The organism is Flavobacterium sp. MDT1-60, from assembly GCF_014844035.1.
GTDB lineage: Bacteria > Bacteroidota > Bacteroidia > Flavobacteriales > Flavobacteriaceae > Flavobacterium.
Genome location: NZ_CP062159.1, coordinates 3,459,927 through 3,517,597, shown reverse-complemented (window position 1 = coordinate 3,517,597; position 57,671 = coordinate 3,459,927). Strand labels below are relative to the sequence as shown.

Sequence of the window (57,671 nt, the reverse complement as noted above, 5' to 3'; positions counted from 1 at the left end):
AATAAAAATTCTTGAAAAAGAACCACAACTCGATATTGTTTCAATCAGGAAAAAACTTTTTAAAGCTTGTGATTCTGCATCTTTTAAAGAAAATAGTATTGAAATATTCAGAGCCGGACATGGTTACATCAATCCGAATAAAATAATATAAACATCAAATGTTATGGAAAATTTAGTTTCTAATTCAACAATTATAAATCAGAATCCTGCAACGGTTTTACCTCCGGAGTTATTACGAAATAGCGTAGGATTGAATGCAGTGAATGACCCGCAGGATGTTCTTCAAATTCAAAATTACCTCAAAGAATTAGGTTATCCAATCACTGTTAGCGGAAATATCTCAAATAGTCAGACCGACAATACTATTATTTCAATTTTGAACTTTCAGTCCAATAACAATATTCAGGTGACCGGAATGATTAATCCAAATGATGCTACTTATATCGCTTTAAAACAATTCCCAAGAGTGATTACTGCATTGACAGAAAGTGAAGACGAATCGCTGCACCAGCCTTTTCTTACCAATTCATTTTTCTTCAGAAGAAATGCAGGGAATGCAAATACCCTGAATGTTATTTTTGAAGGAGATTCGTGGCTGGATTACCCTGTCCCAGGAATTTTGGATTTGTATGATACAATAACAGATCATAATCAAAGACTCAATTTGAATTGTCTTCATTTGGCACAATTTGGTGAAACGACTTCACAAATGTATGCTGACAGAACTCACTTTGTGCAGTATGTAAGCGGTTATCGAATTGACCGAATTTATTTTAGCGGAGGTGGAAATGATGTTTTTCCACAACTTGGCAGAATATTAAATGCCGGAGTAACTTCATTTAATCCCGGTTTCTTTACCGATACAGCGAAATTAAGTGAATTAAGAAGTTTGTCAGGAGATGCTTTATATCAAAAATGTATTGTATACAAAAGATATTTAAACACCAACACTTTTGATAGTGCACTTTTTAATTCGGCGAATCTCAATTCTATTTTTACTACTATTATGCGCAATTATCTGGGATTCGGAAGCGTTGTAAATGCACATTGCACGCCAAATACTATATTTTATATGCATACTTACGATTATCCCTTATTCAAACTTGGTGTGCAGCCGTCAGTTGCCGGATTAAGTTTGCCTTTGGGACCTTGGATAAAACCTGTTTTTGACCGATTGGGAATTACAGATGAAATTTTAAGATGTTATATCATTATCCGATTATTGGATCGATTTTATGCGCTTCTATGGCAAATAAAAAATCATTTCAACTATTACGGTTATCGTTTTCAAAGCAGAATAATAGATTATCGTGGCCTTTTAAATTCATCTCAATATTGGAGAGACGAAATCCATCCGAATTCACTAGGAGCAAGGCGATTATCAACACGCGTTACTTTTTAAAATAGAAAAACCCGACTTGTTATGGTCGGGTTTTTTTATGAATTAAACTTTTTATCTTAAAGTTGCTCCAAGTTCAGTTTCAAAAGTTTGTTGCAATTTAGACATGATTTTATCAATCTGACTGTCTGTAAGCGTTTTGGAATTGTCCTGAATGGTAAAACTTAACGCGTATGATTTTTTGCCTTCCGGAAGATTTTTTCCTTCATATACATCAAACAAATTAATGTCTTTTAAAAGGGCTTTCTCCGTTTGTTTAGCCAAATTGAAAATACTTTCATATGTTGTGCTTTGGTCAATTAACAAAGCCAAATCCCTGCGAACTTCAGGATATTTAGGAATTTCAGAATATTTGATTTTTCCTGTAATAATTTTAAGAACTAAATCCCAATTAAAATCAGCATAATAAACATCTTGTTTGATTCCGAAATGTTTTAGAATAGATTTCTTAACTACACCCATTTCTACTAAAGTATCATTATTGTAGCAAATTGCAGTTCCTTCTGAAAAAATATCAGATTGAACCGGGGAATTTGAAATTTTATCAATTCCCAAACGGGCAACAATTCCTTTAACAAATCCTTTTAATAAAAAGAAATCAGTAGTTTTTTGTGGATTTGTCCAGCTTTCTTTATTTCTGTTTCCGGAAATTAATAAAGAAAGATGTTTATGTTCCTCATATCCGTTAAGATATTTATGATAGGATTTCCCGAATTCAAATAATTTTAAATCTGCATTCTTTCTATTGATGTTATACGATATCGCTTCTAAACCAGAAAACAACAAAGACTGACGCATAGTTGATAAATCACTGCTTAATGGGTTCAGCATTGTTACATTGTGTTCTTCTTTTAAAGAAGCAGATAATTTTGCATATGCTGCAGTAGTCAGCGAATTGGCCATCATTTCATGAAAACCCTGGGAATTCAATTGTGAAGCAATAACATTTTGCACTTTATAATCTTCAGTTCTGGGTGAGTTTGAAACAGTTGCATTGAATTTCTTAGAGAAATTAATATTGTTATAACCATAAACTCTTAGAATCTCCTCTATTACGTCAATTTCGCGTTGTACGTCAACACGGTAAGCCGGTATGGTTAATCCTAAACCAGATTCAGAAACACTATTTACTTTAATGTCTAAAGAAACCAGAATTTTTTTGATGGTATCTTTTGGAATTTCCTGTCCAATAATTTTATAAACATGACTAAAATTTAATAAAACAGAGAAGTCTTCTATTTTTTTAGGATAAACTTCCACAACGTCAGAGGTAAGTTTTCCACCTGCCACTTCCAAAATCAAAATAGCAGCACGTTTTAAAGCATATTCTGTAATGGTTGGATCAATTCCTCTTTCAAATCTGAAAGAAGCATCTGTATTTAATCCGTGTCTCTTAGCTGTTTTACGAATGCTTACTGCATCAAAATAAGCACTTTCTAAGAATATAGAAGTGGTACCATCTGTAACACCAGATTTTTTTCCTCCAAAAACACCCGCAATACACAACGGACCTTTTTCGTCGCAAATCATCAAATCTTCTTTGTGCAATGTTCTTTCAACATCGTCCAGAGTTGTGAATTTAGTCCCTTCAGGAAGTGTTTTTACAATTATTTTCCCGTTGATTTTTGCAGCGTCAAAGGCATGTAACGGCTGTCCTAATTCATGTAATACGTAATTAGTGACGTCAACAATATTATTTTTTGGAGTTAACCCAATAGCTTTTAAACGATCTTGTAACCAGGCAGGAGATTCCTGAACAGTGATTCCGGAAATAGTTACACCACAATATCTTGGCGCTAATTGAGGTTCTTCCACGTTAACATCAATTTTTAATGTACGCATGTCCACTCTGAAGTTGCTCACAGATGGCGTAATCAATTCTATATTTACACCACGTTGCAGCATTCCCGCTCTTAAATCACGAGCAGTTCCAAAATGACTCATGGCATCAGCACGGTTTGGAGTTAATCCAATCTCGAAGACTTCATCATTTGCAACTTTAAATACTACTGAAGCTGGAGTTCCAGGTTCTAAGGCATCATCAAGAATCATGATTCCGTCATGGCTTGTCCCTAAACCTAATTCATCTTCAGCACAAATCATTCCGTGACTTTCCTGTCCGCGAATTTTTCCTTTTTTGATAGTAAATTCAGCGCCTTCTTTATCATATAAAACAGTTCCAATAGTAGCAACTGGAACTTTTTGTCCTGCAGCAACATTGGCAGCACCACAAACGATTTGTACAGGAGCTTCTAAACCAATATTTACAGTTGTAACTTTTAATCTGTCGGCGTCAGGATGTTTTTCACAAGTAAGTACGTGTCCTACAACAACTCCTTCCAAACCACCTTTTATAGATTGGTATTTTTCGACAACTTCAACTTCCAGGCCTAGATCTGTCAGTAATTCTGAAGTTTGCTCAGATGTCCAATCTGTTTTAATAAATTGTTTTAACCAGTTGTAAGATATTTTCATGTTAACTATTTTGTTCTTGTATCAGGATACAAATATAAGGATTGCGAGTTGGAGTTGGAAACAATTTATTTGTTTTTTGCCTTAAAAATATACCGTTTAACGGAATTTAAAAACAATAAAACGAAAGAAAAAGTTAAGTAATCATGGTGAAATGAGTCCATAATACCTTTGCAGAAAGAAGATTAAATCAATTCTTCAACATGTTTTTTGATGTTTTCCGATATTTTTTTTGTCGGTAAATCATTTTCGTCATCCCCAAACGGATCTTCTATTTCTTCAGCGATAAGCTCTAAACTTGCCAGTACGTAAAAAATAAAAACAACCACCGGAGCTACATAATAGCCTAAGCTCACAGAATATCCAAAAGGCAGCGACATCGTATAAAAGAAAATGAATTTTTTAATAAAAGCGCTGTAGGAGTAGGGAATAGGAGTGTTTTTTATTCTCTCGCAAGCGCCGCAGATATCTGTAAAGGATTGTAGTTCTTCGTTTAAAATGATAAGCTGATCTCCCGTAATCTTCTTTGAAACATATAAATCATTGATTTTATGAAACATCATTCTTTTCACCTGGTTAGGTTTGTGTTTATGATGATCAATTTCCAGATCTACATCATCAAAAAGCTGCTTGCTGGTTTCAGAATCGTGGAGATGCTTGTGTAAAATGGCAGCATATAGCGGGATGAATTTCCTGAAAAATTTGCGGTCATTTTCATCTTTTAGTATGGCAGAAAGTTTTATGGCCAGATTACGACTGTTATTGACAAGGCTTCCCCACAATTTTCGGCCTTCCCACCAACGATCATAGGCGGTATTAGTTCTAAAAACCAGCAATAACGAAATGACAAAACCTAACATTCCGTGCATCACTGAAATGTTCTGAATAAAATCGCCTTTGCCTATTTTAAAATACACCACTTCGAGATAACCAACTGTTGCAGCATAAATTGCGATAAAAATCATTATCGTAAATAACTTTCGGACCGTATCTGATTTATGGAAATGAAAAATAAAAGTAAACCAATCTTTGGTGTTGTATGAAATCATTAAAGTGGATTTTAAAACAAATTTACTTTAAAAATTAATATTTCCCGCTAATTCTTTCAAAGCAATTTCAGATAATTTTGCCTGATATTGTGCATTGCTGTAACGCACTTTTGCATTGACATAGTTCAGCTGAGCCGTTCTGAAATCAAGTGTTGTAATAGTTCCGATTCTAAATTTATCTAGCGTAATGTCTAAATTTTGTTTGGCTATTGCTTCGTTATCCTGTTCTAAATCAATTAATTCTAAATTTGTTAAATACGTTTGAAAAGCGGTGCTCAGCGAAGTATTCAAAATCATATTTTGTTGCTCAATTGCAATTTGAGAATTCTCGATTTCGAGTTTTGCTACCTTTTCATTTCGATGTTGGTTAAAACCATCAAAGATGTTTAGGGTTGCATTAAAGCCATAATTTAAACCTCTTGCTGAAGACTGGCTTGTAAATCCTAAACTTGATTGGTTTTCTGAAAAATTGTAGCCAGAGGTTAAGTTTACAACAGGGTATCGGTCAGCTTTTACTTGTTTTAATTGTAATTCTGCTATTCGTTTGTTGATAATTTGCAATTCTAATCCAGGGTTTTGTTTCTGTGCCAACTCCATTAAATTAGCTAAAACAAGTGTATTATCAACAGTAACCAAATCAGTAACTCTAAAATCAATTTTTGGGTCACGCGCTAAATACTGATTCAGTAAAATTTTAGCATTTGAATACGATTCTTTTTGTCTTAATAAAGCAACCTGATCTGAATTTAAATCTACCTGTGCATTTAAAACTTCTAATTTTGAAGCTTTTCCAATACTAAAACGGTTCTGTGCTAATGTTAAACGTTGTTTCGAAATAACGATTGTCGTATCTAAAGCAGCCAATTGTTGTTGTTGTTGAACCAAATCATAATAAGCAGAATTAACCTGACCAATCTGGATTAAAATCGTTTGTTTTAACTGGGAATCACCTAATTTTTGAAGTTCTTTTAACTGATCAAGTCTTGCAAACATTTTCATACCATCAAAAACAGTCCAGCCTAAACTTACGCCGTAGTTCAAACTGTTATTTTTTGCGTTATCCAAGGAGGTTGAAGTGCCATCCTGACGCGTTTGTGATGAATTCTGGATGCTGTTATTATCTGTTACTGAAGCAGTAGCAACAGGTAACATTCCTGCGTTTCCAATAGTTACGTTGGTCTCGCTTATTTTTGTATTGTTTTTTGCAATCTTAATTTCAAAATTATTTTCTAAAGCTATTTTCATAGCATCTCCAATAGTCAGAACTTCCTGAGCATTTATATTTGTAATGCAAAAGAAGAAGAATATTAAACTGCGGAACAAAATTTTAGTATTCATATTTGTTTTCTTTTACCACGAATTCAATTGACTTAAATTCGCGGCTAATAAATTATTTACTTTCTTTTTCGTATTCGTCAATATGATCAAATTCCGGATAATGTTTTCTGGCTTTAGACCACATCAAATAAATCGCTGGAATAACAAATAGTGTTAATGCTAAAGAGAAAATAGTTCCCCCAACAATTACAACTCCCATTCCGATTCTACTTGTAGATGCAGCTCCAAGTGACATTGCAATCGGCAACGCACCTAAGGCAATCGCTAAACTCGTCATTAAAATTGGACGTAAACGTGCTTCTGAAGCTTCTAAAATGGCTTCTAATTTTGGTTTTCCCTGCTCTCGTAATTGATTTGCAAATTCCACGATCAAAATACCGTTTTTAGTTACCAGTCCGATAAGCATTACTGTTCCAATCTGGCTAAAGATATTCCATGTTTGATTAAATAACCACAAGGAGAATAATGCCCCTGCAACCGCCATTGGTACCGTTAAAATGATGATGAACGGATCGATGAAACTTTCAAATTGTGCGGCAAGAATCAAAAAAATTAATAATAAAGCCAGTCCAAAAGCAAAAGAAGTATTCGAGCTACTTTCAACAAAATCTCTCGATTCTCCACTCAAGTCGGTTGTGAAACTTTCGTCCAGAACCTTTGCCTTAATTCGGTTCATTTCTTCTATACCATCGCTGATACTTTTTCCGGGTGCTAAACCTGCAGAAACTGTCGCCGACATGTATCTGTTATTGTGATACAATTGTGGCGGATTACTTTGTTCTTCAACTTTAACAACGTTATCCATCTGAATCAATTCTCCACTTTTACTTTTTACAAACATCGATGTTAAATCCAATGGTTTAGAACGGTCTTTTTGATCAAACTGACCAATTACCTGGTATTGTTTTCCGTTTTTGATGAAATAACCAAAACGTTGTCCGCTTAAAGAAAGTTGTAAAGTCTGAGCAATATCAATGATTGAAATTCCTAAACTTTCTGCTTTTTCACGATCGATACTTACGTTGATTTCAGGTTTATTAAATTTCAGATTTACGTCTGTAATCGAGAAAACATCACTTTTACCGACTTCATCCATGAAAACTGGAATTTTTTCTCTTAATTTTTCAAAATTAGGAGCCTGAATAATATATTGAATCGGTAAACCTCCACGTCTGTTAACGGCAATTGTAGGTTGTTGGATAACAGATGTTTTAGCATCCGGATATTGTTTTGTCCATTTTGTTAGTTGATCGGCAATATCCTTTTGAGATTTTTTTCTTTCATCCGGCTCTTTAAGAGAAAGTCTGATAAAACCGGTATTTGTTGCTGAAGCACCAAAGCCTGGAGCGGTAATAACCAAGCTTACTTTTTTCTCCGGAATTGAATCGTCAACCAATCTTGAAATTTCCTGCATGAAACGATCTGTATATTCATAAGATGAACCTTCGGGAGTTGTCATACGCATTGTAACCGAACTACGATCATCATAAGGTGCGGTTTCCTTCGGAAGAATGGTAAAGAATAAATAAATTAATCCAAAACAAGCAATTAGAATAGGGAAACTAATCCATTTTTTGTCCATAAAGCGATTTAATGCATCGGCATAACCGCTATTTAATTTTTCGAAGAACGGTTCTGTTTTAATGTAGAATTTTGATTTTTTCTGCTCGCCGCCTTTCATTAAATAAGCGTTCAGCATTGGTGTTAAAGTCAGGGATACAAATGCTGAAATTAATACGGCTGCACCAATTACGACCCCAAACTCCCGAAAGAGTCGGCCTACGAAACCTTCTAAGAAAATTACCGGTAAAAACACAGCAGCCAATGTTACTGAAATCGAAATTACAGCATAAAAAATTTCGTTAGAACCTTTAATAGCAGCTTCAATTGGCGACATACCTTCTTCAACCTTTTTAAAGATGTTCTCCGTTACAACAATTCCGTCATCTACCACCAGACCTGTTGCCAAAACAATAGCTAATAAGGTTAAAACGTTGATTGAGAACCCGAATAGCCACATAATAAAGAAAGTTGCAATTAACGAAACCGGAATATCAATTAAAGGTCTGAATGCAATTGCCCAGTCTCTAAAAAATAAATAGATAATGATAATTACCAGAATGATAGAAATCCCTAAAGTTTCAGCAACCTCTAAAACTGATTTTTTTACGAAAATGGTATTGTCAAGAGCAATGTTTAGTTTAATATCTTTTGGAAGATCTTTCTTTAAAGCTTCGTATTTTTTATAAAATTCAGCTGAAATATCTAGATAATTCGCACCAGGCATAGGCACGATAGCTAAACCAATCATCGGAAGCCCGGATTGACTCAGTTTGGTTTCAATGTTTTCAGGACCTAATTCGGCTCCGCCAACATCACTTAAGCGAACAATTTTATCACCGTCAGTACGAACAATGATATTATTGAATTCTTCCGGTTTAGAAAGGTTTCCAACTGTTTTTACTGTTAATTCGGTATTATTTCCGGTTAATTTTCCAGATGGTAATTCTACGTTTTGTGCGTTAAGGGCATTGCGAACGTCAGCAACGGTACAACGGTATGCAGTTAATTTTACAGGATCAATCCACAGACGCATGGCGTAACGTTTTTGTCCCCAGATCTGGACACCGCTTACTCCGGGAATCGTTTCTAAACGTTGCGAAATTACGTTTTCTGCATAATCACTTAATTCTAACGAACTTCGGCTGTCACTTTGAACAGTCATCGAAATAATAGCGTCACTATCGGCATCAGCCTTAGATACAACAGGTGGCGCATCAATATCTTGGGGTAAACTTCTAATAGCTTGTGAAACTTTATCACGAACATCATTCGCAGCTTCTTCCAGATTTTTATCTAAATTAAATTCGATGGTAATATTACTGCTTCCCTGATTACTTGATGAAGTAATATTTCGAATTCCATCAATGGCATTTACTGCTTTTTCTAAGGGTTCGGTAATTTGTGATTCAATAATATCAGAATTGGCTCCGGTATAATTTGTTCTGATGGAAACCTGCGCGGGGTCAATTGATGGGAATTCCCGAACACCCAAAAATGTATAACCAATGAAACCGAATAAAATAATCAAAAGATTCAGTACAATGGTTAAAACGGGTCTTCTTATACTTGTAGTTGATAAACTCATGTGAGATTTTGTATTTTAGAGTTTTGATTTTAGAATAAAGAAAATAGAATAAAGAGGTGTAGATTTAAAAAAAGCATAACTCAAAATTCATAACTCAAAACTATTTTTTTACGTTAACTTTTATAGGTGCTTCGTTTTTTAATGACATAACTCCACTTGTAATCAGGGTGTCACCTGCTTTTAATCCTGAAAGAATTAAAATTGAAGCATCTGTTCTTGTTGTTGCATCAACCATAACTTCTTTAGCTTTTCCCATATTGGCGATATATACCTTTTTTCCGTCTTGTACAGGAACTATAGCTTCTGAGGGAACTACAATTGCATCCTTAATAATATTTAAAGGTAATTTTACATCAGCAAAAGTTCCGGGGAAAAGTTTTCCATCTATATTATCCGCAATAGCGCGAATTTGTAAAGTACGAGTTGCTACTTCTACTTCTGGTTCAATAGCATATATTTTCGCTGAATACACTTTATCAGATCCTGAAACTGAAAAATCTATTGTTGAACCTGATTTCACTTGCGAGGCATATTTTTCAGGAATAGAGAATGTTATTTTTACTTTTCCTGTATTCACTAATTTTGCTACTAAAACAGTTGGTGTTATATAGGTTCCCGGTGAAATAGAACGCAAACCAATTTTTCCTGAAAATGGTGCTTTTACAGAAGTTTTTGCAATTTGAGCTTTAATTAATTGCGTTTGTGCTTTCATAGAAGCATAATCTGCATTTGCAACATCAAATTCTTCCTGACTTATAGCTTCTTTTTGAAGTAATAATTTTGCTCTTCTTTCGTTTTCAGCTGCCAAGCCCTCTTTAGTCTGAGCTTGTCTTAATTGAGCTCTTAATTCAATATCATTTACCTTAAAAAGTATCTGTCCCTTATTTACATATGTGCCTTCAGTAAAATAAATACCTTCAACAATTCCCGAAACTTCACTGTGAACTTCTATTTGTTCATTGGCTTCAACAGATCCTGATAATGACAGGTTATTATCAAATGTAGAAGTTTTAACCACGATACCTGTTACAGTTGTTGGGCGGTCTTTATCACCGGACTTTTTAGATTCGTCGTTTTTGCTTTTGTTAGAAACAACTCTGTAGGCAATAAACCCTCCGAGTACTATAATTAACAGGGCATAAATTAGATTTTTTACTTTCATAAAATTGAGGTAAATGTTTTTTTGGGATTGTTTTTAGTAGCTTACAAATTTAACTTTTTGAACCGTAATCGAAAGAGGTTAGCTATTATTTAACATTTGTATGTACAAGTTTTTAAATTAGATTATGTATTGGACTGTTTCTATTCACAAAGGTTTAATGTAGAAGTAAAAAAAAAGTTTTTTTTATAATTAGATGACTATGTAATAGATCACAAAACGGCATTTAGAGTAATATTTTATTAAGTTTTTACTTATAAAAATAGTAAAATTACGTGTTTTAAAAGTAGGAAAAAACACATGAAGTTGTTTTTTGTTGTATTTTGTCTGATTTATTTTGCTGTTTATCGATTTTATTTGTAACATTGATAAGGTTAAACAATGTGATGATTTTTTTGTGAGAATATTAATGTTTTACTGTGTAAAACGTTAATAAATGTAGGTTTTTTATTTGTGTTAAGTTGAATTTTTTGCTTTTTAAGAATGAATAAATTAACAACTGTTTATATTTTAAATTAAAAATCGTCTCTTTATGAAGAAAAAATTACTTCTTGGTTTATGGTTTACTTTTTTACTTGCTGCAATTTCTTATTTGTTTTGGCAAAACGAATTTAAATACAGTTTGCCAACACCGGTTCCTAAAAATTACCATGAGATAGCCATGGGGAGTAAAATTGATTTAAAATGTTGTGTGACGGATCAAAGGCCAGTTTTTATACATTTTTTTAATCCTGATTGTCCGTGTTCCCGTTTTAATATACCTCACGTTAGTGGCCTGATTAAAAAGTACGGAGACAGAATTAATTTTAAAATTGTGGTTCTGAACAAAGAGAAGACTTTTACAATCGAAGAAATTCAGAATAAATTTGATGCTGAGATTCCTGTTTATTTTGATGAAGAAATAGCAAAAAATTGTGGTGTTTTCTCAACACCTCAGGCAGTTCTTGTTGATGCTTCTCAAAACTTATATTATCGTGGTAATTATAATAAAACAAGATATTGCACTGATGCAGATAGTAATTATGCCGAGCAAGCAATAGATTCTTTATTAAGTCATACAAATGCCCCTTCATTTGATGCGTTAGCTCTTCGAGCTTATGGATGTTCTTTACCAAAATGCACTAAATAAATCTAACCTTAACATTACCTAAATTATGAAAGCAAAAGCTAGTTTGAATGAACAGGATTATCTGCACAATTTCATGTCTACAATGACACAAAAATCAGATACGATTATTAATTATGTTCTCGCCATTTATTTTCTTCTCGGGATCGCTCTGGCTTTTAAATATGATACCTGGGAGATTGGAGCAGGAGTGGGAACATTAAATTTGTTAGCCTATTATTCGGCAAAATTTTTTCTTAAAAAGTCCAAATTTTATCAATATGTATTAGCGGTTGTGCTTGCCATTTTTATGGCGCAATATATTTATCAGATGCATGGTTTGTTCGAAATGCACTTTACGGTTTTTATTGCCAGCACAATCCTGATTATTTATCAAAACTGGAAATTACAAATTCCACTTACGCTTTTGGTTGTCTTACATCATGGAGCTTTGGCTTATATGCAAAACTTTATTTACACAGATCCAAAAGGAATACAATTGTATTTTTCACAAGTGAATTTTGATATGGAAACGTTTATTATTCACGTAATATTAGCTGCAGTCGTTTTCTTTATGAACGGATATTGGGCTTACTATTTTAAAACACATAGCCAAAACCACATTTCTAAAATATCTGATGAATATGAATTGGAAAATATGAAACTGGCATCGGCAAAATATAGTTCATTATCTGCCACTAAAGAATACAATGATTTTGTACACAGAACAACTTTAGATTTAAAATTACCTGTAAGTTCTGTATTAAAACTTATTGATGTTTCAAAAGGCCATACGGATAACGATAAGCTTTTAAGTTATTTAGATATGATGCGTGAAAGTGCCAAAAAAATTGATGATATGGTGAATGATATTCATGTTAAGTCTATTAATAGCAGACCATCACATTAAAGTCTTTTAATTTATTTATAATCAATAATTTATGCAATTAAATAGTATACTCAGAAAGTAATTACATATTAATTTTTAATACAAAATTTATGGATATCAGAATTACCCGCCCGACCCCATCAGACAGAGAAGTTGATTGGAATAAGAATAAAGTACTACTTAGCAAAACAGATACAAAAGGAACGATTCTATACGCCAATGAAGATTTTATTGACGTATCTGGTTATGATGAATTTGAGCTTATTGGACAGCCTCATAATTTAATTCGCCACCCTGACATGCCTAAAGTGATTTTTAAATTGCTATGGGATAGTATTAAATCGAGTAAAAATATTCACGCCATCATCAAGAATATGTCTAAAACGGGTAGATATTATTGGGTAATTACCGATTTTAAAATCATAGCCGATTCTGATGGAGAGATCGTTGGATATTTTGGAACAAGAAAATCCGTTTCAGAGGATATTATTGTAAAGTTTATCGAACCTCTGTATAAAAAGCTTTTGCATATCGAAGAAGCCAGTGGAATGTTAGCGTCTGAGGAATACTTGACTGGCTTTTTAGAGGAACGCAAAAAAACATATATGGAATATATTGATCATCTTGTTACAACGGGAAAAGATGATAAAAACAAAGTAAGTAAAGGTCTTTTTAATGGTCTCTTTGAAAAGAAAGAAGCGCCTAAAAAGAAATAGTTTTTTTAAGTTGCTAAGCTACTAAGATTCTAAGGTACTAAGATTAAAAGCTTAGCGACTTAGAATCTTAGCGACTTAGAACCTTAAGAAATATAATTCCAAATGTTTTTCTTCTTCGTCAATTCTATAAAAACAGCTTTTAGTACAGCATGTTCCGGTTTTTGAAGTGGACCGTCTTCCTTCAAGATTTTCATTGCATAGTTTCTTGCTAAACTTAAAATATCACGATCTCTAACTATATCTGCAATTTGAAGGTTTAAAACACCACTTTGTTGTGTTCCCATTAAATCTCCCGGGCCACGTAGTTTCAGGTCGACTTCTGCAATTTCAAAACCATCATTCGTCTGAACCATAGTCTCCATACGGGTTTTACTATCAGTACTTAATTTATGACTCGTCATTAAAATGCAATAACTTTGTTCGGCTCCACGACCAACGCGGCCACGTAATTGGTGTAGCTGTGACAATCCAAAACGTTCAGCACTTTCTATAATCATTACACTCGCGTTCGGAACATTTACACCCACTTCAATTACTGTTGTTGCCACCATAATATTGGTTTTTCCTTCAGAAAAGCGTTTCATTTCAGCATCTTTATCGGCCGGTTTCATTTTTCCATGTAAAATCGAAATCGAATATTGAGGCAGCGGAAAATCACGCGAGATACTTTCGTAACCGTCCATTAAATCTTTATAATCCATTTTTTCAGATTCCTGAATCAACGGATAAACAATATAAATTTGCCTTCCTAAGGCAATTTCGTCACGCAGGAATTTCCAAACTTTCAAACGATTACTGTCAAAACGATGTACAGTCTGAATTGGTTTTCTGCCAGGTGGCAATTCATCAATTACAGAAATATCCAGATCTCCGTATAAACTCATCGCCAAAGTTCTCGGAATAGGAGTAGCGGTCATTACTAAAACGTGTGGCGGAATATCATTTTTTTTCCACAATTTCGAACGTTGTTCTACACCAAAACGATGCTGTTCATCAATTACAGCCAAACCTAAATTTTGGAATTGGACTTTATCTTCTAACAAAGCGTGTGTACCAATTAAAATATGTAAACTGCCATTTTCAAGTTCTTCATGAATGATTTTTCGGGCTGCTGTTTTGGTTGAACCTGTCAGTATTTTGATATTAAGATTTAAAGTTTTAGCTAATTCTGATAAACCAATAAAATGCTGATTGGCAAGAATTTCTGTTGGAGCCATTAAACACGCCTGAAAACCATTATCAATAGCCAAAAGCATACTCATAAAAGCCACAATAGTTTTTCCGGAACCAACATCTCCTTGTAATAAACGATTCATTTGGGCATTACTTCCCATGTCCGCACGAATTTCTTTTATTACTCTTTTTTGAGCATTTGTTAATTCAAAAGGCAAATGGTTCTGATAAAATTCATTAAAAAGCTCACCCACTTTTGTAAAGGGATGCCCTTTTATTTTGTGTTTCCGAATTAGGTTTTTAGTAATTAACTGAAGCTGAATAAAAAACAATTCCTCAAATTTCAATCGGAATTGGGCTTTCGCCAAAGCATCAGTACTTTTTGGAAAATGTATGTTGAATAAAGCCGCTCTTTTTGGAATTAATTTTAATTCTTCAATTAAATAGGGCGGAAAAGTTTCGGTAAACAAAGCTTGGGTTTCCAAAAACAATTGTTCCATCATTTTATTAATGGTTCGATTTGAAATTCCTCTATTGGCAAGTGTTTCAGTTGAAGGATATACGGGTTGCATGGCTGAACGAAGACTTTTTTCGTGCTCGCTCAATAGTTCAATTTCCGGATGTGCCATACTAAACTGACTTCCATACAAAGAACATTTTCCAAAAATTACGCAAACTTCATTCAGCTTTAAACTTTCACGAATCCATTTATGCCCCTGAAACCAATTAAGGTCAATTTGGCCTGTATCATCCACGAAAGTGGCCACCAAACGCTTCTTGTTTTTCGCAAATTCAACCGTCTTTATATTGATGATTTTACCAATAATCTGAACTTCGGCTCCTGTATTTTGAAGTTCATTTATTTTGTAATAACGCGTTCTGTCAATATATCTATTCGGAAAAAAATTAACCAAATCTCCGTATCTATGAATGCCCAATTCCTTGCGAAGCAACTGGCCACGACTGGGACCAACGCCTTTTAAGTATTCGATTGGGGTTTCAAGGAGATTGTTAGACATTTTTTTTGACTTCTTAGATTTTAGACTGGCTTAGATTTTAGAAAATAGAGTATAGAATAAGGAACATAGACAAAAATCTATTCTCTTTATTTTATACTCTATTTTCTTTCATCTTTGGAAAAGCGAAGATAGATTTTAATTGGGAAATTTGAAAATGAATAATGTTTAGGAATTATTACTCTGACAAAAAGAAGCGCTTTGTTTTTGAATTGAAAAGCAAAATGTTTTTTGTACGTATAAATACCTGATTTTTAAATAATTTAGAATTTAAAACTAAAAATTATCCTACATAATGGTATCTTTGTTTATATATGAGTTTTAGTTAAGATAAATTGATTTTCTAAAATCTCTGCCAAAAACATTAAATCTAACATTAAACTTTCTTTATTATGGAAACAACCAAATTTACAGAAACAATCGAAGACAATCACATTCAGGCACCTTTTAGAGTAGGAGAATGGCTTCCTTCTGATAAAAAGATTCTTCAGGAATGGATGAACGTTCTAATTGAGAAAACAGATAAAAATCCAAAAGAATTATTGCCGGTTATTGCTGAATTTAAGTCTTTTATAGAAAATGACCCCGAAGTATTTATGTATTTTAATTTGATGTTTAGCCAGGTTCCAAAAAAGTATAGAAAAGATCCTGCCGGAAATAAACAGGTCCGTGATTATCATCATATGCTGCAATTGTTTAATACTATTATGACAAATGCTCCGGAATTTAATACAACAGGAGTTGTTGGTTTTCCTATTAATGCCATTTTAGATTGGTCAATGGGAACTGAAGCTGGCTACGCTGCATTCTTAAGTGAAAAAGTAAATAAGCAATTCAAAAAAATGTTGAACGAATGGGGGATTTTCCTAAAAACAACTGATTCTTGCGCCGTTTTAAATAAAGATCCTAAAAAAGGCTGGTTTGGAGCAGATGCGATGAAAGCGATGCCTAATTTTGATACCGAATTTATTTGCCAGCCTGAATTAGAGCATCATGGATTTACATCCTGGGATAATTTTTTTACTCGCGAATTTAGACCAGGACAGAGGCCTTTGGCAAGTCCGGATGATGATAATGTAATTACAAACGCCTGCGAATCTGCTCCCTACAGAATTGCTGAAAAAGTAAATGGCAGAGATAAATTTTGGATAAAAGCACAGCCATATTCCATTGAACATATGATGGCTGGGGATTCTTTTATAGAAAAATTTATTGGTGGAACTATCTATCAGGCTTTTTTGAGTGCTTTAAGTTATCATCGCTGGCATAGCCCAGTGAGCGGTACTATCGTTAAAGCTTACACTGTTGACGGAACTTATTATGCAGAAGCAATTTCTGAAGGTTTTGACGATGCAGGGCCAAATGATTCTCAAGGTTATATTACTGAACTAGCCACAAGAGCACTTATTTTTATACAAGCTGACAATCCAAAAATAGGATTAATGTGTTTTATGCCGGTTGGAATGGCCGAAGTTTCTTCTTGCGAAATAACAGTTTATGAAGGCCAACATGTCAAAAAGGGAGATCAACTTGGGATGTTTCATTTTGGAGGTTCAACACACTGTCTGTTTTTTGGCCCTCAGGTGAAGCTTGCGTTTGATATGCACGGTCAAAAACCAGGTTTAAATTCCAGTAATATTCCTTTAAAATCTAAAATCGCGACTGTATTATAAATTTAATTTTAAAGTAAAATTGCATAAAAACTCTGCTTTTAAATAGTAGAGTTTTTTTCGTTTAATAAATATTTTCAACAAATAAAAGCAACCTTTAACGAAACCTTCATCTATATAAGTAAATTAAATCTTAAAATATACAAATGAAGAAGATTGGAATTGCTTTTATGTTGATGTTTTGTTTTTTATCCTGTTCGAATAGTGAGGCAAACTCTGCCGTGATTACATATTATTACGGAAAATGGAAACTGACTAAAATGACAAGAGTTTTTATACCAGCACTTTATATTAACGGGAATCCTCAATGGCAGGAATTTTATGATTTTAAAACAGATCGTACTTTTGTAAAAACAAGAATACAAGAAACGACAAAAACTTATGCATCTGGAAAATTTGAGATTATAAAAATCAAAATGAGACACATATAAAATTGACTTACAAGGAAGACAATGACATTATTGGAAGCTGTTTTGGAGGTTTAAGCGAAGATCTATATGTAAATTCAGATGGGTTATTAACAAGTACATGGCGAATGTTTGACGGACCGGGTTTGTTTTATAAAAAAATGAGATAAAAAAATGTAAATTTGTAATAACTTATAAAAACTATTCAGTAATTAAATTGAATAGTTTTTTGTTTTTAACACTTTAAAAATGACAACACATTTAGCACTTTTACGCGGTATCAACGTTTCAGGTCATAACATGATGAAAATGGAAGCTTTGAAAGCTATGTTGGAGAATATTGGTTTTCAGAATGTACGAACTTATTTACAATCTGGAAATGTTTTTGTTGATACTGAAGAAGAAAGTGCGTCGAAAGTGGGTTTTATTATCAAACAGGAAATTTTCAAGGTTTTCGGACATGAAGTTCCAACAATTGTAATAACAAAACAAGATCTGGAATTATGTTTTAAAAACAGCCCTTATCTAAAAGAGAAAGATATTGATACTAAAAAACTATATGTTGCTTTTGTTTCAACTGAATTAAAAAAGGAGAATATAAACGATTTGAAAATCAGTCAGTTCAAACCTGATGAAGCGTGTATAGATGGCAACAGAATTTTTATTAAATATGATATAGGAGCCGGAAAAACAAGATTAGAAGGCAAATACATTGAGAAAAAACTGAATGTTATAGTAACAATGCGGAATTGGAATACGGTGACGAATTTGCTTAGAATGTATTCGGAAGAATAACTTTTTGCTTCTATCCGCTTTCGCTCGAGTCGTGGCAAACTATTTTATTTCGGAATCAAATCGCAATACCAAAAACCATAATCAAAAGCATCGCTGGCGCTTGTATCGCAAGCGGTATCTGATGAATCTTCGTTTTTAGGTTTTTCATATTTTCTATAAACGATTTCTCCAATTTCAAAATTTATCGGCTCCGAGAAAATTGGGCCATCAAAAGCAAAAGTATGGAATTCTCCATTTTCACCGCAAACATCTACATTCTCAGGTAAGTCATTAATAAAATCCTGATCGATAATTCGGCCCACAAAACTTTTATCCAAATATCTTTCGTTTACACAAACTACAATGGTTTTAAATCCTAAAGAAATAAATTCCTGAATTAAGTCTTTTGTTGGAATTTTCCAAATTGGGAAAACGCCTTCAAAACCTATTTTTGCCAATTGATCTTCGCGATATTTACGTAAATCTTCCAGAAAAATATCTCCAAAAACAGAATGTGATATGCCTTTGTTTTTTAGTCCTGTCAATGTTTTTGTCATAACATTTTCATAGACTTCCATGGTTGGCATTTCCGGAACCTGCAAAATTTCCAAAGGTAATCCAATACTTTTTGCTTGCGCTTCGAGTAGTTCAACACGAACGCCGTGCATCGAAATACGCTGAAACTGCTGATTAACACTGGTCAATAAACATTCAATTTTATAATCAGGATTTTGTAGAATTTTATATAAAGTAAGAGCAGAATCTTTTCCGCTGCTCCAGTTAAATAAGGCTTTTTTAGGTGTTTGCACGATCATGTATTTTTCTGTGGTAAACTTACAAATTTCATTCGATTTGTTGGTGAAACCTTTGTAACTTTGGATTCTTATACGCCAAAAAATGACATTATTTCAGGATAAATATAAAATTGATTCCAAAAGATTGAAAAATTGGGATTATTCAAGCGAAGCAATTTATTTCATAACTATAATTACTAAAAATAGAGAATGCATTTTCGGATCTATTGAAGACAAGAAAATGATTCTAAATGCAAATGGTCAAATTGTGGAAAATGAACTTTTAAAATCTATTAAAATTCGTAAAAACTGGTTTTTTCACAATTGGATTGTTATGCCAAATCATGTGCATTTATTAATAGAAATTCAAAAACAGAATGCAATTTTAACCACATCGCATATAGTAGAGGCGTATAATCCAGACGAGAATATCATAGGGGCGCACAGTAACCACGGGCATATTGTAGAGGCGCACAGCAGTGCGTCTGCGCCCAGTATGTCGACAAAGATTGTGGAAAACATAGCCGAGACGCACTGCTGTGCGCCTCTACGTGATAAATGGAATGAGAATTTAGAGCAAAATCAATCAAAATTATCCCGTACACCAAATTCAATTTCATCATTTGTTGCTATATTTAAATCAATAACAACAAAACAGATTAATGGAACTGATTCCATTTGGCAATCTAATTATCATGATCATATTGTTCGTAATTATAAAAGATTTGAGACGATTTATAGTTATATAAAAAGTAATCCAGGATCGTGGGAAAGGGATTTAATAAATAGCAATTTTCAATGAAATACATCTTTCTATTATTTACCACTTTCATTTTTGCACAGCAAAACAAATTTGTCGATTTCAAAACCGTTTCAGGACAATTATCTTTAAATGCCACAGAAAAATCTGTCTCAGGTTTTGTTGATTATCAATTTGAGGTTTTAAAACCAATTGATACCATTAAAATTGATGCCAAAAACATGGAATTTACGAAAGTTCAAATCAACAATAAAGAAGCTGTTTTTGTTAATACTGGCAAGCAATTGCAAATCGTAAATAATTTCCAAAAAGGAGAAAATCATTTAACTTTTGAATATTCAGTTAAACCAAAGCAGGCTTTATATTTTGTTGCCATTGAAAATTCAGACGTTCAAATTTGGACGCAGGGACAGGGAAGATATACCAGTAATTGGTTCCCGAGTTTTGACGATGTGAATGAAAAAGTAATTTTCAATTTGGGGATTACATACGCTGCATCATATGAGGTCGTTTCAAACGGAATTTTAAAAGAGAAAAATTCAACTGGAAATTTGATTCATTGGCAATATGAAATGGAAAAACCAATGAGCTCCTATTTATTAATGCTGTCAGTTGGAAAATATGATAAAAAAGAATTTACGGCAAAATCTAAAATTCCATTAGAATATTATTTAGAACATAAAGATGCCAATCGTTTTGAGCCCACATATCGTTATTCGAAACGTATTTTTGATTTTCTGGAGAAAGAAATTGGTGTAAAATATCCTTGGGAGATTTACAGACAAATTCCGGTTCGTGATTTTTTGTATGCTGGAATGGAAAATACAACTTCAACACTTTTTGCCACGCGTTATGTAGTAGATTCAATTGGTTTTGAAGATCGAAATTATACCAATGTTGATGCACACGAATTGGCGCATCATTGGTTTGGTGATTTAATTACAGCCGAAAGTAGTACGCACCATTGGCTTCAGGAAGGTTTCGCAACTTATTATGCAGCATTGGCAGAAAGAGATATTTATGGCGACGATTATTTTTATTCGAAATTATACGATACGGCACAACAGATAAAATTTGCATCCAGAACTGATTCAATTCCGGTTTTGAATGCCAAAGCGAGTTCACTTACTTTTTATGAAAAAGGAGCATGGGCTTTGTTTGTTTTACATGAATCTATTGGAGACAAAGCTTTCAAAAAAGCAATAAAAAGTTATTTAAAAAAGTATGCTTATCAAACAGTAGACACACAAAATTTCTTCGACGAAATAAAAAAGGTTTCCAATTTTGATTTAGATAAATTCCAGAAAACATGGTTGGAATCAACCGTTTTTGATACATCGACTGCTAATGCTTTATTGAGTAAGAATAAAGCGGTTCAGGTTCGGTTGGAAGTAGATAAACTGAAGAAAACACCGTTGACTGAAAAGGAAGCTTTCCTTAAGAAAACTTTAGAATCAGATATTTATCATTCTGTAAAAGAAGCGATTGTTGATCAATTGGAAAATGAAAAATATGAAGCGAAAAAAACTTTATTATTAATTGCTTTGCACAGCAATAATATCCAGGTTCGTCAGGTTGTTGCTGCTTCATTGTCAAAAATTCCGGAAGATTTTAGAACAGAATATGAGACATTACTTGATGACCAATCATATCAAAACCAGGAAATTGCTTTGTACTATTTGTGGAGAAGTTTTCCGGAGCATCGTATAGCATATCTTAATAAATCGAAAGACTGGATTGGTTTCAACGATTATAATCTTCGCACTTTATGGCTTTCATTGGCTTTGTCAACTCCAAATTATACAGATAATTCAGAAGCCATGATTTCAGAATTAATAGCTTTTTCATCTACAAAATATGAAGCCACCACAAGACAGAATGCACTCGAAAAGTTAATCGCTTTCAAAATTATTAACGATCAGGTTTTGAGTAATTTAGTTGGAGCAACAACGCATCATATGTGGCAATTTTCAAAATTTGGAAGAGACACAATAAGATTGTTATTAAAAAATCCTGAAATGCGTGCTTCGTTTGAAAGAATTTTGCCTAATTTGACCCCCGATGAACAGTTTCAATTGAATCGTTTGCTGAAAGAATAGAATATAGAGAATAGAATATAGAGAATAGAATATAGAAAATAGAGTAAAGAAGCAAGAGTAAAGATTTAAACGGATAGAAAAGTCTTTGCTCTTGATTCTTTTTTCTATTCTCTGAAAAACAAAACCTACTAAAAAAAATGAGAGCATTGGTTATTTCTGGTGGAGGAAGTAAAGGAGCGTTTGCCGGTGGTGTTGCGCAATATCTAATAGAAGAAAAAAAAAACGAATACGATTTGTTTTTGGGAACTTCTACTGGAAGTTTACTTATTCCGCATTTGGCTTTAGGTCATATCAAAAAAATTCACTCTGTTTACACTAATGTTACCATGGGAAGTATTTTTAATATTTGCCCGTTTGTAGTCAAAAATAAAGATGGCGTTGATATTGTAACGATTAATCACTTTAATGTAATACGTCAGTTTTTTAAAGGAAAAAGAACTTTTGGCGAAAGCAAAGGACTGAAGAAATATATCAGAAATAATTTTTCGTTATCAGATTTTAATAAACTGAAAAAACTAAATAATGATGTTGTTATTACCGTAACTAATTTTACTAAAAACGAATCAGAATACAAATCGGTAAAAGATTGTACGTATGAGGAATTTTGTGATTGGTCCTGGATCTCCAGTAACTATGTTCCGTTTATGAGTTTGGTGGAGAAAGACAATTGCGAATATGGCGATGGAGGGTTTTCAAGTTTGGTTCCGATTCGTGAAGCGATCAATCGCGGCGCTACAGAAATAGATGTTATAATTCTGGAAACAGAAGTGAATATGGACAAAACGGTTATTGGTAAAAATCCGTTTTCATTAATGATTGATTTATTCCGAATTGCCTTAGATCAGGTCGAGAAACATGATATTGCTATAGGAAAACTTATGGCAAACAATAAGAATGTCAAACTTAATTTATATTACACACCCACAAAATTAACAGATAATGCACTTATTTTTAATAAAGAAGTAATGAAAGAATGGTGGGAGCAAGGCTATGAATATGCTCAGAATAAGTCTGAGGTTATGAGTGATAATAGGTGATTTTAGAGTTCAGATTTTAGATTTTAGATTATCTGTGGGAATTTAAAATCTGAACTCTAAAGTTTATTTACCATAATTCCGAAACCTCATTTTTAATATACCCCAGAGCAGCATTACTAGGAGATTGTTTCTCTAATAAATCATTTAAAATTTTCTCTCTTAATTTATCAGCACTGTCAACTCTGTCGCTCATAGCAGCTTTACGTATGATTTGTATGGTCGAGTTTTTCGCTGTCGTAATGATTGTCCAACATTCATCAGACATATAAATTTGCTGTGTTAGATTGTGTTCGAATTCCTGCTCGATCTGATCGATTACGAAATTTTCGTAATCGTGTTTTCCGTTAGAAATCGGCGCAATTCTAATTAATAATTTGGTTAGGTTGATGCGTTCTAAATATAATGTCATACGCTCGTAAGCCTGCAAACGTATTGGTAAGGATTGTTTTTGATATTCTTTGTTTAATAAAAAAGTACGTTTCTTATCGTTGTTTTTAATATGCAGTTCAAAGAAACTGTAAGCTACAAATCCGGTAACGATGGCAGGTAAAGTATAACTGGCTAATTCTATAATTCTTGTAAAATCCATTTGGTTCAATTTTTCAACAAAAATATAATTTTTGCTGAGAAAACAATATTAATTCTATTGTAATAAACAAAAGGGAAGTTTACTTTTGTGCACAGTTCTCAAAACCAACAGATATACAGGATTAATGGAAAGCTATATTATAATTTTACTTTGTTTGGCTGCTTTTGCTGCAGGATTTATTGATGCAATTGTTGGCGGCGGAGGGCTCATTCAAACGCCAATGGGACTAATTTTATTACCGAATTTACCTGTTTCGACAGTCATTGGAACTTTAAAATTACCGGCATTTACAGGAACTGCTTTTGCTGCTTTCCAATATCTCAAAAAAGTAGTAATTCAATGGAAATTGCTTTTGATTATGATGTGTTTAGCAGTGCCCTCAGCATTTTTGGGTTCTACAATTTTGACAATGGTCAGTAATGATTTTATGAAACCACTTTTACTTGTGGTTTTGTCCTTATTATTTATATATACTTATGCGAAGAAGAACTTTGGTCAGCATGTTGCAAAAGATCATTCGGCAACAACTCAGATAATTTATGCTGTTGTCATCAGTATTATAGTTGGCTTTTACGATGGATTCATTGGTCCTGGTACAGGAAGCTTTTTTGTTGTGGCTTTCATTGCACTTTTAGGTTTCGATTTTTTACACGCATCTGCAAATGCTAAAATGGTAAATCTGGCGACTAATTTCGGATCGATTTGTTTGTTTATGATAAAGGGAAAAATAATATGGACAATCGCAATTCCGATGGCAGTTAGTAACGGACTTGGTGGCTGGCTGGGAGCTAAACTAGCGATCAATAAAGGAAATGGTTTTATTCGAATTTTCTTTTTAGTTGTCGTAATTGGTACTTTGATTCGATTTGCTTACGATGTGTTTTTTAAGTAATTCATTAGCCTATTTATATCATTATTATCAAAAATGAGTTATCTTTGTCTCATATTTGAGAATTAAAAGTATCATAAAATGATAGAAATAGTTGAAAATTATGAGAAATACATTAATAGTTTGCCTGAATTAATAGGTAAATCCTATTATAAAGCTGAGTTTTTTATGCAAAAATTAGGCTTGAAACATGCAACCTATTATAGAAAATTGAAATCTAAAAATTTTACTCATCAGGAAGTTAAGTTAATTACAGCTCTTTTATTTCCTGAGGAAATTTTGATTCAGCAGCTTGAAAAAAGCGAAGAAGATATTAAAGCAGGAAGAACGATAGACTTTTCAGATTTTAAAGAAAAGCTAAGAACTAAGTATAATATCTAAATTTGCTGGGTTTCTTTTGTTGTCCCAAAAAAGGGTTATATAAATTATTTGAAATTCTATTTTGTAAAACAAATAGACTTGGTTTGAAATTAAAAATTTTCTATAAGAAGTTTTTTTATGCCTGGACCCAATTTGATTATTTTGTTCAATTAGGTGTAGAATTGAAATAGTACTTTTTGAAAAAGAAGCAGCTTTGGTTTCGGAATATTTATTGATAATCTCAAAATAAGTTTCTTCAGCGATTTTTGTAAGTTCTATTTTCATTTTTTATTTCATAAGTTTTACAAATATAGAGTTATTTTAAATTTTAAGAATTTTCTTTCAAAATATTTAAAAGATGCCAATTGTTTGTATCTAGCCCCGATAGAGTCGTTATCCTCTCTTCCCGATGGCTATCGGGAGGAGAGATATAGCCGAAAGAGGGAACCATATTTCATAAAATGCCAATTGTTTCTGCTTCAAAAAAAATAAAAAACTTAGTCACTTAGAACCTCAGAATCTTAGTAGCTTATTAAATGTATAATTCTTATTTTTGCATAAAAGGAGAAAAATTTCATGCAAAAATATATTGACCAGCTCAACGAAGCACAACGAGAACCCGTTTTAAAGAAAGATGGGCCAATGATTATTATTGCTGGTGCAGGATCTGGAAAAACCCGTGTTTTAACTATTAGAATCGCTTATTTGATGGCGCAGGGTGTTGATGCATTCAACATTTTATCGCTTACTTTTACGAATAAAGCAGCCCGTGAAATGAAACACAGGATTTCGGATATTGTAGGAGCAACAGAGGCTAAAAACCTATGGATGGGAACTTTTCACTCGATTTTTGCCCGTATTCTACGTTCGGAGTCAGATCATTTGGGGTACCCTTCTAATTTTACAATTTACGATTCACAAGATTCGGCAAGACTTATTTCTTCTATTATTAAAGAAATGCAGCTGGATCGAGATATTTATAAACCAAAGCAGATTTTGGGCCGAATTTCAAGTTATAAAAACAGCTTAATTACTGTAAAAGCCTATTTTAATAATCCGGAATTGGTGGAAGCCGATGCAATGGCAAAAAGACCAAGATTAGGAGAAATATATCAACAATATGTAGAGCGTTGCTTTAAAGCTGGTGCCATGGATTTTGATGATTTATTATTGAAAACCAATGAGTTGTTGACTCGTTTTCCGGAAGTTTTAGCGAAATACCAGAACCGTTTCCGTTATATTTTGGTTGATGAGTACCAGGATACAAATCACTCTCAATATTTGATTGTTAGGGCTTTATCAGATAAATTTCAGAATATTTGTGTAGTTGGAGATGATGCGCAGAGTATTTATGCTTTTCGTGGCGCGAATATTAATAATATTCTGAATTTTCAGAAAGATTATGAAGGTGTTGTAATGTTTCGTTTGGAGCAAAATTACCGTTCGACCCGAAATATTGTTGAAGCAGCAAACACTGTAATGGAGCATAATAAAACCAAACTGGATAAAGTAGTTTGGACGGCGAATGATTTTGGAGCAAAAATTAAGGTTCATCGTAGTTTGACGGATGCAGAAGAAGGACGTTTTGTGGCCAGTACCATTTTTGAACAAAAAATGCAAAATCAACTTCATAACGGAGCTTTTGCAATTTTATATCGTACTAATGCTCAGTCTCGTGCAATGGAAGATGCATTGAGAAAACGTGATATTCCGTATCGAATTTATGGTGGATTGTCTTTCTATCAACGTAAAGAAATCAAAGATGTTTTGTGTTATCTGCGTTTGATAATTAATCCAAAAGATGAAGAGGCTTTGGTTCGTGTGATTAATTATCCGGCTCGTGGAATAGGAGATACAACTGTTGAAAAGCTTACGATTGCTGCGAATCATTACAAACGTTCGATTTGGGAAGTAATGGTAAATATCGATAAGATCGATTTGAAACTGAATACCGGAACAAAGAATAAACTGAATGATTTTGTGACGATGATTCAGAGTTTTCAGGTAATCAATGAAAATCAGGATGCTTTTTATATTACAGACCATGTTGCCAAAAAAACAGGCTTGGTTCAGGAGTTGAAAAAAGATGCTACACCGGAAGGAATGGCAAAAATTCAGAACATCGAAGAACTTTTAAACGGTATAAAAGATTTTACTGAAGGACAAAGAGAAATTGATGGCGCAAGAGGAGCACTTTCTGAATTTATGGAAGATGTTGCACTTGCAACTGATTTAGATAAAGATACGAGTGATGAAGATCGTGTAGCTTTGATGACCATTCACTTGGCAAAAGGACTTGAATTTCCCCATGTTTTTGTGGTAGGAATGGAGGAAGATTTGTTTCCGAGTGCTATGAGTATGAGTACCAGAAGTGAATTAGAAGAAGAACGTCGTTTATTTTACGTAGCTTTAACTCGTGCAGAACATCAGGCGTATTTGACTTATGCGCAATCGCGTTACCGTTGGGGAAAACTGACAGATAGTGAGCCATCTCGTTTTATTGAAGAAATTGATGCGCAATATTTAGAATATTTAACGCCTGCAGAAAGTAATTACCGATATAAACCAATGATTGATGGTGATATTTTTGGGGATGTTGATAAATCTAAATTACGACTGGCAAAACCAGTAGGAGGAACTCCACCAAAATATATTACCGATAACGAGCCAAAACCGGATTTAAATATTCGTAAACTAAAACCTGTTGCAGGCAATGCACCAAGTGCTTCAAATGCGAATTTATTTGATAGTAAACTAACTATTGGAAATGTGGTAATGCACGAACGTTTTGGAAAAGGTGAAGTAGTTAATTTAGAAGGTTTTGGCCCTGATAAAAAAGCTGAAATAAAATTTGAAGTAGGAGGAATTAAAAAGTTGTTGTTGAGATTCGCTAAATTGGATGTTATCGGTTAAAAAAAAAAAGAAAATAGATGCAAGAAAAAAGACTTTTGAGAAAACTTAATTTCATTGAAATTTATCAGTTTTTTGGAGGTATATGGAATTGCTATAAATTTTACTCTAGATTTAACTAATGATACTTTCGCAGGATTTGATTTTCAACCTTCACAATTTATATTAGCATTCCGTGATAATGCAAGTGATTTCATTTTAAATTGAATTTGTTTGCCTGTGGCATGAGTATGTATACAATTAAAATTTTAAAAGAAGTAAAGAGAAGTCTTTATTCTATAATCTAACATCTTTATTCTAAAAGAAAATGGCCGAATTTATAAAAATATATCCTGATAAACCAAATGAAGCAGCAATTGCAAAAGTGGTGAAGGTTTTGCAAAATGGTGGTTTAGTAATTTATCCAACTGATACTGTTTATGGTTTAGGTTGTGATATTACCAATTCACGTGCTTTAGAAAAAATTGCCAAAATTAAAGGAGTAAAATTAGAAAAAGCAAACTTCTCTTTTATTTGTCATGATTTGAGCAATTTATCAGATTATGTAAGACAAATTGATACTGCAACTTTTAAAATTTTGAAAAGAGCATTACCTGGTCCTTATACTTTTATTTTACCAGGAAATAATAATTTACCAAAAGAATTTAAAAAGAAAACAACTGTCGGAATTCGTGTTCCGGATAATAACATTGTTCTTGAAATTGTGCGTCAATTAGGAAATCCGATAGTTTCAACCTCTATTCGTGATGAAGATGATGTTATTGAATATACAACAGATCCAGAATTGATTTTTGAGAAATGGCAGAACCTTGTTGATATGGTAATTGATGGCGGTTATGGTGACAATGTAGGGTCGACAATTATTGATTTATCTGAACATGAGCCGGTAATTGTAAGGGAAGGAAAAGGAGATATTGATATTTTGTAAAAAAAAACTGAAATTGCATAAAAGTTAAAAATAAATAACTAACTTTAGGATAGTTAAAATTTAGTTAGTTAATTAAAAATAATGTTGTTCTTGATTCGCATTAATTGCCGTATTAAAAGGATTAAGAATACAAAAAAAGCAGGTCACTAGACCTGCTTTTTGTATTTATAAAAATGTTTAAGCTAATTATTTAGCTTGTTTTTTCATTTCTTTTTCAATCATATCATAGAATTGATCGATTTTTGGCATAACAACGATACGAGTTCTTCTGTTACGTGCTTTGTTTTCAGCGCTATCATTTGCAACTAAAGGTACATATGAACTTCTACCAGCAGCAATTAATTTTGCAGGGTTAACTCCAAGATCATTTGTTAATACACGTACAATAGAAGTAGAACGTTTAACACTTAAATCCCAGTTGTCTAGAATTATACCATTGCTTTTGTATGGAACATCATCAGTATGACCTTCAACCATACACTCAAAATCTGGTTTGTCGTTAACTACTTTTGCAACTTTTGCTAAAACAGATTTTGCTTTATCACTTACTTCATAGCTACCACTTTTAAATAATAATTTATCTGCGATAGAAATAAATACAACTCCTTTTTCAACATTGATTTCGATATCCGGATCGTTGATTCCAACAGCACCTTTTAAACTTGTAACTAATGCTAATGTCACACTGTCTTTTTTAGTTAAGGCATCCTGAAGTCTAGAGATTTTTAAATCTTTTTCTTTTAAACTCTCTAAAGATTTTTCAAGGTTTTCAGCTCCTTTAGTAGTTAATACAGTTAAATCTTTAGAACTGTTTATTAAGTCTTGATTGTGTGCTTTATAACTTTCAGCTGTAGCTGCTAATCCTGCTTTTTCTTCTAAACAAGAATTTAATTTAACTGTGCAGGAGTTTAATAAATCTTGTGTCTCTTTGTTCTTAGCTTCTAATGCTGCGTATTGCTTTTTTGATACACACGAAGTTAAGGCCATTAATACTGATAGTGCGATAACTATTTTTCTCATAGGTATTTTATTTAATTAAACGTTGATTACAAATTTAGTTTTTAATATTTTGATTACTGTTAAAGATTTCTTTAAATACAGTCAATCTCTTAATGTAATATAGGTAAACGATACTTTTTACGGTATAGTATTGCTGTATTTGAAAATCTTTTCTTTCCCGAAGATATTTTAAAGATATACAATAAAAAGAAAAATGTGCCTTTAAAATTGCTAAAGTATGGCTGAATTTTCCTTGTGTAAGAAAACGGATGCCAGCGATTCCATCCAAAATCATTCGGAAGAAAATCCTAAAAAACAACCCTTTTTTAGGCAGATTTTTTACAAGCATTAACAATGAATTCCTAAAATTTAAAAATGTCTTTTTCGGATTTCCTTGTTGTAATGTTGCACCTCCAACATGATAAACTATTGATTTTGAGTTGTACTTAATAATATGTCCTTCGTTTGCAGCACGCCAGCATAAATCAATTTCTTCCTGATGTGCAAAAAAGCTTTCATCAAAACCTTTCAATTCATCATATACTTCTTTCCGGATAAAGAAACAGGCTCCGGAAGCCCAGAATAATTCACAGTTATCATCATACTGCCCATTATCTTTTTCAATGGTATCAAAAATACGTCCTCTACAATAAGGAAAACCATATTTATCAATAAATCCACCTGCAGCGCCTGCATATTCAAAATATTCCTTGTTTTTAAAATCAAGAATTTTAGGCTGAATAATAGCAGTTTGTTTTTCAGTATCAAAAGTTTCGAGTATTGGTTTAAGCCAATTTTCTGTCACTTCAATATCCGAATTGACCAAAGCATATATTTCGGCATTTACCTCCTTTAAAGCATCATTATAGCCTTTTGCAAAACCATGATTGCCATTATTTTGGATAATTTTTATAGATGGAAAATTTTGTTTGACGAAATGTATGGAATCGTCTGTAGAAGCATTATCGGCTACATATATAGTAGCTTCTGCTGAAAATTGAAGAACTGAAGGTAAAAACTGCTCAAGCAATTTTTTTCCATTCCAATTTAAAATGACAACTGCTATTTTATCCAAAAGTATTTGATGTTATAATTTAATAAATTTCCTTGTAATCCGGTAATGATTTTAAAAACTCATATTTTTCGTTTTCAAAATCCATCTGACAATAAAAATGATTCAGACCGTTTGTGACTTTCAAAAACCGTGCCTGCATTGTCATATTGTAACGGGCAATTTGGTCAAAAGTTGCCTGTGATATTTTCACTTCTGGCGCTTTGCATTCTACTAATATATGTATAGAGCCATCAGAATTGAATACTACAACATCATACCTTTTTCGTAAGCCATTGACTGTTAAAACTTTCTCTACGTTTATGAGTGATTTGGGATATTTTTTCTCATTCATTAAATAATGAACAACGTGCTGACGAACCCATTCTTCTGGAGTAAGAATGATAAATTTTTTTCTGATTTCATCAAAAATAGACACTTTATTTTCGCTATTTTTGAATCGAAAAGGATAGATTGGAAAATTTAATCGTTGCATAAAGCAAAAATATTAAAATAGTTTCAGGTTTCAAGTTTAAAGTTTCAAGTTATTGAAACCAACCTGAAACTTGAAACCTGAAATAAAAGATTTGAATGGATGAAGTTGTAAAAATTGTTAATGATATCAAGGCTGGAAATATAAAACCGATTTATTTTTTAATGGGGGAAGAGCCTTATTACATTGATAAATTATCGGAATATATTGAGCAGAATGTACTCTCTGAAGAAGAGAAAGGATTCAATCAAACAGTTTTGTACGGGAGAGATGTTTCTGTTGAAGATATTGTTTCAACGGCCAAGCGCTATCCTATGATGGCTGACCGTCAGGTTGTTATTGTGAAAGAGGCACAAGATTTATCCAGAACAATAGATAAAATTGAATCGTACGTAAATAATCCAATGGAAACGACAGTTTTGGTTTTTTGTTATAAATACAAAACACTTGATAAACGAAAAAAAGTAACCAAATTATTAGCACAAAATGGAATCATTTACGAGAGTAAAAAATTGTATGAAAATCAGGTAGGTGATTGGATAAAGCGAATTCTTGCCGGAAAAAAATATACCATTGACCCTAAAGCAAATGCTATGCTGGTAGAGTTCTTAGGAACCGATTTGAGTAAGATAAATAATGAATTAGAAAAACTGCAAATTATTTTACCGCAAGGGACTGTAATTACACCGCAACATATCGAGGAAAATATTGGTTTTAGCAAAGATTATAATGTTTTTGAACTTCGAAAAGCGATTGGCGAGCGTAATCAGTTGAAGGCATATAAGATTGCAGAGAATTTCGCTCATAATCCTAAAGAATATCCATTGGTAATGACGACCGGATTGGTTTTTGGATTTTTTGTACAACTATTAAAGTATCATGGCTTAAAAGATAAAAACCCAAAAAATGTGGCTTCGGCAATTGGCGTAAATCCGTATTTTTTAAAGGAATATGATTTGGCTATAAAAAATTACCCAATGCGAAAAGTGAGTCAGATTGTTGGCGCTTTGCGTGATGTCGATGTTAAAAGCAAAGGTGTTGGCGCAAATGCTTTACCACAATCAGATTTGCTTAAAGAAATGCTGTATAAAATATTTAATTAAGCCGTGAAAATTCACGATATTTGCACTTCTAAAAATAAATCACATTAAAAAATAATTATTACAATTATGGGAATGAATAAAAATACCGTTTTAGGATGGGCTACTTTTATAATGATACTTATGGGATTGTTGCTTATTGGTCTTGGCGCTTTTAGATACAGCGAAGTATCAGGGTGGGGATTTGTAGCCGTTGGTGTTGGATTTTTTGCTAATGCCTGGGTTTTTAATGCATTGAAAGGAAGAGTTTAGCAAAATTAATTGCAATAACAATATTAAAAGTCAATAGAAAATAATTAATTAAAATAAAAACATAAAAAATGTCAGACGATAAGAAAGTAATTTTCTCGATGCAAAAATTGAGTAAAACCTATCAGGGAGCAGACAAACCAGTACTTAAGAACATTTATTTGAGTTTCTTTTACGGAGCAAAAATTGGTATTTTGGGTCTTAATGGTTCTGGAAAATCTTCTCTTTTGAAAATTATTGCCGGAGTAGATAAAAATTATCAGGGTGATGTTGTTTTTCAACCAGGTTATACTGTAGGTTATTTAGAGCAGGAACCAATTCTTGATGATTCAAAAACAGTTATAGAAATTGTTCGTGAAGGAGCTGCTGAAACAATGGCAGTTTTAGAAGAATACAATCAAATTAACGATTTATTTGGTCTTCCTGAAAACTACGAAGATCAGGATAAAATGGATAAGTTAATGGATCGTCAGGCTGCTTTGCAAGACAAAATTGATGCTCTTGGTGCGTGGGAAATAGATACTAAACTTGAAATTGCAATGGATGCTTTGCGTACTCCTGAAGGAGATACGCCAATTAAAAACCTTTCAGGTGGTGAGCGTCGTCGTGTTGCTTTATGTCGTTTGTTGTTGCAACAACCAGATGTATTGTTGCTTGATGAGCCAACCAACCACTTAGATGCTGAATCTGTACTTTGGTTAGAGCAACATTTAGCGCAATACGCCGGAACCGTAATTGCTGTAACGCACGATAGATATTTCCTTGATAATGTTGCCGGTTGGATTTTAGAGTTGGATAGAGGAGAAGGTATTCCGTGGAAAGGGAATTATTCTTCCTGGTTAGATCAAAAATCAACTCGTATGGCGCAAGAAGAAAAAGTAGCTTCGAAACGTAGAAAAACGTTAGAACGTGAGTTGGACTGGGTTCGTCAAGGAGCAAAAGGTCGTCAAACCAAACAAAAGGCACGTTTACAGAACTACGATAAATTATTAAACGAAGATCAAAAACAACTGGATGAAAATCTGGAAATCTATATCCCGAACGGCCCACGTTTAGGAACCAATGTTATCGAAGCTAAGAATGTTGCAAAAGCTTTTGGTGATAAATTATTGTATGATAATTTGAATTTCACTTTGCCACAAGCTGGAATTGTTGGGATTATCGGGCCAAACGGTGCTGGTAAATCAACCATTTTCAAAATGATTATGGGTGAGCAAAAAACTGATAGTGGAGAATTTTCAGTAGGAGAAACTGTAAAAATTGCCTATGTAGATCAATCTCACTCTAATATTGATCCAAATAAATCGATCTGGGAAAACTTTGCAGATGGTCAGGAATTGATTATGATGGGCGGAAAGCAAGTAAATTCAAGAGCCTATTTATCACGTTTTAACTTTGGTGGAGGCGAGCAAAATAAGAAAGTTTCAATGCTTTCTGGTGGTGAGCGTAATCGTTTGCATTTAGCAATGACATTGAAAGAAGAAGGAAACGTGCTTTTACTGGATGAGCCTACGAATGATTTAGATGTAAATACACTTCGTGCACTTGAGGAAGGTCTAGAAAATTTTGCTGGTTGTGCCGTTATTATTTCGCACGACAGATGGTTCTTAGACAGAATTTGTACACACATTCTGGCTTTTGAAGGAGATTCTGAAGTTTACTATTTCGAAGGAGGTTTCTCTGAATATGAAGAAAACAAAAAGAAACGTTTAGGTGGTGATTTAACTCCAAAACGTTTGAAATACAGAAAGTTAATTAGATAATATTCTAAAGTAATTTTCAATTTTTAAAATCCCAAATTCTAAATTGTAATAGATTTGAATTTGGGATTTTTTTGTTTATTCTCATTCTATATCATTCCGTACGACGAATAATAATATTTCCTCAAAAGTTGGAATTTGGAATTTATATATTGGAATTTAAAAACTTAGCCTTTAATTCCTGCGTTGGAATCATACAGCTTTCTTTTTTGCCATACCATTTGTATCTGTTTTTAGCAATATAATCGTAAATATAATTTCTGAGTTTCTCAGGGAAAATTTTAAAAATAGATATTAGACTATAAATTCCTCCCAGTTGTTCTGCAATTTCTATAGCTGCAGTAGATTTATAATAATAGGCAACGCCAGGATTGTATAAAATAATGCTGTCAGTTTTAGTCTGATCAACGCCAATGTATTTGCAAATTTCATTTCCCAATTCTGATTGCAAAGCCACAAATCGAAAAATATCTTTTTTATCATGTTTGATGACAAACTGAACGGCGCTATTGCATAAATTGCAAACACCGTCAAAGAGGATAATTTTTTTATTTGATGGAAAGTCGGTCATTACTATTAAAGTTTCAAGTTTTTTGTTTTAGTGTTGAAAATTCATTAGTTTTTAATTATTTGATTTATCTATTGAAATTTTATTTGTAATAAATTTTACAAATCAAAAATGCCTTTCATAAATTTATTTTAAGCCATTTTAAAAAATTGCAAATCTTCTTTCTCATATTTTTAAAGATATTTCATTAAATCGCTTTATTTTAATTCTGAAGATTTTTCATCATAATTTCAGATCTGAAAACTGTCACTGCGACTGAAAACTTATTTCTTCCCAGCCTCAACAAATTCCAATTCATCCAAACTTACTTTAGAAGTAAATATTCCGTAATTCACTGTTGCTTTATTTTTTTCTATTGAATCAATACTTCCAACTGATCTTCCGTCTAACATTCTTACACGATCACCAACTTTCAAAATAGGTTTTGGTTTTTCTACAATAGGCTTAAGTTTCTTCTCTTTTTTCTCTTGTCGGATTTCTTCCACCTGAACAGAAACTTCTGCAATAACTTCCTTTTTCTTTTCGATTATGGCTTTGGCTTCTTTTGGAGTTGCTTTTTTACGTTTTGAATTTTCAATTTCAATAATTTTCAAAAATTCTCCGATAAGTTCTTTTTTATTTTTGTTGTTGAAATATTTTTCTGAGATATCTTCGATTTTCTGACCAATGTAAATAGTCTTTTGATTGCTGTCATATAATTCCTGATAGCTTTCCAGTTTTTGTTTAATTTTTACATTGATGTTTTCCATCTTCTTGCTTTCCTCACGCGCTCGGGTTTCTTCTTCTTTTAAATTTATAGAAGTTTTTTCAAGCTTAGATCTTTCTTTCTGAAGGGTTGCAATGGTTTTATCAAAACGTACTTTACCAACTTCAATTTTCTTTTTGGCACGATTGATCAATCCAAAAGGAATACCATTTTTAAGTGCAACCTCAAAAGTAAAAGAACTTCCAGCTTGTCCTAAAGCTAGTTTATACATTGGTTCCAATGACTTTTCATCAAACATCATATTTGCATTTGTAGCAAAAGGCAATTCGTTAGCCAAAATTTTCAAGTTTGAATAATGCGTGGTAATAATTCCGAATGCTTCACGATGGTAGAATTCTTCCAGGAAAATTTCAGCCAAAGCTCCACCTAATTCCGGATCAGAACCTGTACCAAATTCATCAATTAAAAACATGGTTTTCTTGTTGCACTTTTTCAGGAAATAATTCATGTTTTTTAATCGATAACTATAAGTACTTAAGTGATTTTCAATAGATTGGTTGTCTCCAATGTCAGTTAAAATTCTATCAAACAAAAAAGTTTCACTACGCTCGTGAACCGGAATCAGCATCCCAGATTGTAACATCAATTGCAATAAGCCAACTGTTTTAAGCGAAATGGTTTTTCCGCCCGCATTCGGTCCCGAAATTACAATAATTCGGTTATCTTGTTTTAATTCAATAGTTTGCGGATGCGTAATTTCGTTTTTTTGTTTGTTATTCAAATACAAAATCGGATGATAGGCTTCTCTGAAAAACAATCTTCTTTCTTCAGTAATTGTTGGTAAGATTCCGTTGATTCTGTTTGCATATTTTGCTTTTCCGGCAACGACATCAATATCACTTAAAAAATCCTGATATTCAATTAATAAAGGCAAATAGGGACGAATCTGATTCGATAATTGTTTTAGAATTCTGGTGATTTCTTCTTTTTCCTCATATTCGAGATTCGCTAATTCTCTTGAATATTGTAAAGTAGCTTCCGGTTCGATGTACGCAATACTTCCCGTTTTGGAACTTCCTAAAATTGAACCTTTTACTTTACGACGGTACATGGCTAAAACGGCCAATACTCGACGATTTTGAACAAAACTTTCTTTAATATCATCTAAATAACCAAGGCTATTATTATGAGAAAGAGCAACTCCAAAACTTTGGTTTACTTTACCACGAACAATATTCATATTCTGGCGAATGCTCAATAAAGCTGGAGAAGCATTGTCTTTTATTTCGCCATATTTGTCTACAATGGCATCGATTAGTGTGACAATATCTTTAGTATATTCAACTCTTGAAGCTCTTGCATTTAGGTTAGGATAATAATCATCAAATTTTTTAAGGAAATTCAGCAAGAAATTCGATGTTGATGAAAGAGTAGCAATTTTTCTAAAACTACCTACTTCCAGGAAGCTATCTTCAATGGCTAAGAATTTGATTTCGTGCGTTATGGCGTCAAATCCGTGGTTTGGAATGGCGTTATTATTTTGAAATGAGGAAACATACTCTGATGTCTGCAATAAAGCCTGCATCAAAGTTTCTTTATCTCTGAATGGTGTTATTTGTAAAGCTTTTTCTTTTCCAATATCTGTGTTACAGCCTGCTGAAATGGTTTCGAGCACCGTTGGAAATTGTAAGTCTTGTAATGTTTTTTCGGTAATACAGATCATTTAATTCCTTTAATAAAGTAATGCAAAAGTACGAAAATAGTATCATTGAATTTGAGAAAGTTCAGATCTAAATTTTATTGCTTTAAATATGATTTTACTTAAAAATTCCTGAAATTCGCATAAAAAACTATGGACATAAAAATGCATTCTTCCTGGAAACCAGTTTTAAGCAATGAATTTGAGAAATCTTATTTCAACGAATTAATTGCTTTTGTAAAATCTGAGTATGTAACTAAGGTTTGTTATCCAAAAGGGAGTCAGATTTTTTCAGCCTTTGACCATTGTCATTTTGAGCAGGTAAAAGTGGTTATTATAGGTCAAGATCCTTATCATGGTCCAAATCAGGCAAATGGCTTGTGTTTTTCAGTTAATGACGGAATTCCTTTTCCTCCATCTCTTCAAAATATTTTCAAAGAAATTGAAACAGATTTAAATAAGCCGATGCCTAAAACTGGTAATCTCGAACGTTGGGCAGATCAGGGTGTTTTTCTTTTAAATGCAACTTTAACAGTCCGACAAGCTGAGGCAGGAAGTCATCAGGGAAAAGGGTGGGAGAAATTTACTGATGCTGTTATTAAGCAGATTTCTGCTGAAAAAGAAAATGTAGTTTTTTTACTTTGGGGAGGTTTTGCTCAAAAGAAAGCTGCATTAATAGATGCTTCAAAACATCATATTCTAAAATCCGGACATCCTTCTCCTTTAAGTGCTAACAGAGGATTTTGGTTTGGAAATAAACATTTTAGCCAAACAAATGATTTTTTAAAATCAAAAGGACTTAAAGAAATAGAGTGGTAATAATAAACACGAATTTCACAGATTATCACAAATTATTAATTAGTGATAATCTGTGAAATTCGTGTTGTTGACTTTTTTTATTTCTTAATAATCTCGTCTAAAATCGCTTTATTTTCGAAGTTGATTACTTTTAAAATAATTTCTTGGTTTTTAACTGTTTTTCCTTCAATGATATATAATTTTCCTTTTTTGAACGGAACATTACTTTGGTCAAAATCTACATCTCCGTAAGTTAATGTATTTTTTATATCTGTAGTATCAACCCATTTTTCATTCAAAGTCTGGATTGCTTTATCAGAATATTGAAAAGGTTTTGTGCGTAAATTATTTAAAACTCTGGCGTTCGGGAAGTAGTTGCAACGTGTATCTTTTCCACTAAAAACAAGGGCTACAAAAAAGCATCCCATAATCAAACCAATCAAATAATAAGCAAAACGATGTACGAACTTCATGAAATAATTTTTTTGGCAAAGGTACATTAAAGTTCCTTTAAAATACAAGTAAATTAATATCGTTATCAGGCAAATCAAACCATTCGCCAATTGCTTTATTTGTTAGGATTCCGTGGTATAAATAAATTCCGTTTTTGAGGCCTTTATTGCATCTGATAGAGTTTTCCAGACCACCATCATCTGCTATCTGAAGTAAATATGGAGTTAGTATGTTACTTATTGATAATGAAGCAGTTTTAGAATATCTTGACGGTATATTTGGTACGCAATAATGAAGAACATTGCTTTTAATGAAAGTCGGTTTTTCGTGTGTTGTGACTTCTGAAGTTTCAAAACACCCTCCGGTATCAATACTAACATCGACAATTACAGCACCTTTTTTCATATGTTCCACCATAGTTTCTGTAACGACAATCGGGCAGCGTTCTTTACCTCGCATAGCACCGATTGCAACATCACAACGTCTTAACGCTTTTAATAAAGCTTTTTGCTGTACTGTTGATGTAAAAATTCTTTGGTTTAAATTATTTTGCAAACGACGTAATTTAGTAATCGAATTATCAAAAACTTTCACATTTGCGCCAAGTCCAATGGCAGTTTTAGCGGCAAATTCGCCTACAGTTCCAGCGCCTAAAATCACAACTTCGGTAGGAGGGACACCGGTAATATTTCCGAATAATAATCCTTTTCCAAATTCATCTGTAATCATTAATTCGGCAGCTATCAGGATGGAAGCGGTTCCGGCAATTTCACTTAAAGATTTTACCGCAGGATAAGACCCGTCTTCATCTTTAATATATTCGAACGCTAATGCAGTTATTTTTTTTTGAGCCAAAGCTTCAAAATATTCTTTCTTTTTTGTCTTTAACTGAATAGCAGAAATGATAATCGTTTCAGGATTAATCATTTTAATTTCAGTCAAAGTTGGCGGTTCAACTTTAAGTAACATCGGGCAGCCAAAAACCTTTTTGGTGTCTTTTGTCACTTCTGCACCTGCATCACTATATTCCTTGTCAGAATAACTTGAACTCTCTCCGGCACCAGATTCAATCATTACACGATGACCTTCATAAGTAAGAGAATTAACAGCGTCTGGCGTAAGGCAAATACGACGTTCCTGATAACTCGTTTCTTTAGGTATTCCTATGAAAAGTTCTCTTTTAAATCGGCCCACTTCAAGTTTTTCTTCTTGTGGTAACAATTGTTGTTTCGTAAATGGAGTTAAGGTAATTGACATGGGTTGTGCAAAAAATTAAGAGTACAAATTACGTAAAAAGTTTTAAAATTAGTGCAAATATTCTGCTAATACTCAAAGTCTATATTAAGAGATTGTTTTTTCCATTTTTATATCGGCTCTTTCATAACTGACATTTCCTAAAGGAACTTCAACAAAACCAAATTTTTCATATAAATGAAGAGCAGGAAGCAAGATTCTGTTTGAATATAAAAGCAGTTTTTTAATGTTGTATTCTTCGGCAACAGATATGCTATGAACCAGTAGTTTATTTCCAATTCCGAGACCTTGTGCTTTGTCTGAAACGGCCATTTTACTTAGTTCGAAAGTATCATCATCAATTTTCATTAAAGAAACTGTTCCAAGGATTTCATCATTATATTTAGCGTAAAAAATCATTCCGCCTTTATCGATAATTTCTTCCTGCGGATTTGAAAGTACCAATTCATCTTTTTCCTCAACTCTAAAATACTTTTGAAGCCATTCTATGTTTAAGATTTTGATGTGTTCTTTTAAATCCGGTGAAAAAGGGATTATTTCTACTGTATTTTGGGCATTCATTTTAATTTTTGTTGTTTCACAGAGATTCGCGGAGATTTCACAAAGTTTCACAAAGTTTTTTTTAAATATTCTTTGTGTTTCTCTGTGAAAAAACTTCACGAATCTCTGTGGAATTTTAAACTAGCTCTAAGCTTCTTTTTCCATCTGCCAATAACTCAATCGTAACAGTAGAATGTTGTTCCGGAATTAAACTGGCAATTTTTTCAGACCATTCAATAAAACACCAATTTCCGGAATATAAATAATCATCAACACCCATATCAAGCGCTTCGGTTTCTTTGTTTAACCGGTAGAAATCAAAATGATAAACGATTTGATTGTTAGAAGTGTAGTATTCATTAACTAAAGAAAAAGTTGGGCTGCTTGTGGCATCCTGAACTCCTAAACTTTTGCATAATTCTTTGATTAAAGTAGTTTTTCCGACACCCATTTCGCCATTGAAAAGAATGATTTTTTTTGGATTTGAAGCTGTAATTTGCTCCGCTACTTCCTGAATTTGATCTAATGAAAAAACGATATTCATTGTTGTATTTATTTTTATAATAGTCTCAGTCGCGGTTTTCAGTCTCAGCTAAAAACTGAAAACTGCGACTGAAAACTCTTTTTATTTCGGATTAAAAACCAAAAACGGAATAATCATTTCTTCTAATGAAATTCCGCCATGTTGATAGGTATTTCTGTAATAACTAACATAATGATTATAGTTGTTTACGTAGGCTAAAAAGAAATCATTTTTAGCAAAAATAAACGAACTACTCATATTTATAGCTGGTAAACCAATATCTTTTGGTTCTTTTACAACGTACACATCTTTTTGCTCGTAAGTTAAACTACGACCGGTTTTGTAACGCAAATTTAAGCTTGTATTTTTATCTCCAACCACTTTCGATGGGTTTTTTACATTAATTGTTCCGTGATCTGTGGTCAGAATTAATTTGAAACCTAAAAGTTGTGCTTGTTGGATAATTTCTAATAGAGGAGAATTTTTAAACCAACTTAAAGTCAATGAACGATAAGCCTTATCATCAGATGCAAGTTCTTTTACAACTTCCATTTCGGTTTTGGCGTGCGATAGCATGTCTACAAAATTATAGACAACTGTAACTAAATCATTTCCCTTTAAAGCTTTGAAGTTCTCAGCCAGTTTTTTTCCGCCTGCGTAATTCGTTATTTTAAAATAATCTTCTTTAATGTTTAATCCTAAACGTTTTAACTGAGCAGAAAGAAATTCGGCTTCGTAAAGATTTTTTCCGCCGTCTTCAACATCATTTTTCCAATACTGTGGAAATTGTTTTTCCATTTCGATAGGTAATAATCCAGAGAAAATTGAATTTCTGGCATATTGAGTAGCTGTTGGAAGAATCGAGAAATAAGGAACTTCTTTTTCTAATTTATAATAGTTAGAAACCACGGTTTCAAAAGATTTCCACTGATCGTAACGCAAATTGTCAATGACAACAAATAAGATTGGTTTGTCTTTTTTCTTAATTTCCGGAACCACTAACTCCTTAAATAAGTTGTGAGATTGAATTGGCTTATCTGCTTTTGGAGCAAACCAGTCTTCGTAATTTCTTTCGATAAATTTTCCAAATTGAGAATTCGCTTCAACCTTTTGAGATTCAAGGATTTCAATCATCCCCTGATCGTTGATATTCTCTAATTCTAATTCCCAGAAAATCAATTTTTTATACAATTCAACCCAGTCTTCAAAAGAATTAACCATTGCTAATTCCATTGAAATTTTACGAAATTCCTTCTGGTAATCTAATGTCGTTTTTTCAGAAATCAATCTTGAATGATCCAGATTCTTCTTCAAACTCAATAAAATCTGATTAGGATTTACCGGTTTTATCAAATAATCAGCGATTTTAGAACCAATCGCTTCTTCCATTATATATTCTTCTTCACTCTTAGTAATCATGATCATCGGAATGGCCGATTTTTTTTCTTTCATTTCCGAAAGCGTTTCCAAACCGCTCATTCCCGGCATATTTTCATCCAAAAAAACAATATCAAAATTGTCTTCTTCAAACAAAGCAATAGCATCTAAACCGTTGTTACAAGTAGTTACAGCATAGTTTTTTTTCTCTAAAAATAATATATGTGGCTTTAAAAGATCGATTTCATCGTCGACCCAAAGTATTTTTATCTTGTCCATAAACGTATTTTAATTTTTATGCAATTTAGAAGTATAGAACTTAAAAAGTATTAAAAATAGTATAAAATTCAGAATAATAAATACTGTTTTTAGATTAAAACAATTAGGTAGTTAGCAATTGGAATTTGTTTTTTTATATTTTCGTAAAAGTAGGAAGAATAATTTTTTTAAGAATAAAAAACATGATAAACATCGATGCTGCAGTTTTAAAGCCGAAACAACATTTTGAGATTTTAGACGGGTTAAGAGGCATAGCTGCTTTGGTAGTTGTGCTTTTTCATTTTATGGAAATGGTTTATGTCCCCAAAGAAAATTTCTTCGCCCATGGTTTTTTAGCGGTTGATTTTTTCTTTTGTTTATCCGGATTCGTTATTGCTTACGCGTATAATGACCGCGTTGAAAAAATGGGAATTCTTGAATTCTTTAAATCAAGACTTATCAGATTACATCCTTTGGTGGTTTTTGGTTCGGTATTAGGTTTACTGGCTTTCATTTTTGATCCTTTTAGCGTTCAATCAGAAACTTACGAAGCAGGAAGAGTTATTTTGATATTTTTGACTTCTATTCTTTTAATTCCTTTTCCGGTAATGGCAGAACGCTCCTTTAACCTTTTCGGCTTAAATGCTCCTGCCTGGTCTTTATTTTGGGAATATGTTGCAAATATTTTTTATGTTTTATTTCTTTATAAGCTAAGCCGTCGTTGGTTATTTCTATTAACGATTCTAACAGCTGTTGGAATTTGTTTTGTTAGTTATCGTGCTGGAGGTTCCCTGATGGGCGGATGGGGTGATGCTAGTTTTTGGGATGGCTGTGCCCGTATTTCGTATTCATTTTTGGCTGGAATGTTGATTTACAAATCGAATTGGATTATCAAATCAAAACTGGGTTTTGCAGGTTTATCAATACTGTTTTTGTTCTCGTTGTTAATGCCTTTTTCTGACTGGAACTGGCTTATAGAACTTTTAATTGTGTTGTTGTATTTTCCTTTATTAATTGTATTGGGAGCCGGAGCCACACTAACACAAGGATTTAGAAAGGTATGTGTCTTTTCCGGGAAAATTTCTTATCCTTTATATATGACTCATTATATGGTGATTTGGATGTTTTTGAATTTTTATACAAAGTATAAACCAGAAACAAACCAGCTGGCTTTTATTATTATTGCAGGAACTATTCTTTTAGTTGGATTTGCTTATTTAGTAATGATCTTTTACGACATTCCGGTTCGAAAATACCTGACTGACAGAAGAAAGAATGTTTAATTTTGAAACAAATTGTAGGAGTTAGTTAAAAAGTAATTGTTCGAAAGAAATTTTTGCATAAAAATGGTTTTGTGATAGAAAATTGTATTTCTTTTGTAAGATATTTTTCAGGATTTTATAAAATAGAAAAAAATACCTTCCGTAAAAAAGGTTTCTGACTGTATTCTAAATCTTTCTAATTTTAAAATCTAAATTACTTATATTTGTTGACCAAAAAATAACCAAATAGTGACTCATATCAACAAGTTAAAAATATTTAATGACCCCATTTATGGGTTTATTTCAATCCCGAACGAACTTATTTACGATTTAATTCAACACCCGTATTTTCAGCGTTTACGCCGTATTTCGCAAATGGGATTGTCGTATTTGGTTTATCCGGGTGCTAATCATACACGTTTCCATCATGCTTTAGGATGCATGCATTTGATGCAGAAAGCGGTAGAAACTCTTCGTTTTAAAGGAGTTGCTATTTCTCAGGAAGAAGAATGCGCTTTACTGATAGCTATTTTATTACATGATATTGGGCACGGTCCTTTTTCGCATGCAATGGAAAAAAGTATAGTCGAAGATGTGAATCATGAAGCTATCTCATTGTTATTCATGAATCAGCTAAATGAAGAATTTAACGGAAGATTGAGCTTAGCCATTCAGGTTTTTAAAGGTGAGTATCATAGAAAGTTCATGTTGCAATTGATTTCAAGTCAATTAGATATGGATCGAATGGATTACTTAAAACGTGATAGTTTTTACACCGGAGTTGCAGAAGGAAATGTTAATTCAGAACGATTGATTCAAATGATGAATGTGGTTGACGGCGTTTTGGTAATTGAAGAAAAAGGAATTTATTCTGTTGAAAAATTCCTGCTTTCCAGAAGATTAATGTATTGGCAGGCTTATTTGCATAAAACAAGTTTGGTGGCCGAATTAATTTTAATGAAAGTATTGAAAAGAGCAAAAGAACTAACCTTAAAAGGCGTTTCTTTACCTTGCAGCGAACCACTGTTGTTTTTTATGCAGAATAAAGTAGCTTTAGAAGATTTTGATGCCGAAAAATTAGATTTATTCTCTCAATTAGATGATTTTGATATTATAAGTGCTTTAAAAGCGTGGCAAAAACAAGATGATTTTATACTTTCTACCTTAAGTAAAATGATCATTAACAGAGACTTGTTAAAGATTAAACTAAGTGCCGAAAAAATTCCGATGGAAGAATCGCAATCGATGAAAGAAGAATTTGCCGAAGAGCATCATATTTCGCAATTAGAAGCAGGTTATTTTATTTTTAGAGGAAAAATTAAAAACCAGGCATATAGTAAAGAAGCTGAACCGATACGAATTTTGAAAAAAGATAAAACAATTGAAGATGTTGTAGAAGCATCTGATCAGTTGAATTTGAAATCGTTATCTAAATTGGTGACAAAATATTACATCTGTTTTCCAAAACAACTTATCTAAAATTAACATTTAAAATCTATTTTTTATATTTTTGTCGCAATGAAATTTACAGCAGAACAAATAGCAGGAATTTTAGAAGGAGAAGTTGTTGGAAATCCCAATGCAGAAGTTTCTCGGCTGTCTAAAATTGAAGAAGGCGAGGAAGGATCACTTACTTTTTTGGCTAATCCCAAATATATCAATTACATATATACTACAAAAGCGTCAGTAACAATTGTAAATGACAGCTTTATACCAGAACAGGAAATCACTACAACCTTAATAAAAGTAGAAGATGCTTACGCCTCTTTTTCTAAACTTTTGCAGTTTTACAATCAGGTAAAATTGAATAAAACCGGAATCGAAACGCAGTCTTTCATCTCTGAAGGAACTAAATATGGAGAAAATTTATATTTAGGAAGTTTTAGCTATATAGGACAAAATGTGGTTTTAGGTGATAATGTAAAAATTTATCCAAATAGTTTTATTGGTGATAATGTTGTTATTGGTGACAATGTGTATATTTTTGCTGGAGCTAAAATATATTCAGAAACGGTAATTGGAAACAATTGTACTATTCATTCAGGAACTATTATAGGCGCAGATGGTTTTGGTTTTGTACCAGATGAAGAAGGTGTATATAGTAAAGTGCCTCAAATTGGTAATGTAATTATAGAAGACAATGTAGATATTGGTGCTAATACTACAATTGACAGAGCGACTCTTGGTTCTACTATTATTAGAAAAGGAGTTAAATTAGACAATCAGATTCAGATTGCCCATAATGTAGAAATTGGTAAAAATACTGTAATAGCTGCTCAATCAGGCGTTGCGGGTTCTACAAAAATTGGTGAAAACTGTATGATTGGCGGGCAAGTTGGTATCGCAGGACACTTAGTTATAGGAAATAATGTTAGGCTTCAGGCTCAATCAGGAGTAGCAAGAAACATCAAGGATGATGAAGTTTTACAAGGATCTCCATCGCTTGGATATGGTGATTTTAATAAATCATATGTTCATTTTAAAAATCTGCCTAAAATTGTTGCTGAAGTGGAAGAATTAAAAAAACAAATAATAAACCCAAAAAATGGAAATAATGGTTAAACAGAAGACCATCAAGAATGAAATTTCACTAACAGGAGTTGGACTACATACTGGAAAAGAAGTTACAATGACTTTTAAACCTGCTCCAATTAATAATGGTTTCACTTTTGTAAGAGTAGATTTGCAAGGTCAACCAGTCATTGAGGCTGATGCTAATTATGTTGTTAATACCCAAAGAGGTACCAATTTAGAAAAATTAGGTGTAAAAATTCAAACTCCGGAACACGTACTGGCTGCATTGGTTGGTTGTGAGTTGGATAATGTTATCATAGAATTAAATGCTTCAGAACTTCCTATTATGGACGGTTCTTCGAAATATTTTGTTGAAGCGATAGAAAAAGCAGGAATTGAAGAACAAGACGCTAAACGTAACGTTTATGTAGTAAAAGAAGTGATTTCGTTTACTGATGAAGCTACTGGAAGCGAGATTCTGGTAATGCCAAGCGATGATTATCAAGTTACTGCAATGGTTGATTTTGGTACTAAAGTATTAGGTACACAAAATGCAACGATGAAAAGTATAGCCGATTTTAAACATGAAATTGCTAATTCAAGAACTTTTAGTTTTTTACATGAATTAGAATCTTTATTAGAAAACGGACTAATTAAAGGAGGAGATTTAAACAACGCCATTGTGTATGTTGATAAAGAGATCTCTGATTCTACAATGGAAAATTTAAAGAAAGCCTTTGGTAAAGATAAAATTTCTGTAAAACCAAATGGGGTTTTAGATAACCTTACGTTGCATTATCCAAATGAAGCTGCTCGTCACAAATTGTTAGATGTTGTTGGAGATTTGGCTTTAATTGGTGTAAGAATTCAGGGAAAAATCATTGCAAACAAACCAGGTCACTACGTAAATACACAGTTTGCCAAAAAATTAGCAAAAATCATTAAAATCGAGCAAAGAAATCATGTTCCAGTGTACGATCTGAATCAAGAGCCTTTGATGGATATTCATAAAATTATGGCTGTTTTACCACACAGACCTCCATTTTTATTAATTGACAGGATTATAGAAATGTCTGACAATCATGTTGTGGGAATGAAAAATGTTACTATGAATGAAAATTTCTTCGTAGGACATTTTCCGGAAGCACCAGTTATGCCAGGAGTTTTAATCGTTGAAGCAATGGCGCAGACAGGAGGGATTTTGGTTTTAAGCACAGTTCCGGATCCTGAAAATTATTTAACTTATTTTATGAAAATAGATAATGTTAAATTTAAACATAAAGTATTGCCAGGTGATACGTTAATTTTCAAATGCGAATTGATTTCTCCTATCAGAAGAGGAATCTGCCATATGCAGGCAAATGCTTATGCAAACGGAAAATTAGTGACCGAGGCAGAATTAATGGCTCAAATTGCAAGAAAACAATAATATTAAATCAATTTTATTGTTTACGTTTGTTGCCCAAATTAGATTATTTTAATTTAAAATATAAAACTTACAGATGAATCAACCATTAGCATATGTTCATCCTGGCGCTAAAATCGCTAAAAATGTTGTAATAGAACCTTTTACAACAATTCACAATAATGTTATTATTGGTGATGGTACCTGGATTGGTTCAAATGTGACCATTATGGAAGGCGCTCGAATTGGTAAAAATTGTAATATTTTTCCTGGAGCAGTAATTTCTGCGGTACCACAAGATTTAAAATTTGGGGGAGAAGATTCTCTTGCAATCATTGGAGATAATTGTACCATTAGAGAATGTGTTACAATCAACAGAGGTACAGTTGCTTCAGGTCAAACCATTCTTGGAAATAATTGTTTAGTTATGGCTTATGCGCATATTGCACATGATTGCGAAATAGGGAACAATGCAATTATTGTAAACGGAGTTGCTCTGGCTGGTCACGTAGTGGTTGGAAACCATGCTGTAATTGGAGGTTTGGCGGCAATTCACCAATTTATTCATATTGGAGACCATGCAATGATTTCTGGTGGATCTTTGGTAAGAAAAGATGTTCCGCCTTATACAAAAGCTGCAAAAGAGCCACTATCTTATGTTGGAATCAATTCAGTTGGTTTAAGAAGAAGAGGTTTTAGCACAGAAAAAATCCGGGAAATTCAGGAAATTTACAGAATTTTATACCAAAAAAATTACAATACAACTCAGGCTTTAAGTATTATTGAAGCAGAAATGGAAGCTACTCCTGAGAGAGATGAAATTTTAGATTTTATCAGAAATTCATCAAGAGGAATCATGAAAGGTTATTCAGGAAATTATTAGATAAATGTTAAATCGTTTATTTGTTTAATCGATAAACAAATAAACGATTTAACGATTCAACAAAATATTAAATAAAACAAAGTAAAATGGCATCTACATCAGATATTAGAAACGGATTGTGTATTAAATTCAATCACGATATTTATAAAATAGTCGAATTTCTTCACGTAAAACCAGGGAAAGGTCCCGCTTTCGTAAGAACAAAATTAAGAAGTTTAACTACAGGAAGAGTATTAGATAATACATTTTCTGCAGGACATAAGATAGACGATGTGCGTGTAGAGACGCATAATTATCAGTTTTTGTATGCTGAAGGAGATGAATTTCATTTTATGAATACAGAGTCTTTTGAGCAAATTTCTTTGAACAAAAATATTTTAGATGCTCCGGGATTATTGAAAGAAGGAACGAGTGTAATGGTTCAGGTAAATACTGAAACTGATTTACCTTTATCAGTAGATATGCCGTCTTCTGTAATTCTTGAAGTTACTTACGCAGAGCCGGGAGTAAAAGGAAATACTGCTACAAATGCAACAAAATCTGCTACAGTAGAAACTGGAGCAACAGTAAACGTTCCTTTGTTTATTAATGAAGGTGATAAAATTAAAATTGATACTGCTTCAGGTTCTTACATGGAGCGTGTAAAAGAGTAGTTTTTATAAGTTTTTAGTTTTCAGTCGCAGTTAGCAGTTTGTTGATAGATTGAAAACTGAGACTGAAAACTGAGACTAAAAACTAATTAAAAATATGAAATTTCCAAAGATTCATTCTTTACAAGAAATTGCAAATTTGCTTAATTGCGAATTTATTGGTGACCAAAACTTCCCAGTTTTAGGCATGAACGAAATACATGTTGTTGAGCCGGGAGATATAGTTTTTGTCGACCATCCTAAATATTATGACAAAGCTTTACAATCTGCAGCGACGATTGTTTTAATTAATAAAAAAGTAGATTGCCCGGAAGGTAAAGCACTTTTGATTTCTGATGATCCCTTTAGAGATTTTAATACCCTAACCAAACATTTTAGACCTTTTCAGGCAACAAATGTATCTATAGCACTTTCTGCAAATATTGGGGAAGGAACGGTAATTCAGCCTAATACTTTTGTTGGAAACAACGTGACAATTGGAAAAAACTGCTTAATTCATCCCAATGTTACTATTTACGATCATACTGTAATTGGAGACAATGTAATTATTCACGCAGGATCAATTTTAGGCGCTGATGCTTTTTATTATAAAAAACGTCCAGACGGTTTCGATCAGTTAATTTCAGGAGGAAGAGTTGTTATTGAAGATAATGTTGGAATTGGTGCGCTTTGTACCATTGATAAAGGCGTTACTGGAGATACAACAATTAAAGAAGGAACAAAAATTGACAATCAGGTTCATATTGGGCATGATACTGTTATAGGAAAAAAATGTTTGATAGCATCACAAACGGGTATTGCTGGTTGTGTTATTATTGAAGACGAAGTAACTATTTGGGGACAGGTTGGTACAACAAGCGGTATCACAATAGGAGCGAAGGCTGTTATTATGGGACAAACCGGAGTTACTAAATCAGTTGAAGGTGGAAAATCTTATTTTGGTACACCAATCGAAGAATCACGAGAAAAGTTAAAACAATTAGCTAATATCAAAAAAATTCCTGAAATTCTAAATAAATTGAAGTAATATGTCTATAAAAGAGTTTGTACAGAAATTTTATAAGTCGGATGCCTTAATTGATAGCGAAATCATGAAAACTTATTTGCATCCTGATGTAAAGTTAGATTGGAATAGCACCAAAGGATTAATTGAGATGGATTATAATTCTATGCTTGGAATGGCTACTGAATTAAGTCGTGCATATGTACGTTCAAAAGTCAGAATTAGTCATATTATTGCAGAAGATGACTTGGTTTCAATACGTTATTCTCATTTTGTGAAAACGATTGAAAACCCAAGAGAAGAGATGTTATTAGCTCATTTTTCTACAATTTGGCAAATTAAGGATGATAAATTATACCGTGGTTATCAAATGAGTCAATTTTCTTAATTTTTTTGAAGACAAAAAGATTAAAATACATTACAAAACCTTACTTTTGCATCACAATTTTAAAAACTACATAAAATATATATCATGAGTGTTTTAGTTAATAAAGATTCCAAAATAATTGTTCAAGGATTTACAGGAAGCGAAGGAACTTTCCACGCTTCTCAAATGATTGAGTACGGTACTAATGTTGTTGGTGGTGTTACTCCTGGAAAAGGAGGAACTAGCCATTTAGATCGCCCGGTTTTTAACACAGTAAAAGATGCTGTTGATCAAGCTGGAGCTGATACATCTATTATTTTTGTACCACCAGCTTTTGCTGCTGATGCAATTATGGAAGCTGCTGATGCTGGAATTAAAGTAATTATTGCTATTACAGAAGGAATTCCTGTAGCAGATATGATTAAAGCAAATAATTATGTTAAAGAAAGAAATTCCAGATTAATTGGACCTAACTGTCCAGGTGTTATTACTCCGGGAGAAGCTAAAGTTGGTATTATGCCAGGTTTCGTTTTCAAAAAAGGTACAGTTGGTATCGTTTCTAAATCAGGAACTTTAACTTACGAAGCTGCTGATCAGGTTGTAAAACAAGGTTTAGGAATTACTACAGCTATCGGAATTGGTGGAGATCCAATTATTGGAACTACTACTAAAGAAGCTGTTGAATTATTAATGAATGATCCGGAAACTGAAATTATCATTATGATAGGTGAGATCGGTGGTCAATTAGAAGCTGATGCTGCTAAATGGGTTAGAGCTGATGGTAACCGTAAACCAGTTGTTGGTTTTATCGCTGGAGAAACTGCTCCTGCTGGTAGAACAATGGGTCATGCAGGTGCTATTGTTGGTGGTTCTGATGACACCGCTGCTGCTAAAAAACAAATTATGAGAGACAACGGAATTCACGTTGTTGATTCACCAGCTGAAATTGGTAAAAAAGTAAAAGAAGTACTTGGATAATCTCTAGTATTCAAAATAAAAAATTCCAAAAAAAAGTCTCAATATTGTGTTGAGGCTTTTTTACATTTTTAAAATGATTGGAATATAATTAAAAACTTAGCAACTTAGTCCTGATAGCTATCGGGATATTTTAGAAGCTTAAAATAAGAAAGATGAGCAAAGAATTAAAAAAGTTTAAAGTAAGCAACAGTTTTGCTTTTACAATCGAGGATAGTTTAGAACAAGTTTGTAATGCTCCTGAAGGAGGTGCAGGAATTTTTGTTGTATATGCTGTTGAAGGTGATACGAAAGAGTTAATAATGGTTGGTTCTACAGGAACCGTTCAGAATGATGGAACTCTAAAAAGCAAAAATGGTGGTTTATATGATAAAATCGTAAACGGTCATCAATTTGCTAAAACAGGAAGAAAATATTCTTGGCCGGCACAAATGAAATTGGAGAGTATTGATGCTTTAGAAGTGGTTTGGTATGAGACTTTTAATGCAGATGTAAAAGCTATTCCAACTGCAGTTGAAGGTCAGGTTTTGCAGAATTTCTTAGATGAAAACGCAAAATTGCCTAGATGGAATGTAGCTTTCTAAAAAGTTATTTAAATAAAAAATCATTAAAAAGCCTTACTAATTTAGTAAGGCTTTTTTTTTATCAAATACATCATTTATTTCTCATTTATGTTGTTTACTGATTACAAGAATAACATAATGTTTATGGTTTTAAACGCTGCCAGGACAGATTAAACTAATCTATAAAAAAGTTCAATTGAACATATTAATAAAAAAACGCCAATACAATTATAAGTAAAGTATTACACTTCATAAAAATATGTTAAAGAAAATATAATTTTAACATTTAGCTGAAGCCCCCGAAAAATCTAATAAAAAGACAGTTTTCTACATTAAGAAACTGTTTTTTTTATGTAAAAAAATTGGCTTTTAAATTTAAGCTTTTATATATTTAGCAAACAAAATGAAAGGAAAATGTTAAATAAATGCATTCCTTAAGTAAAAAGTCTGTTAAACACATTACCCCAAATTAGAAGATGAAGGATGCGATTTTAAAATTCAATAGTATTGATGATGCAATGCTTTGGAATAATTTAAGAGAAGGTGATGAAAAATCATTTTCGATGTTGTTTGAAAGATATTATACCGATTTGGTACGTTATGGCAATTCACTTTCTCCATATGAAGAAAAAGTACAGGACTGTATTCAGGATGTATTTACTGATATTTGGGTATATCGAAATGCACTTCAAAGTTCGGTAATTGTCAAAGCATATTTATTATCCAGCGTACGAAAAAGAATTGCTCGTTTGTATGAGAGAGACCATATTTTTCGTAAAACAACCAGTACAGATTCTATTGCATTTCTTTTGGAGTTTTCAGTTGATTATGAACTTATTGACGATGATTATGCTACAAAAGAAAAAGTTATTCATTTAAATAATTTATTGAACGATTTACCGGCACGACAAAAAGAAGCGCTATATCTTCGTTATCATCAGGGTCTGACTGTAGAGCAAATTGCAGAGATGCTGGATGTTAATTATCAATCAGCTAGTAATTTGCTACATCGTGGTTTACTTAGCCTTCGCAAGGAATGGAAAGGGAGTTTTACCATATTTCTTATGCTATTTTCAAGTAGTTTTTAATTTTATTTTAAAAAAAATAAAAAAAATCACAATTTGATGAGTATATAATAAGAGTGTTGTCCTCTATGTTTCTGTAACCTTATTTTTAGATGCAAAAACGTAACACATATACTCAAATTGAAGATTTTTTGTCTGACGAATCTTTCCAGTCATGGATTTTATTTAAAATTGATGAAAATGGTTGGGAAGAATGGACTTTAGAAAGTCGCCAACGTGCTAAGTTGGTTCAGGATGCAAGACTTTTATTGTTAGCAATGAAAGTTCCGGAATCTGATTTGTCTTCCTCAGATATTCATAACGCCTTACAAACAGTATGGCGCAAAATTGAAGAGAAAGAAAATCAAAGTAATTCTGAAGAGAATTCAAAAACATTTTTTTTAAGAAAATATTTTCTTGCAGGAATTGCTGCAAGTTTACTCCTCTGTTTAATGTCAGTTTGGTTTTATAATAATCATTTTAAGACTGACAATATTGTTACCTACAAAGAGTTAATCGATGAGAATAGCGAAGGGTTAGTTGAACAAACTAATAATTCCAGTAAACCGCAAATTATCACTTTATCTGACGGTAGTTCGGTTTTGTTACAACCCAATAGTAAATTAAGTTACCCTAAAATCTTTACCGGAAACGAAAGAAAGGTTTATTTATCCGGCGAAGGTTTCTTTGAAATTAGTAAAAATCCAAGAAAACCTTTTTATGTTTATGCAAACGAGATCGTTACCAAGGTAGTTGGAACTAGTTTTAGAATAAAAGCTTATTCTGATCAGCCTGACGTTGAAGTTCTTGTTCGCACCGGTAAAGTTAAGGTAAAATCAAATGACCTGATAGCTAAATCAGATCAGCAGGAAGTGGTTCTGCTTCCTAATCAGGCACTTCGATTTTTAAGAAGTGATTTGAAATTCAACAAAATAACAAATATTACCCAAGATGAGACATTAGTAAAAAGTGTTGGTAATATTGAACAGCTAAGTTTTGAATTTACAGATATTCCGGTCTCACAAATTTTTGAAACAATAGAACAAGCTTATTTAGTTGATATTGATTATCCGAAAAATAAACTAAAAGATTGTCATCTTACCACTTCACTCAGTGATCAGCCTTTGACAGAAAAACTAAAAATTGTTTGTAAAAGTATTGGAACTAATACCAATTTTGAGATGAATGGAAATCAAATCACGATCACATCAGAAGGTTGTAATTAGTTTAATCTGTATAACTGTAATTATATAGAAGAAGCTCAGTAATTTAATTAAAAACCAAAATAAAACTAAAAATTAACCAAACTAAAAATTACAGTCATTGCCTATGTAAAAACCAAATGCATAAAAAAAGTGCCGAAATGCTGTAACATTTCGACACTAATAAAATTGAATTTCTCTCTGTAAAGAGCAATTCAGTACGTTTCTTAAAATACACGCGAATAGTATTAATCAAAACAAACCAAAATTATGAAAAAACCAGTTGTTAAACAACGATTACTCCATCGAATCATGAAAATAACGCTATTTCAGTTTGTCCTGGCACTTGTGTTTTCAAGTGTTACTATGGCAAACAGTGTAAATGGGCAAAGAAAACTAGATACAAAAGTTACGATTACAGTTGCAAATTTGACTTTAGATAATGCGTTATCAAAAATAGAAAAATCTGCACACGTAAAATTTTCTTATAATTCAAGACTGCCACAATTAAATCAAAAGGTAAGTATCGAGGCAAATGAAGAAACTTTGTCGAGTATCCTTAACCGAATTTTAGTGCCTTTCAATATTACTTACGCAGAAGTTAGTAATCAGATTATATTACAAAAAAATGTGACCGCAGATCCATTTTCAAGTACGACAAATCATGATTCACTATTCGAAATATTAGCTGCAGGTCCAATTATTAAGGGGAAAGTAACTGATTCAGGCGGAAGCCCTCTGCCTGGCGCAACTGTTATGGCAAAAGGAACTAAAATTGCAGTTTTAACTGATTTTGATGGTAATTTTTCTATCGAAATGCCGGCAAATAGCGATACGATTGTGATTTCCTATGTTGGAATGGAAACCAAAGAAATTGGTACTACAAATACAAATCCAACAATAGTTTTAAGTGAAATAGGTCAAAACTTAAAAGAGGTTGTCGTAACGACAGGTTACGAAAAAACATCTAAAAGAACTTTTACAGGTGCGATCAGCAAAATTTCAGGAACAGAATTGAAAGTTGATGGGGTTGTCGATGTGAGCAGAATGATTGAAGGTAAAGCGGCAGGGGTAACTGTTCAAAACGTAACAGGAACTTTTGGTACAGCTCCTAAAATTACAGTTCGTGGATCTTCTTCAATTTTTGGAGACACAAAACCTTTATGGGTAATTGATGGTGTTGTTCAGGAAGATATTATCAATTTATCATTTGCAGATTTAGCATCTGGAAATTCAGAAACACTATTAAGTTCATCTGTAGCAGGTTTAAATGCAAACGACATTCAAAGTATTGAAATTCTTAAAGATGCATCTGCTACTTCAATTTATGGTTCAAGATCTTTAAACGGGGTTGTAGTTGTAACAACAAAGCAAGGTCGTAGAGATTCTCCATTAAAAATAACATACGGTTTGGAGCAAACTGTTAGAACAGTTCCAAACTACAGCCAATATGATATTTTAAATTCTCAGGAATCGATGAGTATTTTTAAAGAAATGGAGGCTAAAGGCTACCTTGATTTACCTTCAACAGTGAATGGCAGATATGGTGGGGCATACAATATTTTAGGAAGAGCGATAAACACATATAACCCTGAAACAGGTACTTATTTAGTGAATAATGATCCTGTTAGCCGTAATAATTTCTTGAAAAAATATGAATTGGCAAATACAGATTGGTTTAGTGTATTATTTAGGCCATCAATTACACAAAATCACTCTTTGAGTTTTTCTGGTGGAGGAAAAAATAATACATTCTATGCTTCGTTGGGTTTTTACACAGATCCGGGATGGACGATTGCCGATGATGTAAAACAAATATCAAGTAACATTAAAGGTACATTTTATGTAAATGACAGATTGAATATTACCTTATCTACACTGGCGTCTATTCGTGATCAGGGTGCGCCCGGAAGTTACGAAAGCGAAAAAGATGTTGTTTTTGGTAAAGTAACACGTGATTTTGATATCAATCCCTTTAACTACGTATTAAATACAAGCAGAACCTTACGTCCTTACGATGAAAATGGTAATCTGGAATACTATAGAAATAACTGGGCAAAAATGAATATTGTTAACGAATTGGCCAACAATTATATGGAAATTGAGGTAAAAGATATTCGTTTTCAATTGGATTTAGATTACAAAATATCACCACATTTAACTTATAATTTGACAGGTTCAGCACGTTATGCAAATACAAATCGTGAGCATAAAATTTTAGAAGGTTCAAATGTTGTTGGCGCATATAAAGCCGGAACACCAGATGGGGAAGATGGAGTTAATACTCTTGTAAGAAACGATAATATCTTTTTGTATCAGGATCCGAATGATTTAAATGCTCCAAAAGTTTCTGTTTTACCAAATGGAGGTTTTTTAAGAAAATTTACTAACGACATGACATCTTATAACTTAAGAAACAGTGTTAATTATAGAAATGTTTTTAATGATAAACATGAAGTCGAAGGTTTATTTGGTACTGAGATGAGAGTAGTAGACAGGTCAAGTGATAATTTTACCGCTGCAGGTTTACAATATGACAGAGGTTTGACAGCATTTACAGATCCAAGAATAATTGAAAAAATAATTAATGGAGGTGATTCATACTATGGTTTTAATGAAGAAAAAGAAAGAACTGTAGGTTTCTTTGGTAAAGTAGGATACACTTATGATCGTCGTTACACAGCATCTGTGACAGGACGTTATGATGGCTCAAACAGACAAGGAAATAGCAATTCATCAAGATGGTTGCCAACTTATACTTTCAGTGGAAAGTGGAATGTTGCTGAAGAAAAATTCATGAAAAATGTAGAATCGGTAAATACTTTAGCATTAAGAGCTTCTTATGGTTTAACAGCTACAGCGGGACCTGCAACAAACTCTTTGGCAATCTACAAAAGTGCCGTGACAGATCGTTTTATTCTTGATGACAGAGAAACCGGAATTAGAATCGATGAATTGCAAAATTCAAATTTAACATGGGAAAAACAATTCGAAACTAACATTGGAGTAGATCTTGGAATGTTTAATAATAGAGTTCAATTTACTACAGATGTTTATAGTCGTAAAGCATTTGACTTAGTCGATTATGTAATTACTTCCGGAATTGGAGGTCAAAGAATCAGACAAGGAAATAATGCAGATATGGAAACTAAAGGTTTAGAGGTTGCATTTACAACTAAAAACTTTGATAACAAAGATTTTAAATGGTCTACAACGCTTAACTTTTCTGTTTATAACCAGGAAATTACAAGGTTAGAAAATACGCCAACAGCAT

At 32.8% G+C, this 57,671-nt stretch carries 51 protein-coding genes and 1 pseudogene (2 of these 52 cut by a window edge); 33 read left to right on the top strand and 19 right to left on the bottom strand.

Annotated elements, in window-relative coordinates; genetic code table 11:
* Both IHE43_RS14705 and IHE43_RS14700 read left to right on the top strand, forming a co-directional pair.
* Positions 1–151, top strand: the end of a protein-coding gene (locus tag IHE43_RS14705) for a S8 family serine peptidase (protein WP_192184585.1). It extends 1,523 nt beyond the left edge of the window; the window shows 151 of its 1,674 coding nt (coding positions 1,524–1,674); its start codon lies beyond the left edge, outside the window; it ends in the stop codon at positions 149–151.
* Positions 152–163: 12 nt separating this feature from the next.
* A complete protein-coding gene (locus IHE43_RS14700; protein WP_192184584.1) occupies positions 164–1,402 on the top strand; it encodes a peptidoglycan-binding protein in 1,239 nt (412 codons plus the stop codon).
* A 51-nt stretch (positions 1,403–1,453) separates the two neighbouring features.
* Here IHE43_RS14700 and pheT read toward each other — a convergent pair whose 3' ends face one another.
* The 5 genes from pheT to IHE43_RS14675 all read right to left on the bottom strand — a co-directional run bounded on the left by pheT (position 1,454) and on the right by IHE43_RS14675 (position 10,568).
* Positions 1,454–3,874 (bottom strand): phenylalanine--tRNA ligase subunit beta, encoded by a 2,421-nt coding sequence (pheT, locus tag IHE43_RS14695; protein ID WP_192184583.1) that lies wholly within the window; start codon positions 3,872–3,874, stop codon positions 1,454–1,456.
* 182 nt (positions 3,875–4,056) lie between these two features.
* Positions 4,057–4,920: a bestrophin family protein gene (locus IHE43_RS14690; protein WP_192184582.1), complete on the bottom strand. Its 864-nt coding sequence runs from the start codon at positions 4,918–4,920 to the stop codon at positions 4,057–4,059.
* 27 nt (positions 4,921–4,947) lie between these two features.
* Positions 4,948–6,258 (bottom strand): TolC family protein, encoded by a 1,311-nt coding sequence (locus IHE43_RS14685; RefSeq protein ID WP_192184581.1) that lies wholly within the window; start codon positions 6,256–6,258, stop codon positions 4,948–4,950.
* Between the two features lie 52 nt (positions 6,259–6,310).
* Positions 6,311–9,406 (bottom strand): efflux RND transporter permease subunit, encoded by a 3,096-nt coding sequence (locus IHE43_RS14680; protein WP_192184580.1) that lies wholly within the window; start codon positions 9,404–9,406, stop codon positions 6,311–6,313.
* Positions 9,407–9,506: 100 nt separating this feature from the next.
* Positions 9,507–10,568 carry an efflux RND transporter periplasmic adaptor subunit gene (locus tag IHE43_RS14675; protein WP_192184579.1) on the bottom strand — a complete coding sequence of 354 codons (1,062 nt, stop codon included), beginning with the start codon at positions 10,566–10,568 and terminating at the stop codon, positions 9,507–9,509.
* Between the two features lie 529 nt (positions 10,569–11,097).
* On the opposite strand from IHE43_RS14675, the gene IHE43_RS14670 reads away from it, so the two are divergent.
* The 3 genes from IHE43_RS14670 to IHE43_RS14660 all read left to right on the top strand — a co-directional run bounded on the left by IHE43_RS14670 (position 11,098) and on the right by IHE43_RS14660 (position 13,275).
* Positions 11,098–11,694 carry a redoxin domain-containing protein gene (locus tag IHE43_RS14670; RefSeq protein ID WP_192184578.1) on the top strand — a complete coding sequence of 199 codons (597 nt, stop codon included), beginning with the start codon at positions 11,098–11,100 and terminating at the stop codon, positions 11,692–11,694.
* 25 nt (positions 11,695–11,719) lie between these two features.
* Positions 11,720–12,580 carry a hypothetical protein gene (locus tag IHE43_RS14665; protein ID WP_192184577.1) on the top strand — a complete coding sequence of 287 codons (861 nt, stop codon included), beginning with the start codon at positions 11,720–11,722 and terminating at the stop codon, positions 12,578–12,580.
* 89 nt (positions 12,581–12,669) lie between these two features.
* Complete coding sequence (locus IHE43_RS14660; RefSeq protein WP_192184576.1) at positions 12,670–13,275, top strand: PAS domain-containing protein; 606 nt, start codon at positions 12,670–12,672, stop codon at positions 13,273–13,275.
* A gap of 83 nt (positions 13,276–13,358) precedes the next feature.
* On the opposite strand, the pseudogene recG reads toward IHE43_RS14660, so the two are convergent.
* Positions 13,359–15,470: pseudogene (gene recG / locus IHE43_RS14655) on the bottom strand (ATP-dependent DNA helicase RecG); the annotation flags it as partial.
* A 386-nt stretch (positions 15,471–15,856) separates the two neighbouring features.
* Between recG and IHE43_RS14650 the strand changes: the two are divergent.
* The 4 genes from IHE43_RS14650 to IHE43_RS14635 all read left to right on the top strand — a co-directional run bounded on the left by IHE43_RS14650 (position 15,857) and on the right by IHE43_RS14635 (position 18,336).
* On the top strand, positions 15,857–17,137 hold the full coding sequence (locus IHE43_RS14650) for a phosphatidylserine decarboxylase family protein (protein ID WP_192184574.1): 1,281 nt from the start codon (positions 15,857–15,859) through the stop codon (positions 17,135–17,137).
* 143 nt (positions 17,138–17,280) lie between these two features.
* The gene (locus IHE43_RS14645; RefSeq protein ID WP_192184573.1) at positions 17,281–17,565 is read left to right on the top strand and encodes a hypothetical protein; all 285 of its coding nucleotides are present in this window, start codon (positions 17,281–17,283) and stop codon (positions 17,563–17,565) included.
* A 2-nt stretch (positions 17,566–17,567) separates the two neighbouring features.
* Positions 17,568–17,711 carry a hypothetical protein gene (locus IHE43_RS14640; RefSeq protein WP_192184572.1) on the top strand — a complete coding sequence of 48 codons (144 nt, stop codon included), beginning with the start codon at positions 17,568–17,570 and terminating at the stop codon, positions 17,709–17,711.
* 79 nt (positions 17,712–17,790) lie between these two features.
* Positions 17,791–18,336: a DUF1697 domain-containing protein gene (locus tag IHE43_RS14635; RefSeq protein ID WP_192184571.1), complete on the top strand. Its 546-nt coding sequence runs from the start codon at positions 17,791–17,793 to the stop codon at positions 18,334–18,336.
* A gap of 44 nt (positions 18,337–18,380) precedes the next feature.
* Here IHE43_RS14635 and IHE43_RS14630 read toward each other — a convergent pair whose 3' ends face one another.
* Positions 18,381–19,130: a diphthine--ammonia ligase gene (locus IHE43_RS14630; protein ID WP_192184570.1), complete on the bottom strand. Its 750-nt coding sequence runs from the start codon at positions 19,128–19,130 to the stop codon at positions 18,381–18,383.
* Positions 19,131–19,212: 82 nt separating this feature from the next.
* Between IHE43_RS14630 and IHE43_RS14625 the strand changes: the two genes are divergently transcribed.
* The 3 genes from IHE43_RS14625 to IHE43_RS14615 all read left to right on the top strand — a co-directional run bounded on the left by IHE43_RS14625 (position 19,213) and on the right by IHE43_RS14615 (position 23,005).
* Positions 19,213–19,911, top strand: coding sequence for a transposase (locus IHE43_RS14625; protein ID WP_192184569.1), 699 nt, complete (start codon positions 19,213–19,215; stop codon positions 19,909–19,911).
* Entirely contained in the window at positions 19,908–21,968 is a 2,061-nt protein-coding gene (locus IHE43_RS14620) for a M1 family metallopeptidase (protein ID WP_192184568.1), read from the top strand. The genes IHE43_RS14625 and IHE43_RS14620 overlap by 4 nt, the downstream gene beginning before the upstream one ends.
* Positions 21,969–22,105: 137 nt before the next feature.
* The gene (locus IHE43_RS14615) at positions 22,106–23,005 is read left to right on the top strand and encodes a patatin family protein (RefSeq protein ID WP_192184567.1); all 900 of its coding nucleotides are present in this window, start codon (positions 22,106–22,108) and stop codon (positions 23,003–23,005) included.
* 67 nt (positions 23,006–23,072) lie between these two features.
* Here IHE43_RS14615 and IHE43_RS14610 read toward each other — a convergent pair whose 3' ends face one another.
* Positions 23,073–23,594 carry a hypothetical protein gene (locus tag IHE43_RS14610; RefSeq protein WP_192184566.1) on the bottom strand — a complete coding sequence of 174 codons (522 nt, stop codon included), beginning with the start codon at positions 23,592–23,594 and terminating at the stop codon, positions 23,073–23,075.
* Positions 23,595–23,718: 124 nt separating this feature from the next.
* On the opposite strand from IHE43_RS14610, the gene IHE43_RS14605 reads away from it, so the two are divergent.
* Complete coding sequence (locus IHE43_RS14605) at positions 23,719–24,486, top strand: TSUP family transporter (protein ID WP_192184565.1); 768 nt, start codon at positions 23,719–23,721, stop codon at positions 24,484–24,486.
* Between the two features lie 78 nt (positions 24,487–24,564).
* Positions 24,565–24,864: a hypothetical protein gene (locus tag IHE43_RS14600; RefSeq protein WP_192184564.1), complete on the top strand. Its 300-nt coding sequence runs from the start codon at positions 24,565–24,567 to the stop codon at positions 24,862–24,864.
* Here IHE43_RS14600 and IHE43_RS14595 read toward each other — a convergent pair.
* On the bottom strand, positions 24,841–25,128 hold the full coding sequence (locus IHE43_RS14595) for a hypothetical protein (RefSeq protein WP_192184563.1): 288 nt from the start codon (positions 25,126–25,128) through the stop codon (positions 24,841–24,843). The genes IHE43_RS14600 and IHE43_RS14595 overlap by 24 nt on opposite strands.
* 291 nt (positions 25,129–25,419) lie before the next feature.
* Between IHE43_RS14595 and IHE43_RS14590 the strand changes: the two genes are divergently transcribed.
* A complete protein-coding gene (locus tag IHE43_RS14590; RefSeq protein WP_192184562.1) occupies positions 25,420–27,756 on the top strand; it encodes an ATP-dependent helicase in 2,337 nt (778 codons plus the stop codon).
* 304 nt (positions 27,757–28,060) lie between these two features.
* Positions 28,061–28,681, top strand: a complete 621-nt coding sequence (locus IHE43_RS14585) for an L-threonylcarbamoyladenylate synthase (RefSeq protein ID WP_192184561.1) — start codon at positions 28,061–28,063, stop codon at positions 28,679–28,681.
* 186 nt (positions 28,682–28,867) lie between these two features.
* Here IHE43_RS14585 and IHE43_RS14580 read toward each other — a convergent pair whose 3' ends face one another.
* Genes IHE43_RS14580 through IHE43_RS14570 form a run of 3 tightly spaced genes read right to left on the bottom strand, consistent with a single transcriptional unit; the run spans position 28,868 to position 31,227 of the window.
* Complete coding sequence (locus IHE43_RS14580; RefSeq protein ID WP_056191429.1) at positions 28,868–29,701, bottom strand: OmpA family protein; 834 nt, start codon at positions 29,699–29,701, stop codon at positions 28,868–28,870.
* 34 nt (positions 29,702–29,735) lie between these two features.
* Complete coding sequence (locus IHE43_RS14575; RefSeq protein WP_192184560.1) at positions 29,736–30,755, bottom strand: glycosyltransferase family 2 protein; 1,020 nt, start codon at positions 30,753–30,755, stop codon at positions 29,736–29,738.
* Between the two features lie 19 nt (positions 30,756–30,774).
* The gene (locus IHE43_RS14570; protein WP_192184559.1) at positions 30,775–31,227 is read right to left on the bottom strand and encodes a type I restriction enzyme HsdR N-terminal domain-containing protein; all 453 of its coding nucleotides are present in this window, start codon (positions 31,225–31,227) and stop codon (positions 30,775–30,777) included.
* A gap of 95 nt (positions 31,228–31,322) precedes the next feature.
* Here IHE43_RS14570 and holA point away from each other — a divergent pair, with 95 nt between their 5' ends.
* The 3 genes from holA to ettA all read left to right on the top strand — a co-directional run bounded on the left by holA (position 31,323) and on the right by ettA (position 34,336).
* Positions 31,323–32,327, top strand: a complete 1,005-nt coding sequence (holA, locus tag IHE43_RS14565) for a DNA polymerase III subunit delta (RefSeq protein ID WP_192184558.1) — start codon at positions 31,323–31,325, stop codon at positions 32,325–32,327.
* A 72-nt stretch (positions 32,328–32,399) separates the two neighbouring features.
* Positions 32,400–32,576, top strand: a complete 177-nt coding sequence (locus IHE43_RS14560; RefSeq protein ID WP_089069631.1) for a CAL67264 family membrane protein — start codon at positions 32,400–32,402, stop codon at positions 32,574–32,576.
* A 68-nt stretch (positions 32,577–32,644) separates the two neighbouring features.
* A complete protein-coding gene (gene ettA, locus IHE43_RS14555) occupies positions 32,645–34,336 on the top strand; it encodes an energy-dependent translational throttle protein EttA (RefSeq protein ID WP_056191419.1) in 1,692 nt (563 codons plus the stop codon).
* A gap of 142 nt (positions 34,337–34,478) precedes the next feature.
* Here ettA and IHE43_RS14550 read toward each other — a convergent pair whose 3' ends face one another.
* Both IHE43_RS14550 and IHE43_RS14545 read right to left on the bottom strand, forming a co-directional pair.
* A complete protein-coding gene (locus tag IHE43_RS14550; protein ID WP_192184557.1) occupies positions 34,479–34,904 on the bottom strand; it encodes a thiol-disulfide oxidoreductase DCC family protein in 426 nt (141 codons plus the stop codon).
* A 260-nt stretch (positions 34,905–35,164) separates the two neighbouring features.
* Entirely contained in the window at positions 35,165–37,330 is a 2,166-nt protein-coding gene (locus IHE43_RS14545) for a DNA mismatch repair protein MutS (protein WP_192184556.1), read from the bottom strand.
* A 129-nt stretch (positions 37,331–37,459) separates the two neighbouring features.
* Between IHE43_RS14545 and IHE43_RS14540 the strand changes: the two genes are divergently transcribed.
* Positions 37,460–38,125: a uracil-DNA glycosylase gene (locus IHE43_RS14540; RefSeq protein WP_192184555.1), complete on the top strand. Its 666-nt coding sequence runs from the start codon at positions 37,460–37,462 to the stop codon at positions 38,123–38,125.
* Positions 38,126–38,202: 77 nt separating this feature from the next.
* Here IHE43_RS14540 and IHE43_RS14535 read toward each other — a convergent pair whose 3' ends face one another.
* The 5 genes from IHE43_RS14535 to IHE43_RS14515 form a co-directional block, all read right to left on the bottom strand.
* On the bottom strand, positions 38,203–38,577 hold the full coding sequence (locus tag IHE43_RS14535) for a DUF4258 domain-containing protein (RefSeq protein ID WP_192184554.1): 375 nt from the start codon (positions 38,575–38,577) through the stop codon (positions 38,203–38,205).
* Between the two features lie 37 nt (positions 38,578–38,614).
* On the bottom strand, positions 38,615–39,814 hold the full coding sequence (locus IHE43_RS14530; protein WP_192184553.1) for an alanine dehydrogenase: 1,200 nt from the start codon (positions 39,812–39,814) through the stop codon (positions 38,615–38,617).
* Positions 39,815–39,898: 84 nt separating this feature from the next.
* Positions 39,899–40,372: a GNAT family N-acetyltransferase gene (locus IHE43_RS14525; protein WP_192184552.1), complete on the bottom strand. Its 474-nt coding sequence runs from the start codon at positions 40,370–40,372 to the stop codon at positions 39,899–39,901.
* Between the two features lie 115 nt (positions 40,373–40,487).
* On the bottom strand, positions 40,488–40,895 hold the full coding sequence (gene tsaE / locus IHE43_RS14520; RefSeq protein ID WP_192184551.1) for a tRNA (adenosine(37)-N6)-threonylcarbamoyltransferase complex ATPase subunit type 1 TsaE: 408 nt from the start codon (positions 40,893–40,895) through the stop codon (positions 40,488–40,490).
* Positions 40,896–40,976: 81 nt separating this feature from the next.
* Positions 40,977–42,530 (bottom strand): bifunctional response regulator/alkaline phosphatase family protein, encoded by a 1,554-nt coding sequence (locus tag IHE43_RS14515; protein WP_192184550.1) that lies wholly within the window; start codon positions 42,528–42,530, stop codon positions 40,977–40,979.
* A 182-nt stretch (positions 42,531–42,712) separates the two neighbouring features.
* On the opposite strand from IHE43_RS14515, the gene IHE43_RS14510 reads away from it, so the two are divergent.
* The 13 genes from IHE43_RS14510 to IHE43_RS14450 all read left to right on the top strand — a co-directional run.
* Positions 42,713–43,792, top strand: a complete 1,080-nt coding sequence (locus IHE43_RS14510; RefSeq protein ID WP_192184549.1) for an acyltransferase — start codon at positions 42,713–42,715, stop codon at positions 43,790–43,792.
* Positions 43,793–44,020: 228 nt separating this feature from the next.
* Positions 44,021–45,250, top strand: coding sequence for an HD domain-containing protein (locus tag IHE43_RS14505; RefSeq protein ID WP_192184548.1), 1,230 nt, complete (start codon positions 44,021–44,023; stop codon positions 45,248–45,250).
* Positions 45,251–45,289: 39 nt separating this feature from the next.
* On the top strand, positions 45,290–46,333 hold the full coding sequence (gene lpxD / locus IHE43_RS14500; RefSeq protein WP_192184547.1) for a UDP-3-O-(3-hydroxymyristoyl)glucosamine N-acyltransferase: 1,044 nt from the start codon (positions 45,290–45,292) through the stop codon (positions 46,331–46,333).
* Positions 46,326–47,714 carry a bifunctional UDP-3-O-[3-hydroxymyristoyl] N-acetylglucosamine deacetylase/3-hydroxyacyl-ACP dehydratase gene (locus tag IHE43_RS14495; RefSeq protein WP_192184546.1) on the top strand — a complete coding sequence of 463 codons (1,389 nt, stop codon included), beginning with the start codon at positions 46,326–46,328 and terminating at the stop codon, positions 47,712–47,714. Before lpxD ends, IHE43_RS14495 begins: the two co-directional genes overlap by 8 nt.
* 73 nt (positions 47,715–47,787) lie before the next feature.
* Complete coding sequence (gene lpxA / locus IHE43_RS14490) at positions 47,788–48,573, top strand: acyl-ACP--UDP-N-acetylglucosamine O-acyltransferase (protein WP_017497513.1); 786 nt, start codon at positions 47,788–47,790, stop codon at positions 48,571–48,573.
* A gap of 86 nt (positions 48,574–48,659) precedes the next feature.
* Positions 48,660–49,226, top strand: a complete 567-nt coding sequence (gene efp / locus IHE43_RS14485) for an elongation factor P (protein ID WP_035624093.1) — start codon at positions 48,660–48,662, stop codon at positions 49,224–49,226.
* Between the two features lie 94 nt (positions 49,227–49,320).
* On the top strand, positions 49,321–50,250 hold the full coding sequence (locus IHE43_RS14480; RefSeq protein WP_192184545.1) for a UDP-3-O-(3-hydroxymyristoyl)glucosamine N-acyltransferase: 930 nt from the start codon (positions 49,321–49,323) through the stop codon (positions 50,248–50,250).
* Position 50,251: 1 nt separating this feature from the next.
* Positions 50,252–50,614, top strand: a complete 363-nt coding sequence (locus IHE43_RS14475; RefSeq protein WP_192184544.1) for a nuclear transport factor 2 family protein — start codon at positions 50,252–50,254, stop codon at positions 50,612–50,614.
* Between the two features lie 84 nt (positions 50,615–50,698).
* Positions 50,699–51,571, top strand: a complete 873-nt coding sequence (gene sucD / locus IHE43_RS14470) for a succinate--CoA ligase subunit alpha (protein WP_007808093.1) — start codon at positions 50,699–50,701, stop codon at positions 51,569–51,571.
* Positions 51,572–51,723: 152 nt separating this feature from the next.
* A complete protein-coding gene (locus IHE43_RS14465; protein WP_192184543.1) occupies positions 51,724–52,152 on the top strand; it encodes a hypothetical protein in 429 nt (142 codons plus the stop codon).
* 455 nt (positions 52,153–52,607) lie between these two features.
* The gene (locus IHE43_RS14460) at positions 52,608–53,219 is read left to right on the top strand and encodes an RNA polymerase sigma factor (RefSeq protein WP_192184542.1); all 612 of its coding nucleotides are present in this window, start codon (positions 52,608–52,610) and stop codon (positions 53,217–53,219) included.
* Positions 53,220–53,308: 89 nt separating this feature from the next.
* Positions 53,309–54,421 (top strand): FecR family protein, encoded by a 1,113-nt coding sequence (locus IHE43_RS14455; RefSeq protein WP_192184541.1) that lies wholly within the window; start codon positions 53,309–53,311, stop codon positions 54,419–54,421.
* A gap of 246 nt (positions 54,422–54,667) precedes the next feature.
* Positions 54,668–57,671: the 5' portion of a SusC/RagA family TonB-linked outer membrane protein gene (locus IHE43_RS14450; protein ID WP_192184540.1), read on the top strand. Its footprint extends 725 nt past the window's final position; only the first 3,004 of its 3,729 coding nucleotides appear in the window; its start codon is at positions 54,668–54,670; its stop codon lies beyond the right edge, outside the window.

What these genes read in the sequence shown, in the direction of transcription:
- IHE43_RS14700 (WP_192184584.1), top strand. Translation starts at nt 164, where the DNA reads ATGGAAAATTTAGTTTCTAATTCAACAATTATAAATCAGAATCCTGCA.
- pheT (WP_192184583.1), bottom strand. Translation starts at nt 3,874, where the DNA reads ATGAAAATATCTTACAACTGGTTAAAACAATTTATTAAAACAGATTGG.
- IHE43_RS14690 (WP_192184582.1), bottom strand. Translation starts at nt 4,920, where the DNA reads ATGATTTCATACAACACCAAAGATTGGTTTACTTTTATTTTTCATTTC.
- IHE43_RS14685 (WP_192184581.1), bottom strand. Translation starts at nt 6,258, where the DNA reads ATGAATACTAAAATTTTGTTCCGCAGTTTAATATTCTTCTTCTTTTGC.
- IHE43_RS14680 (WP_192184580.1), bottom strand. Translation starts at nt 9,406, where the DNA reads ATGAGTTTATCAACTACAAGTATAAGAAGACCCGTTTTAACCATTGTA.
- IHE43_RS14675 (WP_192184579.1), bottom strand. Translation starts at nt 10,568, where the DNA reads ATGAAAGTAAAAAATCTAATTTATGCCCTGTTAATTATAGTACTCGGA.
- IHE43_RS14670 (WP_192184578.1), top strand. Translation starts at nt 11,098, where the DNA reads ATGAAGAAAAAATTACTTCTTGGTTTATGGTTTACTTTTTTACTTGCT.
- IHE43_RS14665 (WP_192184577.1), top strand. Translation starts at nt 11,720, where the DNA reads ATGAAAGCAAAAGCTAGTTTGAATGAACAGGATTATCTGCACAATTTC.
- IHE43_RS14660 (WP_192184576.1), top strand. Translation starts at nt 12,670, where the DNA reads ATGGATATCAGAATTACCCGCCCGACCCCATCAGACAGAGAAGTTGAT.
- IHE43_RS14650 (WP_192184574.1), top strand. Translation starts at nt 15,857, where the DNA reads ATGGAAACAACCAAATTTACAGAAACAATCGAAGACAATCACATTCAG.
- IHE43_RS14645 (WP_192184573.1), top strand. Translation starts at nt 17,281, where the DNA reads ATGAAGAAGATTGGAATTGCTTTTATGTTGATGTTTTGTTTTTTATCC.
- IHE43_RS14635 (WP_192184571.1), top strand. Translation starts at nt 17,791, where the DNA reads ATGACAACACATTTAGCACTTTTACGCGGTATCAACGTTTCAGGTCAT.
- IHE43_RS14630 (WP_192184570.1), bottom strand. Translation starts at nt 19,130, where the DNA reads ATGATCGTGCAAACACCTAAAAAAGCCTTATTTAACTGGAGCAGCGGA.
- IHE43_RS14625 (WP_192184569.1), top strand. Translation starts at nt 19,213, where the DNA reads ATGACATTATTTCAGGATAAATATAAAATTGATTCCAAAAGATTGAAA.
- IHE43_RS14620 (WP_192184568.1), top strand. Translation starts at nt 19,908, where the DNA reads ATGAAATACATCTTTCTATTATTTACCACTTTCATTTTTGCACAGCAA.
- IHE43_RS14615 (WP_192184567.1), top strand. Translation starts at nt 22,106, where the DNA reads ATGAGAGCATTGGTTATTTCTGGTGGAGGAAGTAAAGGAGCGTTTGCC.
- IHE43_RS14610 (WP_192184566.1), bottom strand. Translation starts at nt 23,594, where the DNA reads ATGGATTTTACAAGAATTATAGAATTAGCCAGTTATACTTTACCTGCC.
- IHE43_RS14605 (WP_192184565.1), top strand. Translation starts at nt 23,719, where the DNA reads ATGGAAAGCTATATTATAATTTTACTTTGTTTGGCTGCTTTTGCTGCA.
- IHE43_RS14600 (WP_192184564.1), top strand. Translation starts at nt 24,565, where the DNA reads ATGATAGAAATAGTTGAAAATTATGAGAAATACATTAATAGTTTGCCT.
- IHE43_RS14595 (WP_192184563.1), bottom strand. Translation starts at nt 25,128, where the DNA reads ATGAAAATAGAACTTACAAAAATCGCTGAAGAAACTTATTTTGAGATT.
- IHE43_RS14590 (WP_192184562.1), top strand. Translation starts at nt 25,420, where the DNA reads ATGCAAAAATATATTGACCAGCTCAACGAAGCACAACGAGAACCCGTT.
- IHE43_RS14585 (WP_192184561.1), top strand. Translation starts at nt 28,061, where the DNA reads ATGGCCGAATTTATAAAAATATATCCTGATAAACCAAATGAAGCAGCA.
- IHE43_RS14580 (WP_056191429.1), bottom strand. Translation starts at nt 29,701, where the DNA reads ATGAGAAAAATAGTTATCGCACTATCAGTATTAATGGCCTTAACTTCG.
- IHE43_RS14570 (WP_192184559.1), bottom strand. Translation starts at nt 31,227, where the DNA reads ATGCAACGATTAAATTTTCCAATCTATCCTTTTCGATTCAAAAATAGC.
- holA (WP_192184558.1), top strand. Translation starts at nt 31,323, where the DNA reads ATGGATGAAGTTGTAAAAATTGTTAATGATATCAAGGCTGGAAATATA.
- IHE43_RS14560 (WP_089069631.1), top strand. Translation starts at nt 32,400, where the DNA reads ATGAATAAAAATACCGTTTTAGGATGGGCTACTTTTATAATGATACTT.
- ettA (WP_056191419.1), top strand. Translation starts at nt 32,645, where the DNA reads ATGTCAGACGATAAGAAAGTAATTTTCTCGATGCAAAAATTGAGTAAA.
- IHE43_RS14550 (WP_192184557.1), bottom strand. Translation starts at nt 34,904, where the DNA reads ATGACCGACTTTCCATCAAATAAAAAAATTATCCTCTTTGACGGTGTT.
- IHE43_RS14545 (WP_192184556.1), bottom strand. Translation starts at nt 37,330, where the DNA reads ATGATCTGTATTACCGAAAAAACATTACAAGACTTACAATTTCCAACG.
- IHE43_RS14540 (WP_192184555.1), top strand. Translation starts at nt 37,460, where the DNA reads ATGGACATAAAAATGCATTCTTCCTGGAAACCAGTTTTAAGCAATGAA.
- IHE43_RS14535 (WP_192184554.1), bottom strand. Translation starts at nt 38,577, where the DNA reads ATGAAGTTCGTACATCGTTTTGCTTATTATTTGATTGGTTTGATTATG.
- IHE43_RS14530 (WP_192184553.1), bottom strand. Translation starts at nt 39,814, where the DNA reads ATGTCAATTACCTTAACTCCATTTACGAAACAACAATTGTTACCACAA.
- IHE43_RS14525 (WP_192184552.1), bottom strand. Translation starts at nt 40,372, where the DNA reads ATGAATGCCCAAAATACAGTAGAAATAATCCCTTTTTCACCGGATTTA.
- tsaE (WP_192184551.1), bottom strand. Translation starts at nt 40,895, where the DNA reads ATGAATATCGTTTTTTCATTAGATCAAATTCAGGAAGTAGCGGAGCAA.
- IHE43_RS14515 (WP_192184550.1), bottom strand. Translation starts at nt 42,530, where the DNA reads ATGGACAAGATAAAAATACTTTGGGTCGACGATGAAATCGATCTTTTA.
- IHE43_RS14510 (WP_192184549.1), top strand. Translation starts at nt 42,713, where the DNA reads ATGATAAACATCGATGCTGCAGTTTTAAAGCCGAAACAACATTTTGAG.
- lpxD (WP_192184547.1), top strand. Translation starts at nt 45,290, where the DNA reads ATGAAATTTACAGCAGAACAAATAGCAGGAATTTTAGAAGGAGAAGTT.
- IHE43_RS14495 (WP_192184546.1), top strand. Translation starts at nt 46,326, where the DNA reads ATGGTTAAACAGAAGACCATCAAGAATGAAATTTCACTAACAGGAGTT.
- lpxA (WP_017497513.1), top strand. Translation starts at nt 47,788, where the DNA reads ATGAATCAACCATTAGCATATGTTCATCCTGGCGCTAAAATCGCTAAA.
- efp (WP_035624093.1), top strand. Translation starts at nt 48,660, where the DNA reads ATGGCATCTACATCAGATATTAGAAACGGATTGTGTATTAAATTCAAT.
- IHE43_RS14480 (WP_192184545.1), top strand. Translation starts at nt 49,321, where the DNA reads ATGAAATTTCCAAAGATTCATTCTTTACAAGAAATTGCAAATTTGCTT.
- IHE43_RS14475 (WP_192184544.1), top strand. Translation starts at nt 50,252, where the DNA reads ATGTCTATAAAAGAGTTTGTACAGAAATTTTATAAGTCGGATGCCTTA.
- sucD (WP_007808093.1), top strand. Translation starts at nt 50,699, where the DNA reads ATGAGTGTTTTAGTTAATAAAGATTCCAAAATAATTGTTCAAGGATTT.
- IHE43_RS14465 (WP_192184543.1), top strand. Translation starts at nt 51,724, where the DNA reads ATGAGCAAAGAATTAAAAAAGTTTAAAGTAAGCAACAGTTTTGCTTTT.
- IHE43_RS14460 (WP_192184542.1), top strand. Translation starts at nt 52,608, where the DNA reads ATGAAGGATGCGATTTTAAAATTCAATAGTATTGATGATGCAATGCTT.
- IHE43_RS14455 (WP_192184541.1), top strand. Translation starts at nt 53,309, where the DNA reads ATGCAAAAACGTAACACATATACTCAAATTGAAGATTTTTTGTCTGAC.